Consider the following 57,671-nt stretch of genomic DNA (forward strand, 5'->3'; position numbering starts at 1 on the left):
ATAATGGATTTACTTTTGATAATTTCTTTTTCAATGGCAATTTCAACGGTTTTATTGATTAGCAAATCCAAAAGGTCTACATCTTTTAAACGAAGTTTTCGAAACTTAGTTAAAGAACTTGGCTCAATTACCGGCTCCTCCGGAGCCATATGAAGAAAATACTTAAATGACATATCGTATTTCGAACGGTCAACTATATCAACATCAGACAGGTCATAAATGGTTTTTAACAATAAATATTTGAACATGCGAATAGGGTCGATAGCGTTTCGACCATTATCATGACAATATTTATCCATAAGTTCATCATAAACAAAAGAGAAGTCAACCAAGTCGTTAAGTTTACGCAAAAGATTATCCTTTGGAACAACTATTTCATAAATACCCATATATGGACTAAAAATCATTGATTGTTGATTTTGTATCATTGTACCCACCCGTTTGAAATTGATACTTTAATTATACAGCAAAAAAGGTATAATCCCTTTAATAATAAGGAATTATACCTTTTTAAATTTAGCCCAGGTAAAAGAACTCTGTTGATTGGAACGGAAGGCGGCGAAGACTCCTGCGGGAGCAGCGGGACAGGTGAGACCCCACAGGCGCAGCCGAGGAGGCTCACCGCCCGCCCCGCGGAAAGCGAAGCCGCCTGGAGAGGAAATCAACAGACCATTTTATACACGAAACCTAAATTCAGGGACTTTTTCAGTGTCCTCTTTATACAGGACCTAATTTTTAAGGATAGTAAAATCCTCCGATCTAAAAGAATTTTCTGATATTATTATTTCATACATAAATAAGAGAATGGAAGGTTGAGTGATTTGTTTGATGGACCATTATGATGTTGTAATTGTAGGCGCAGGGTCGATGGGCATGGCTGCGGGGTATTACTTATCAAAACTTGGGAAAAGAACCTTATTAATAGATGCTAATGATCCTCCACATAGCTTTGGAAGTCATCATGGAGATACGAGAATCATTCGTCATGCATATGGAGAAGGAAGGCAATATGTTCCGCTTGCGCTCGGGGCGCAAGAATTGTGGCAGGAATTAGAACAAGAATCAGGAATGGAGTTGTTTTCTCCTACAGGTGTCTTGTGTGTAGGTGCAGAGGGCTCTCCCTTTATCGAAGAGGTAATCAAAAGTGCCAAGGAATTTTCTTTACCACAGGAAGTCCTAACAAGTAATGCGATTAATGATCGCTGGAAAGGCATTTCTCTACCAGAGGGCCTGGTTGGGTGTTTAGAAAAAAAATCTGGGGTGCTTTTTAGTGAAGAATGTATTCGAGCTTATCGCAGGCAAGGTTTAGAGAATGGGATGACCTTAGTACCTCATACAAAAGTCGAAAAAATAGAGAAGTTTGCCGAAGGTTCCATTGTACATACAAAGCATGCACAATATGCTGCTGATTATGTAGTTGTCTCTTCAGGAGCATGGACAGGGAAAATCCTTGAGGGAACAGGGTTTGAACTTCCTCTTCAACCGACACGTAAGACCGTCTCCTGGTTTGAATGCGATGAGCGTCTCTATGACTCTAGTCATTTTCCTGCTTTTAGTATGGAAGTATCCAATGAACATTTTTATGGCTTTCCATCTATTAATGGAAGTGGATTAAAGATTGGAAGACATGATGGAGGTGAAATGGTAGAGCCGGATTGTTTCAATCGGGAATATGAAGTGGGTTCATCAGATGAGTATCAGTGTCGAGATTTTATTAGGAAGTACCTGCCGAAAGCCAATGGCCCTCTTATAAAAGGAAAGACATGTCTTTATACACTGACGCCAGATGAACATTTTATCATTGACCGTCACCCTGCATTTTCAAATATCATAATAGCTGCAGGCTTTTCCGGACATGGCTTTAAATTTTCAAGCGTCGTAGGAAAAGTTATTTGTAATCTAGTTACAGAAGGTCAAGCAAATTATGATATCTCGATGTTTACACTTCAACGATTTAAAAAATATTAAAGTTAGAGAGGGAGACTCTTAACGAGATTTCCTTCTTTTTTTGTTGGTGAACTGACTTTACAATAGCAATATTGTGCTAATAGTTCGAATGATTATCTAGAGCCTTCTTTATTTCAAAACATTATAATTTAGTTAGCTAAAGTGTGAACGCTTTAATAAGGATGAAAGGAAGAAAGTTATTTTTTTTGGAAAAATTTTTCAGAAAAATTAAAAAACATTGAAAAGGAGTTTTTTATGAGCAATCAAAAATATTTAATGGATGATGCCCCACTTAATAAATTTCACCTTCGAATTACGGCACTTACTTTCGGTTCTAATTTTTCCGATGGTTTTGCTTTAGGAATTATTGGAATGGCGCTTTCTTTATTAGGGCCAGAAATGAAACTAGGACCTATATGGGAAGGATTAATCGGAAGCTCCGCTTTAATTGGTCTCTTTTTTGGGAGCCTTTTTCTAGGAGGATTATCTGATCGGATTGGCAGGCAAAAAATCTACTTAGCTAATTTTCTGATTATAACGATTGCCTCTGCTTTACAGTTTTTTGTACATGACCCATGGACGCTATTCATTTTACGCTTAATGATTGGGATTGCATTAGGAGGAGACTACGCAGTTGGATCGACATTACTTGCTGAGTTTGCCCCTAGAAAGTATAGAGGATTATTGCTTTCTTCTTTAAATGTACTCTGGACTGTCGGGTATGTCGTTTCAAATATCGTCGGTTTTTATTTACAAAAATCTGGACCGGATTCTTGGCGATGGATGCTTGTAAGTGCTGCTATTCCCGCTTTTATTGTACTAATTTTGCGTATTGGAACTCCCGAATCGCCACTCTGGTTACTTAAAATGGGACGTGCGGAAGAGGCTCGTGCCATCGTAAGAAAATATATTGGTCCCAATGCCATAATGGATGAAACGATTAAAGAAAATTCCAAAACAGCTTTCCGTATGGTTGATCTTTTCAGTAAGCATCTTTGGAAGCGGACAACATTTGGATCTTTATTTTATTTATGTCAGGTTGTTCCGTATTTCGCCATCTATACCTTTCTCCCTACCATATTGAGTAAAATGGGATTTGAAGAAACGTTTAGTGTTGATATGCAGCTGAACCTGTTCCTTCTAGCCGGTGCCATCGTTGGGGTATGGTGTACCGAAAAGCTTACACGAAGAGGCTTCACCATTTATACGTTTATCATTCTTACCGTTTCTTTATTTATATTAAGTGTATTACCGAAAGAATCACATACTATAGCAATTATTGTATTTGCAACCTTCACATTTGTGATGTCTGCTGCTTCCAACCTTACGTTAGTCTATCCTGCAGAACTTTTCCCGACAGAAATTCGTGGAACAGGCGTTGGTGTTACGACTGCAGTAAGCCGCATTGGTTCTGCAATCGGAACCTTTCTGTTACCTGTAAGTGTTAGTTCATGGGGAATGGGGCCTTCTATGATTGCGATGAGTGCGATTCTATTGATTGGAACGATTGTCTCAATTGCGTGGGCACCAGAAACCAAGTATCTGTCAATGAGTGAAGTAGATAACCCAGACCTTGAAACGGGGAACTCTTCAATCATAGATTCTTCGCTATCCAATACAAGCAATTTATCATAAGCTTTTGAATAAAGAGGTGTTTTAGATGACCAAGAATGAAAACTTACACCCAAAGGACATAAAAGAGGTTATTCTTGGCGATCAGGAACTTTCGATTCATGAAGTGATAGCTGTTGCAAGATATTCAGCCCAGGTTACTTTTACAGAAACGTATTGTAACAGGGTGAAAACCTCACGGGAATTAATCGAAAAGTTTTTACAAGAAGAGCGCGCGATTTATGGAGTGACGACCGGATTTGGCAGCAATGTAACAAAAGTAATCTCGAAGGACGATGCAGAAATCCTACAACGCAATATTGTTCGATCGCATGCTGTTTCAGTCGGAGATCCGCTGGAAAAGGAAGTGGTTAGAGCTATTCAGTTAATGATCCTAAACCAGTTAGGACATGGATTTTCAGGAGTCAGTTTAGCGGTTTTAGAACTAATGGCAGAATTATTGAACCGTGACATCTTACCGGTTGTACCTGGTGATGGCTCAGTGGCCTATCTTGCTCCTGAAGCCCACATTGCTTTAGTATTAATGGGTGAAGGGACAGCTTGGTATAATGGGGACCTCCTTTCAGGCTGTGAAGCCTTAGAAAGAGCAGGGCTGGAACCAGTGGTACTAGGCTGCAAAGAAGGACTAGCCCTATTAAGTGGTACGACTTCAGTTACCGCGTTTGCCGCTCTCGCTTTATACAATGCGATTCAAGCTGTGAAGACCGCAGATATTTCGGGAGCTATGTCGTTTGAATCGTTAAAAGGAACCATAAAGGCTTTCGACCCTCGCCTTCATTCCTTAAAAAAACATGAGGAACAGAGTAAAACAGCTCGAAATCTAGCAAGAATTCTTCATGGCAGTGAAATTGTTGAAAAGTACCAGGATTATCGCTTACAAGATGCACTAAGTCTACGAAGTATTCCACAAGTTCATGGTGCGGTAAAAAAGGTAATGAAAAATGCATTGGAAAACTTGGTGAATGAAATGCAGTCCACCAGTGATAATCCAATCATCTGGCCGGAAGGGAACGATGGAATTGCGTTAATGGGTGGAAACTTCGATAGCTCTTTTGTTGGAATGGATGCAGATTCGATGTGTATCGCAATGGCGAACTTAGCCAAGATAGCGGAACGTCGGATTGATCGCCTAGTGAATTATCATGTAAGCGAACTGCCCAGCTTCTTAGTGGCCAATCCTGGCTTGAATAATGGCTACATGATTCCACAATACACGGCTGCGGGATTATTAAATGAAATCAGAGTTCTTTCACATCCTGCTACTGTTGATAATGTCTCGACTTGTGCGAATCAAGAGGATGTGGTGAGTTTTGCCTATTTTGCTGCTAAAAAAGCCTATCAAGTTTCCAAGAAGCTTCAATATATTTTAGCGATTGAACTCATGCTAGGCGCGCAGGCATTGGATTTCCACGAATCATTGAGTCCATCACCGGTAACTGGAAAAGTTCATCAGTTTATCCGAGCGAAAGTACCAACAGTCAAAGAGGACCGATTTTTCCATCCTGATATCGAAATCATTTACCAGCACATCCTAGAAGGAGAAATCGTTACACTAGTCGAAGAGTTAATTGGAGAAATAGAATATTGAGTGTTTAAGGAGGAAGCCGCTGAAAGCTTCTTCCTTTTCTTTAACTTAGAAGACAGGACGGACGAGGGGAGTAATTATGAAGCAAGATTCAAATAGCGCTGCTTTTTCCCATCTTCTACTCTCTGGAACGCTTGTTCATGAAGGGACATTTACAGAATTACAACAAAAATTCGGAATATCTATTCATCCACATTTAGTAATGGTTATTTCAATCGACCGTTATCCAGATATGGCAAGCGGGAATTCGTTGGAGTGGAAAAAAGAGGTTGGTCAGCAGCTAGTGGGAAAAATTGAGGAAACTGTAAGTATTCCTTTTCTTTGGAATTGGATCGAAGAGGGTGTTCTTGCTCTTCTCTTAGAATTGGAAGAACAGGATTCCGTAAATGTGTTTAATAGAAAAATGGTTCATATGGCGAAAGAAATTCAACTTGCTACCAATTGTATTGATCTTTCTGTATCCATAGGTATTGGCAGATATTATCGAGATCCTTATGCGCTGTACCAATCATTTATAGAAGCAAGGAAATCGATGTCAGGCCGCTTTTTCCAAGGGAATCAATTAATCTTTCATTACGAAACGAAACGAAATAATGAGGAGCCACTTATTAATCCGTTCAATGAAGAAAAGGCAGAATTGCTTGCACTTGTTAAAATTGGAGATATAGAAGGGATTATTCTTAATTTGAAACGACTCATGGAAAAATTAGCAGTCGCTAGTCATTTTAATGAGGATATTTTCAAAACAGAAGTAGTGTCCATCGTCTTATTATTGTCTAAACGGGTGATAGATTCAGGTGCAAATGCAATAACGATCCATTCCAATAATACTAATTTTATTCAAAACTTGTATCATATTATTCGTTACGACAAATGTGTCAAGCTGGTTTGTGAATATGCCGTTTGGCTTACGGAGCAATCAGAAAACACGAATCGAAATGCAGTAACTCCTTTAATTCAACAAGCCATCCGTTATATAAAAGAAAACCATCAGAAGAGTATTTCTCTACATGAAGTAGCACAATATTGTTGCATAAGCCGGCATCATTTTAGTCATTTGTTTAAGAAAGAAGTAGGGAGTAGTTTGATTGATTATTTAAATCGAATGAGAATTGACATGTCTTTATCATATTTAGAGATGACAGATTTGCCAATAAGCGAGATTGCAGCAAGAATAGGATTCGATGATGCTAATTATTTTAGCCGCATGTTTAAAAAATATATGGAGTTTAGCCCTTCCGATTATCGTATAGCAACGAATTGGACAAAAAAATAAGAGCGGCTTCCTCCTTTATCAGGATGATGCCCGCTCTTTTTGCTATAAGACGTCTACCGATTTCTGAAAAGATAGATAAATACTCAAACTGATTTCCAGCTTTTAAACTTTAAATAGTAAAGTGATATTGATAAGAATTGGACTGGTAAATCTTTATTAGCTTTTTTCATAGATTGGCTTTTCTATGGATTTCCTACCTAAAGAAATACGTATCTGTGATTTCCTACCCTTTTTATGATTGCAGGGCAGGTGGAGCCGCCACTGATAGCGAATAGCAGACATGCGTAACGCCATAACAATAAGGACAATCAGGGTCAACTGAATGGGGGTGTTCCAACCCAGCCAAATACATATGGCACATAAAATCGTTAAAATTGCATGGATTTCTTCCTTTAAAGCAAGGGGTTTTCGGGCAGCGATGATGTCACGAATCATCCCCCCTCCAACGCCGGTAAACATCGACGCCAAGACCATTACGCCCAAATCATTAGAAAAAACCTTTTGGGCTGACATTGCTCCTTGAAGAGCAAAGGAAGCAAGACCAATGGAATCAAAAAATAAACTCCACCGCTTCCAATGATTAATCCACTTTAGCGGCAATAATACGATGAATGTCAGCGTTATTAAAACTGTTAAAATGATGGAATGGTCCCAAAGCTCTGAAATAGGGACACCGATAATCAAATTTCGTACGATCCCTCCCCCAAAGGCTGTGGTTAAACCCAATGCGTAAACCCCCACAAAGGAATATTCTGCTTCAAGGGCTACAAAAGCCCCGCTTGCTGCATATGAAATAATTCCGATAAAATGAAGGACGATCCAAGACATTCCTTTAAAAACCTCCTGATATAAATAATTTATTTTCCTAATCTCTTTAGACGAAAATACGAACTTTGGAAAATACTTTGCAAGAAAGAAAAATATTTTTTTCCATTTTTATACAAAAAACTCCACCACAAGAAATCGTCTCATCAGACGACAGTTTGTGGTGGAGTAATCAATTAGCATTGCCTACTAATAAATCATTCCATTGGAAATAATAAATAGAGTTCTAACAAAAAGTTTTATTAGGGCTCCATCAATAAAATTTGTCTAAATTTTGTCCAACGGCATTGATTATACTCCTCTCAACCAGAAAAGCAAGACAAATTTAGGACTGGTTGAATTTTTTGTAGACTTTGTTGTATAGTATCGAGTTGTTAGGAGGAGAGACATGGGGAAAAAGGAAACAGCGTTTAATGATATTGTACGGAAAATGCGGAAAGAGATTTTTGGAAAGGGACCGGAGCGAATTTTTACTCACTTTGTGGATGATATGGCCATCACAACCATGTATGGTATTCTAACTCCGACAGAAAAATTTATTGCACAATCTCAAGAGGGTAAAAAAGTAATTCATAGTGCCCGAACCGAAATGATTCGGGATATATATAAGCAAAAAATACCTGAGGGAATGGAGGAGATCGTAGGTTCAAAACTGCTTCATTTATTTTCGGATGCAAAGATTGAAGAGGATATGGCTGTATCTGTATTTATTTTTGAAAAAACGATTGAGTTATAACCGATTGTTTTTAAAGGTATTGGTTTTGAGGCATTTGAAAGAAGTATCAAAGAACACTTCAAGGTTCTTGATACTTCTTTCTTCTTTTATTATCAAATAGCAGTGTAAAACTCCTAGCTTTAGCTATGGGGATATTCATGCGGGTTTTGTTTGTTTTTGGTCCAAGTGATGGCTTAGAAAAGTTAAGAGACTTGCAAGTATTGCAATCAATCCGCCGACCCATGTCACACTCATCAAATTGCCTTGATGGTAAACCATTCCGCCTGCTGCGGACCCCAGGGCAATACCGATATTGCTAGCGACTGGCATTAGTGAAGCAGCGAGTCCTGTCGCTTTTGGTTGATAAATACCTGCAAGGTCAATCAAATAAAGCTGGGTAGATGTTGTTAAAAGGATGGCCATTAACGACATCAAGCCAATGTTAATCAATCCATAGAATAAATTATTTGTAGTCCAATATAAGCTGATTAGAACAATTGCTTGCAAAAGGAAAACAATGCGAAGACGCCCGATCGCATTGTTGCTAGCAATTTTTCCAGCGAGTATGTTGCTGAAAATCGAAATAAATCCGTAGCCAAATAATATCAAACTGATTGAATTACTCGGTGCTTCCATTCCATTCAGGATCGGAACAAGATACGTATAAACGGCATACGTCGCTCCAAATCCTAAAGATGGAATGAAAAACGCCATTAAGATTCGAGGGTGTGTCAACAAAGAAAATTGATCACGCATTGAACTGCGAAATTGACTGAGCTTATTAGGCAAAACGAAGAAAGATGCCAAAAACGCAATTCCACCAAGAAAAGTCGTTAACAGGAAAGTTGCATTCCAGTTGTACCATTCAGCGATCGCAGTGCCAATTGGTACTCCAATCACGTTTGCAAGAGTAAAACCACCGAAAACAAATGATATAGCAAGTCCTCGTTTGGCGCTTGGAATGGCTTCACTGGCAACAATCATGGCAAGGGAGATTAAAACACCTGTTACAATCGCCGTCATCATCCGAAGTACAAGAAGCATGATGTAGCTCGTCGAAAACACACACAAAGCATTCAGGATGATGAACGAGCCTATTAAAAACAACATCCATTTACGCTTAGGAAAATGACTTGTTGCGCTCATCACGAGCGGTGTAGCAATGGCAAATGTAATGGCAAAAGCAGAAACGAGTGTTCCTGCTTTTTCATTCGCTATATGAAGACCTGAGGAAATATCGGTTAAGATCCCGACGATAACAAATTCGCTTGTCCCAAGAACAAATGTTAATAAAGAAAGTGTAAAGATGAGCAACCAATGTCGCTTGGATAATTCAGTAGAGTTCATAAATACCTCTTTTCTTTGATGAATGTATATGTGAAACATGGCAGTAAACAATTAAAACATCATACCATAAAACATTTTTACTAGGATAGTCCATACTTTTTACCAGCCATTAAAAAGGGAGTTAGATTCCTTCATTCACTGGCATTCTATATCATAAAAACATGGTTTCTGGATTCATTAAAAAGCTGTAATATACAGAGGTATGAATCATATTTGTATGTTACAGCAAGTTTTTAACGCTCCATTTAGGTATAATGGATAAACAAGACATTGCGTAAAACTTGCAATATATAAATGGTGAGTTTGCCAAAGAAAGGGATTCTATTATGTCAAAACGTAAAAAGTCCATCTTGAAACCACTTATTTTGTCCACCCTATCGCTCTTTATTATTCTAGTTGTAGTTTTTTATGTTATGGATAAGGACAGGGAAGGGAAGCAGAACCCAACGGAGAACTCTCAACCAGTCGTTGAACCTTCACCCAATACTCCACCAGAATTAGGTGAAAATAATAATCAGAAGCTGCATGACTATATTAATGACCTTTTTTCCTTCGCGAAGGAAGGAAAAGTGGTCGGTATCCCTTTCGTTTCGGGGAAGGCTAAGAAGCAGGAAGTACAAAATAAATGGGGAGAACCCGACCAAACAACAGACACTGAAAGTGGTAGATACGAAGAATATAAAAATCGAAATATCGTTATAGGATACACAGGTGAGATTGTCTCGGATATCCGATCATATGATCCTGAATTACAAAAAATCCGGCAAAATGACATCAAGAAGGCAGGCGGCGAACCTGATCAGATTCGCTACTATAAAGATGAAACACAAGACCAAATTATTCTTGTTTATCAGGTTACCCCTTTAACAGAGTTAAAGTGGATCTTACCAAAACCAACCGATCAGGAGCCAAATCCAAAAGTGGACCATATATCCGTCTTTACACAAGTTAAAAATCAAGCCGAGCAATCTACTCCACCGGACCAGCAAAAGACCATAGCTGACTTGAGTTTAGATGAGAAAATTGGGCAATTGATCTTCGCAGGTATAGCTGGCACCACCGTGGATTCCAATACAAAGAGTTTATTAACGAAATACAAGGTGGGCGGGATTATTTTTTACAAAGACAATTTAATCAACCCATCACAAACGGTGCAGCTATTGAATCAAGTGAAGTCTGAAAATGGCCAGAAGGTGCCGCTTCTCTTGGGAGTGGATCAAGAAGGCGGGCGTGTGACCAGGCTCCCTGGTGGATTGATTAATTTTCCAACCAATAAAGAAATTGGGGCCATTAATAATTCTCAGTTTTCCTATCAGGTGGGGACGATGTTAGGGAAGGAGTTAAAGGAATTTGGTTTCAATCTTGATTTTGCTCCTGTGCTGGACATCAACAGCAATCCAAATAACCCGGTGATAGGGGATCGTTCATACGGGAATAATGCTGAAATTGTGAGTAAGCTTGGTATTCAAACTTTTAAAGGAATACAATCGCAACACATTATCCCTACCATTAAGCATTTTCCAGGACATGGAGATACGTCTGTTGACTCCCATCTGGAGCTGCCCATTGTCAATAAAAGCCTGCAACAGCTAAAAGAGCTCGAATTAATCCCGTTTGAGAAGGCAATCAATAGCGGTGCGGATGTTGTTATGGTGGCCCATATCTTATTGCCAAAACTGGATGCTGATTTTCCATCATCTATGTCCAAAAATATAATAACAGGGATCTTGAGGCAACAGCTGGACTATAGCGGTGTTGTCATCACGGATGACATGACCATGGGGGCGATTATCGACCATTATTCGATTGGCAGAGCCGCAGTCGAATCAGTTAAGGCCGGCAGTGATATTATTTTAGTTGGACATGGTTATAACAATGCAGTGGAAGCCATTTCTTCTTTAAAAAGCGCTGTCCAAAAAGGGGAAATTACGGAACAAAGAATAAATGAAAGTGTCAGTAGAATTTTGGAGCTAAAAAAGAAATATGAAATAAATAATGAGAAAGTGAACAATGCGAATATAGAGGAAGTAAACCAATCCATAAAAAAACTTCTGGATGAGTACTCAAATTAATCTTTCAACCAGGCAAAAAACACCGTTTGGACTATAGACCCAACGGTGTTTTTTTATTTGGTTATGCACCTTTTCGATGATTTATTTGGACAAACTTTGATCGATTAAACAAAAACTCTTTTATCGAATTGGTTTGATGCTTTGCTTTAGCGGCAAAGAATGGATTCAAAATAACAATCGTTAGTAAGTTTGCTGATAATCCCCAAAATCCTTCATAAATTCCATGTGCGCTGTTTGTTGCGTAAACGGTAAAAGTTGTGGCCAATCCGACGAGCAATCCAATCGTTGTAGCTTCTCTCGTTTGATTTTTCCAGAATAAGCTCACAACAATGGCTGGGAAAATTTGCACCATTCCGGACACCCCTAAAAGCTGTAATGATACGAGGGCAGTAGGGAATAACAGGCCGAATAATAAAGCAAGACCAATGACAACGAATACCATCGAACGTGTGACAAGTGTTAATTTAGCACCCTTTACGTTTGGATTAATTAAATCACGGTAGATGTTGTTGGCAAATAAGTTGGACGCACCGATGGCCATAATCGAGCAAGGGATTAACGATGCTAAGGCGATCGTTGAATAGGCCAGCCCTTGTCCGATCCCGCCGTATGAAACTTGAATCAGATTTAAAAAGGCAAAGCGCGGATCGCTTCCCGCAGGCAAGACATGGTAAGCGACAAAGCCTAGAAAAATGACCAAGATTAAGACTACATTGTATAAAGGCAGGAACATCGCATTTTTTCGAACAGCATCCGCACTTTTTGCGGTAAATACGCCAGTTGCTCCGTGAGCCCACATAAATAAGGCCAAGGCTGAAACAAGTGAGGCGGTGATGAACCATGGGATTCCTTTTGGACCGGAAGTTGGAATCGTCAGCAGCTGCGGCGATTCTTTTACAAGGGTATCAATCATTGGACTCCAGCCGCCAAAATGAATAATCGGCAGAGAAACCACAAGGAATAACATAATCGCCCAGACGAGTACATCTTTAATGATGGCTGTATAGGTCGGTCCTTTGATTCCGCTAAAGAACGTAAACAGGGCAACAAGCAGGAAGGATGTAATCACGACTACTTTAACATTGATGAAGCCCGTTCCAGCCACTTGAAGCGTATCTTGGATCCCGGCTAACTGCAAATCAATATACGGGATGAGCATCAATACGCCGGTAATAGCGATGATCGAAGAGAGGAGCTTACTGTCAAAACGCTCTCGCGCATAATCCGCTAGTGTGGTCAGCTTGAATTTATTTGCTACCTTCCATAGTTTAGGAAGATAGAAATAGGAAACAAAGTAAGCGATGATACAATAAGGAATCGCAAAGAAGGCAAGACTTCCTCCAGAATAAGCTGTACTAGTCAGGCCTAAAAAGGTATAAGCCGTATATAAATCTGCGCCGACTAAAAACCAAACCAGCAATCCTCCAAAGCGCCTGCCGCCAACCGACCATTCCTCTACTGAGCTTCGCGACGATTTATTACGTCCTGCTATAAATCCAATTAGAACAACGGTTAAGACAATGAATGCGGTGATTAACAAAGCTGTCAAATTTCCTTGTTGCATTAGTCAAGACTCCCTTCTGATTTATCAAGTTGATAGATCCCTAAAGTGCATAAGGGTGTTAAGACGATCCATAAAAATAACCAAAATTGAAGAAAAGGCAGTCCTAAAATAATGGGATCGATTCGATTGGCCAAAGGCAGTACCACTAATTGCGAAAGTAACGGAAGTATAATTAGTAATGATTTCATGAATTTTTTGCCCATGTAGAAACCTCCTGTTTGATCATAGGTGAGCAATATTAAAATAGTAATATTGTCATACCAATAATATTGTTGAATAATTTTTTATGTTCGTAATCGTATCAAATCTGGTAAGAGATTACAAGTTAATTTTTTAACAATTTACAAAATTCTAATTAACAAACTATTATTTTAATGAATGGCTCTTGTAAAACTGGCCGTTGATTTCCACTCCAGGCGCTTCGCTTTCCGCGGGCGGCCCGGGGAGCCTCCTCGGCGCTAAGCGCCTGTGGGGTCTCCCCTGCCCCGTCCTCCCGCAGGAGTCTTCGCGCCTTCCGTTCCAATCAACTTTGCTATTAAAATTAATATTATCGATTAACATAGCCAATAAAAAAGCTTAATGGAAATGTTGTTAGGCTAACGACATTTCCATTAAGCTTTTCCTATTTATGTTTTTGTCCGATGAGCGGCCCAGATGATTAGTGCAATAACGATCATAATGCCCCCTGTCACACAAACTCCTTGCCATTTCCACCAGCTCCATGCATAGCCGCTAAGTGTTGAACCAAGCGAACCGCCGAGAAAATAACTAACCATGTACACGGTATTTAACCGACTCCGTGCCTCTGGGATTAAACTGTAGATTCTGGTTTGATTGGAGACTTGGGCACCCTGGACACCTAAATCTAACAGAACCACTCCGACAAATAATGCCCATAAGGAGGTTCCCAAAAAACCGAAGAATAGATAGGAGAATAGGCAAATCCCAATTAACAGGCCTACCATTGTTTTGGCATTGAATCGGTCTGCCAAACGGCCGACGATTGGTGCACCCATTACGCCTACTATTCCTATTAAGCCAAATAATCCTGCGACTTCACTGCCATAATGATAGGGCTCCCCTTCAAGAAAAAACGAGAGGGATGTCCAAAATATGCTAAAACTGCCGAACAGCATTGCACCGATTAATGAGGCTTCTCTTAAAACCGGCTGGGTCACAATTAAATGCCCAATGGATTTATAAAGTCCGGCAAAGGATAAACGCGATTCTGGATAGCTCTTGGGAAGAAATGTCTGCAATATGATTGCTAAAGCCAACATCATTGCCGCAGCGATCCAGTACATGGTGCGCCAGCCAAGGCTTCCTCCGATCAGTCCTGAGACGGTTCTTGCTAATAGAATCCCGATGAATAACCCACCCATGATATTGCCTATTACTTTTCCTCTTTCCACGGGGGCGGCCAATTGTGCTGCAAGGGGAAGGATGATTTGTGGTACCACCGTGGTCACTCCCACTGCAAAACTCGCAAGGTTTATCCAGAGAAGGTTTTGCGCAGTGGCAATCCCTATAAGGGAAAGCGTAACGGCAATCAATAAACTGGCAATCAACAGCCGGCGTTCCTTCATATCTCCCATTGGGACGAATATAAACATCCCAACAGCATATCCAATCTGTGTAAACATGGCGATGTTTGAGATTTGGTGGGCAGTCGCATGAAAGCTTCGCCCCATGTCGGCAAGGAGCGGTTGATTATAATAAAGATTTGCTACCGCCATCCCACAGGCAAGCGACATTAATAAAATTAACTTTTTAGACATGGAGGAATGCTCCGTCCTCGCGCTGTCATCAGTCGTTGTGATCAATCTATATTCCCCCTTTAATAACACCCGGAGTTTAATTGATTCTACAAAAGGAAAGAAAAACCTTCCAAAATATAGGGAATGGTCCTCCAAAATATTTACTTTCAAACATTGCCATACTATCATTTAAATGCAAAACGAATTCTTCTTCATGACAGGAGTAGTGGAAATGTTGATAGCTGATTTTATAATTGATTTGATTGGCGCTCTAATAGAGGCAATGATTCCTACTCCAAAGTCAAAGCTTGAAAAAAATATCAATGAATTAAAGGAAGAAGAATGGTTTGCCGATTTGGATAAAGATGTTCGCTATAATTACATCATTTGGCACAACAACAAAGTAAAACGTTTTTTGAAAAAGCCTGAAAATGTTAAGATTCTTAAAAGTAGTGAATGGGAGAGGGAAAAATTTATTCAGTTGGTGATTAAGGAGCATAAACGATTTGTGGGGATACACTAGGTTCAATCCGCAAGAGGACCCGCTTTTATCGGTTGGGGGATCATGTTAAGCACCCGATCAGATAAATAGACGGAAAAATTCCGCTTAATTTGTAATTAGCATTAAAAATAGCTTCAATAGACGGAGAAATTCCGCTTATTTACTCGAAAAACTTGAAAATGGGGGATTTTGCACTGCATAGTCGGAAAAACTTCCCTTATTTACCCCGAAACGAGCCCCATTTTGCATTTAACCGGAAAATCTCCGCTTATGTTACTTACACAAAAACCTTCCTGATCAATTACACAATCAGGAAGGTTTTTTATTAAAAAATTAATAGTGTTGCGTGCTTCGTTTATTGCCTCTTTGTAATTCAACTTCCTTTTTTAGGCCTGTTAGCAATGAGTAGCACATGGCGAGCATGATAATGGCAAATGGGAGTGCAGCGGCGATGGAAGCGGTCTGCAATACCTCCAAGCCACCGGCAATCAGCAAGACAGCGGATAAAGCAGACTGGATGATCCCCCATGTCATTTTTATTTTGTTTGATGGATTTAGCGTTCCGCCTTCACTTAGCATCCCTAAGACAAAGGTCGCAGTGTCAGCAACAGTAATATAATAAATAGCGATCACGGCGAAACCTAAAATACTTAATAGGGAGCTTAATGGAAGGTGGTCGAAGAATATAAATATAGACAAGTTTATATTGTCGGCGATATGTTTTGCCAAATCACGGTTTCCGGGATCCTGAACAATGTCCAGTGCTGAACCTCCAAACACGGACATCCAAAGACAGGTTCCAAGTGTGGGAACGATCAAAACCCCAACCACAAACTCCTTTATTGTCCGTCCTCTTGAAACCCGGGCAATGAACATGCCGACGAATGGTGCCCAGGCAATCCACCAAGCCCAGTAAAACAGAGTCCAGGAAGCAATCCATTTCTCCCCTTTTCCAAAAGGACTTATCCGTAAACTCATATGTAAAAAGTCACTTAGATACAGTCCTGTTGTATTGAAAAACACTTTAATAACCGTTAACGCCGGACCGACAATCATAATCAGTACAAGAATCGCCACTGAAAAGATGATGGCTGCGTTGGATAAATACTTTATTCCTTTTTCCAAGCCTGTATTAAGGGAAATAATAAAAAGGATTGTTGCGACCACAATGACAATCAGCTGAATCAATAACGTATTAGGAATTCCGAATATGTCATGCATACCTGCAGTGACCTGCATAGCCCCAAGCCCCAAAGAGGTGGCAATCCCGAAGACTGTGGCAAAAATGGACAGAATATCAATCGTTTTGCCTATCGGTCCATAAATCCTGTCGCCCAAAATGGGATGGAACGCGGAACTGATCGCAGCAGGAAGCCGTTTATTATATTGAAAAAAAGCAAGGGCTAAACCAATAACCGTGTAGATTGCCCATGGGTGCAGGCCCCAATGGAAAAATGTATATTTCATTGCGGTGTTCGCTGCATCAATGGTATAAGCTTTTCCGTACGGAGGAGCTGTATAATGGGTTACCGGTTCGGCAACACTCCAGTATACAATCCCTACACCCATACCCGCACCAAACAGCATGGCCAGCCAGGAAGGAGTGGAGAAATCAGGCGTGTCGGTTTTTCTGCCGAGTCGGATATTTCCATATCTTGAGAGCAATAAGTATATCGAAAAAAAGACGAAGAATAGGGTAGTACCTAGATAAACCCAGCCAAGGTAATCAATGGAGCTATTATAAACGGCGTTGGTGACTTTGGTAAGATTCTCTGTGAAAAAAACGCCCCAGACAATAAATATGAGGGTCAGTAATAGAGAGATAAGGAATACACTATTTTCTTTAATTTTATCCATGGAAACCTCCTGGTACTGGAAAAATACTAATGCTAGTTATTAAACGGATTGTATTGAAATTCCCACGTATCCGTATCCATCAACTCTTCATGCGGCACCTCTAAACCGCCTCCAAGATAAATGGTTTGTCCTTTGATCGCCACCACCATCGCTTCGATTAACACATCATTATCCTTCTTTTTATATATGTCACCCAACTGCGTGGATAACTCACCGTATGGATGAACAATTTGCGGGCCGGCGTCATCAATGTTTTCCTCCATATTTATCATGTCTTTATAATCGATCGGATGACTGTCAGGAGCACGTCCAGGTACCATCAATAAATATTCGGTATGCTTGATCCCATCCAAATCGCTTGTAATGACCCCTTTTTTATCAACCGTTTCCACCACTTCAATTTCATTTAAGGAATAGTGGTCCAGGGTATCGGGATCCGGATTGTTAATGAATATCAAATCTCCCGCTACTGGTTTTTGGTTATTCCGAAGCGTATATACCTTATGATTATAAATAAAGCTATCATTTTCCCTTGGAATGTATTTTTCCACACTCGCTGCATTGGTTATATGCTGTGTTGAATCCCTTAACTTGATCAGATGAACGGAGAGTTTATACATTGGTTTTACTCCATACACCTTGTGTAACTCATTGTTATAGTAAACAAATTGCCCTTTTCTGACTTGATACAGCTTCATTACTAAGTCTCCCTTCAGTCATAGGTGGAGCAGTATTCATAACAACTTGGAATTTGGATACATCGCTGTCATCTTTAGGATGTCTTTTTTCTGGAAAAACATGAAGTTTAAGTGGGAGGATTTTTCAGTTTAGATAAAATAGAAAAGGCTGAATGATATAAATAGGAGGGGAGAGAGTCTTGTTTTTACATTTTTTCACTATATTTTTTACATAGTTTCAAATTTTTATAAATAATTTTGCGAAAATAATAGAATTATCTATTATTGGGCATTGTTAAGAAAATTGGAAATTAATAAACTTAAATTTTGTTCAATTATGATTTAACATTTGTTCATAATATGTGTTATATTAGTAAAGTAATTTAAGATTAATGAAAGCGCTCACGGAGAATCAGTCCTGTTACAAAAAAAGAGAAGAAATGCCGTGAATAGGTTAAGGAGGGGAATGTTGTGAAAAGGAATTTTCACAGCAATTAATATGAGTAATGTTGGTTTATTTCTATCAGGTGCAGTGTTATTCCTAAACAGTCTGATGCTATTAGGAAAAGCGGATGGAAAGAGTGTGGGTCTCTTTAATATTTTCGTAGGAACCCTTCAAATAATGATCCCAAGTTATTTAATCGTCGTATCGCGCCAAGACCATTGGGAGCTTTACAATTATGCATCTATTTTCTTATTTGGGTTAACTTATTTATATGTTGGATTCACCTCATGGAAAGGGATTGATGGGAGCGGTCTTGGTTGGTTTAGTCTATGGGTTGCAATTGTTGGAGTGGTATATACCTTAACATCGATTATTCACTTTCAAAATGTTGTCAATGCACTGACATGGGCTATGTGGGCATTCTTATGGTTTCTGTTCTTCTTATCAAATGCACTTCATAAGAAAATTGACCATTATATTGGATTGGTTGCATTTGTTCAGTCATGGGTAACGTTGACCATACCAGCGCTCCTTTATTTTTTAGGTGTCTGGAATACACCAATGGTTGATCAAATCTGGACCTATGTGTTAATTCTAGCAATCGTCTATTTTATTATCAGTTTTTTCAGCGGGAAGCTTTCCTATAAAAGAGAGTCAAATATTCAAGTAATCAATGCTTTGGAGGTAAAATAATATGTCAATTATCATTGGAATTGTTGGAATCCTTATTCTAATAGGTATTGCCTGGTTAATGTCAAACGATAAGAAAAACATTAACTTCCGTGCTGTAGGTATCATGGCAGCTGTTCAGTTGTTAATCGCTTGGTTTATGCTGAATACTTCCATCGGTCAAAAAGTTTTGCACAAAATCGTCGATGGTTTTAACAAAGTTCTTTCTTTCGGGAATGACGGGATCTCATTTGTATTCGGCAGCCTTGCAGGAAAGGATTTATTCTTTGTTAATGTTCTAATGATGATTGTATTCGTAACCGCTTTACTAGGTATTTTAACTTATTCTAGAATATTACCATTAGCGATTAAATACATTGGCGGGGCAGTAAGTAAAATAACAGGTCTTCCAAAGGTTGAATCATTTGTTGCGGTGAATTCTATGGTATTTGGTGATACGTCCGCGATCCTTTCTGTTAAGTCATTCATACCTAGTCTTTCTGGAAACCGTCTGTTTGTGGTTGTTACTTCTTCTCTTGTTGCGGTAAGTTGTTCAATCCTCGGTGCTTACATGCAAATGATTCCTGCGGAGTACGTATTGGTGGCGTTACCTATTAACGTATTCTCTGGACTTATCCTATCAACGATTGTCTGTCCTGTAAGGAAAGAGGAAGATGAAAAAATCGATATTAAGGGAATGATTCCTGAGAAATCTCTTTTCGAAGCAATCGGCAACTGGACATTGCTCGGCGGAAAGACAGCCTTAATCGTAGGCGCTATGCTGATCACTTATGTAGGATTGATCGCGGCTGTTAACTGGATTTTTACTTCCATCTTCGGTATTTCTTTCACGGGTGTACTTGGATATGTATTCGCGCCAATCGCTTGGATTATGGGGATTCCTTCAAGTGAGATTGTTCGAGCTGGATCTGTCATGGGTACGAAGGTAGCGGCTAACGAGTTCGTCGCTATGTTAGACTTCATGAAAATGATCCCTGATATGTCTCATAAAACGGTAGGTATTGTATCAGCATTCTTGGTATCGTTTGCTAACTTTTCTTCCATTGGAATTATCTTAGGAACGGTACAGGCTATTAATAATGAAAAGGCAAGTGAGTTAGCTAAGGTTGGTTTAAAGGTTTTATTAGTAGCAACAATGGGATCCGTCTTAACTGGAACGATTGTAGGATTGTTCCTGTAAGCTGAATGGTGAAGAATTATAATAACCACACGAGGGTGTACCAAAGTCAGTTTTCGGTACACCTTTTTATCATGTCTTCAAAGGGCCATAAACGTAATTACCCAGTACAAAAGGAGAAATTTCCAAAAAAGTATTGACAGTAATTTACATCCTTATTATTATCATTATTAAGAATGATAATAATTTAGTTAACGGATACAAAAAAGGGGAGAGTTAAATGGTAAGTACGGCAACGATTATTTCGATGTTTGTCCCGATTGTGGTTTCCATTGGTTTATTTGTCGGATTGATTTTGGTTTATAGAAAGAAAACGGGGATTGCTGTAAAGCCGGTGGTTATTGGCGCTCTTGGGTTTGTCGTCGCAACACAGATTTTAGAAAAAGTATTGCATGTCGTTGTTATCACAAACTTTCCGAATTATTCGGACCATCCCTGGTTATTTGGATTATACGGCGGCATGGCAGCAGGCTTATTTGAAGAGCTGGCACGGTTTCTATTATTTATTTGGCTTCTGAAAAAATTTCATGATTACAAAGGCGGGATCTCGTTTGGAATCGGCTGGGGAGGTATAGAAGCGGTTTTGTTAGTGCTGATGACGGTTGTGCCAAACCTGATCTTCGCATTTATGATTAATTCGGGGACTTTTGAATCATCCTTAGCAGGGAGTATTCCAGCTGATCAGTTGGCAGGGATGAAAGAAACGATCGTAAATCAAGGGGTTTCCTTTTATTTATTAGGCAGTTTGGAGCGGTTTTTTGCTATATTCCTGCAAATCGTCTTTAGTTTATTTGTATTATTAGCCGTCGTTAAAAAGAAATTTTCCTATGTGGTCTATGCGATTCTCATTCATGCAGCAATTGACTTCCCACTCGCATTCTACCAAACAGGACATCTTAAAAACCTATGGGTCATTGAGATCTATATGGCGATCATCGGGCTATTATCCTTTGTTTTTATTAAAAAGGCAAGGAATATACTGCCTCATACGACAAGATAGTTTGATAGGGTTATTTTTCAAAAGAAAAGGGAATTGGACTAGAGCCAATTCCCTTCGTTTAAGAAATTAATTACGGATAAGGTAATCAAATGCACCTAAAGCTGCAGTAGCACCTGATCCCATTGAAATGATGATTTGTTTATAGGCACTATCCGTACAATCGCCGGCTGCAAACACACCAGGAAGGCTGGTTGCTCCATGCTTATCCACAATGATCTCTCCAAAGCGAGTTCGTTCAAGTGTTTCTCCTAGCCAATCTGTATTCGGTACTAGACCAATCTGTACAAACACACCTTGCAGTTCAACATGATGCTCTAAGCCTGTTTCACGGTCAATATAAGAAATGCCGTTTACTTTGTCAGTACCGGTAATTTCTTTTGTTTGAGCATTCTTGATCACCGTTACATTAGGCAGGCTGTATAGACGGTCTTGCAGGACAGAATCAGCTTTCAGCTCTGGCGCAAACTCAAGAACAGTTACATGATTAACAATGCCTGCGAGGTCAATAGCTGCTTCAATACCAGAATTACCGCCGCCAATAACAGCAACGTCTTTTCCTGCAAACAATGGACCATCACAATGTGGACAGTAGGCGACACCTTTGTTCTTGAACTCTGCTTCACCTGGGACGCCAACATTTCGCCAGCGGGCACCTGTTGATAGAATGACGCTTTTACTTCTTAAAATAGCTCCGTTTTCGAGTTCGACGGCAATAAAATCCTTCTTCTCCAAACGCTTTGCACGCTGTAAATTCATCACATCAACATTGTACTCTTTGACATGTTCTTCAAGACTTGCTGCTAGTTTAGGACCCTCTGTATATTTCGTACCGATAAAGTTCTCAATACCCATGGTGTCCATCACCTGGCCGCCAAATCTTTCCGCCACAATCCCTGTGCGGATGCCTTTACGTGCTGCATAGATAGCTGCACTGGCACCAGCAGGGCCGCCCCCGATCACAAGGACATCGAATGGTTCCTTATCAGAAAGTTCCGCTGCATCTGTTCCGCTGCCCATCTTGGCAAGGATTTCTTCAAGTGTCATACGGCCGCTGCCGAACGATTCCCCATTAACGAAAACGGTTGGTACCGCCATGATGTCCTTGCTTTCCACTTCTTCTTTGTAAGCCGCGCCGTCAATCATGGTGTGAGAAATACCAGGATTTAAAACGCTCATAATGTTCAATGCTTGAACCACGTCAGGGCAATTGTGGCAGGTTAGGCTGATATAGGATTCAAAGTGATAGTCACCTTTAATTGCTTTGATTTGATCAATGACTTTTTGATCAACCTTCGGGGCTCTGCCGCTTACCTGCAATAGAGCCAACACTAACGAGGTAAATTCGTGTCCTAGAGGAATACCAGCAAAAGTTATGCCTGTATCTTCGCCGATACGATTTACACTAAAGCTAGGTGTTCTTTCTAATTCAGTCTTCTCTACTTTAATCTGAGAAGACATATTGGCTAATTCGTCTACTAAAGCTAGCATGTCACGAGAAACGTCATCTGCTCCTGCGCTAACTTTAAGCAGTACGTTTCCCTCCATTAATTGAAGGTATTGTTCTAACTGAGCTTTTATATCTTGATCTAGTATCATGAATCTCTCACTCCTTAAATTTTTCCTGTGATCTTATTAATAATAATTCTAATTATATAATTATTATCATATAGAATTCATTATCAGTCAAGTGAAAAATACTTATCACTTTTGGCCATAAAAAGAAGAGTGACGTTGTACGATTTAAACATTATGTACTAAAAAAGGGAATTGGAAGCTTCCAATTCCCTTTGAATGTTGTTATATGTGCTGCTTAGATTTTGCCTACAAGATCAAGGCTTGGTTTAAGTGTTGCAGAACCTTCTTGCCATTTAGCCGGGCAAACTTCACCTGGATTGTTGCGAACATATTGTGCTGCTTTAATTTTGTTAACAAGCGTGCTTGCGTCACGGCCAATGCCGTCTGCATTAATTTCAACAGCTTGTACAACGCCTTCTGGATCGATGATGAAAGTCCCGCGTTGTGCAAGACCTTCTTCTTCGTCTAGTACATCGAAGTTGCGAGAAATCTTTTGTGAAGGGTCGCCAATCATAATGTATTCGATTTTACCGATTGTTTCAGAGGTATCATGCCATGCTTTATGTGTAAAATGAGTATCAGTTGAAACAGAATATACTTCGACACCAAGATCTTTTAGCGTTGCGTATTCATTTTGCAAGTCTTCAAGTTCGGTAGGGCATACGAATGTAAAATCTGCTGGGTAAAAGCAAACAACACTCCATTTACCTTTAAAGTTTTCTTCGCTTACAGTGATGAAATCTCCGTTGTGGTACGCATTTGCTGTGAATGGTTTTACTTCTTTTCCGATTAATGACATAGTGAATTTCCTCCTAGGTATGGGTTTAAAATTTTATTTAGATAATCTACTAAATTAGATTAATTCTAATTACATAACTATTATTATATAAAATTTATTGTTTTGTCAACAGGAATGTTTCATTTTTTTTAGGTAGTGTTTAGGGGGGGCGAAAAAAAGGAGCTAGCGGTAACCAATAGGAGCTAATTGTGCCCATAAGTCCAGAAAAAAGGGATCCGAGGTAACAAGATTGCTAGTTAACACTATAATCACCTTTGAGAAAATTAGTTTTTTATAAAAAAGCCATTTTAATAGACTCCAAAATCCTAGCTACCCCCAGAAGACATTTGGGTTCGTTCGAATTATCTTGATATGAATTCACATAAAAGTACACGAGGGGAATAACATGAAAAAAATATCCAAGGGTGCCCTTGCCATGGTAGTAGCGGGAGCTGTTACGTTTTCTGTCGCCAACGCTTTGTTGGCCGAACAACCTCTTAAACGAATAGCCAAGGAGATGGCTTTACCGATATCTGCTGACCGAGAAAAAGCGGTTGTTTTGAAACAAGCTAAAAAAAACAATCCGACGCCAACAACGACTGTGAAAGACCATGATCATGCCGTGACCCAAGTATCTTTAAAAAATAGCAACCTGGCTGCAACAGCCGTTCAATTAAATACGAAAAAGCTCAGCTATAAAACGAAAACTAGTGAGACACCAACACCTGTTGCAACCACAGTATCTGTGAAAAGTACGAAAGCACCGATAACAAAGACTGCACCCACGAAGCCGAGTACTACTACCAAGCCAAGTACTAATACAACAAGTGCAAAGCCTGCAACAGCAACAAAGCCCGTGACAAGCACAAATCCAGCGACAAGCGCAAAGCCTGCGGCAACAACAAAGCCAGCGACAAGCACAAATCCTGCAACAACAACAAATCCAGCGACAAGTGCAAAACCATCAACGTCTACAGCCGCGAAGTCAAATTCTAAGGCAGCTGCCGCAGCCACAACAAAAACCAACCATGGACAACAAGTATCTCAAGCGGCAAAAGAAAGAGCAGCTAGTCGTAAGGCTGCGAAAGAAAACAATTGAAAATGTAATTCTTTCAAAAAGGATCGCCACATATAAAAAAGTAAAACTCGCCAATCCGTAATTGGCGAGTTTCTTTATTAGGAATACAATATCCAACCACCTAGTAATGCCTCTAAATGAGATTCGCTTGGACTTTAAATATGATGTCTTGTCTTTCTTAATCTAGTAATTTGCAAAAGTAAAATAGACGGAGATTTTCCGGTTAAATGTAAAATGGAGCTCGTTTCGGGGGGGGATAAGCGGAGATTTTCCGGTTATGCAAAGAAAAATCCCCCACTTTCACGTTTTTCTAATAAATAGGCGGAATTTCTCCGTCTATTTATGCTTTTTTTAATAAAAATTTCAAAATAGGCGGAATTTTTCCGCCTATTGACCTGCTCAAGCACGTAACCTGATCCCCAACCGATAAGTGCGGCCCCCTAATCAACAGCTTAACGACCAATAAAAAAAGGTCCTTCCCAAAATGGGAAGGACCTAAACGAATTTACATATTTTCGTGAACCTTCACAATTGAAGTTTCCTGCGTTACATTGCCTTTGCGTTTTAGTTTGCCCCAACCAACGGTTACTCCCTTGATGGCTGAGAAGATGGATTTTACCACCACGTACGTCATCAGCTGTTTGTACAAGATTCGTTGTAGAAACAATGAAGCGAGCGGCTTTGGACTTTCTTTTTCCAATCGAAACGCATAAAGAGAGGTACAGAAATCCAGCAAGTAAAATAGGATAAATCCAATCGCCGCTTTTTCAGGATGCGGGTTAAAAAGAGCGATAATGAACAATAAATCGGCAATCGGCGAAATGGTTTGATAGATATACTGAAACAGCCACATGTTTGGAAGCGCGACAAAACCTAATGAGTGATGTTTTTTATTGAATAAAGCCCCGCGATGCTTCCATAAGCATTGTAAGGTTCCATACACCCAACGGTAACGCTGTTTGGCCAGACTTTTAAGATCTTCAGGCACTTCTGTATAGGCATAGGCCTTTTCTTCGAATTCAATCGTTTTTCCCTGGCGTAACAAAGTAAGCGTGATATCCGTATCCTCGGCGAGGGTATCTTCTTGAAAATATCCTGCTGCTTCTACCGCCGTCTTTCTCCAGGCGCCGATGGCACCAGGTACAACGGTAATGCAATTGAGGGCGGCGAAGGCTCTTCTCTCGAGGTTAAAGCCGGTCACATATTCGATATGCTGCCAGTTTGTCAGGAGGTTCCCTTTATTGCCGACCTTTACATTCCCTGACACGGCTGCGACATTTTCATTTTTAAAATGGTTCAAGAGCAAGGAAATTGCATTTTCAGCGATGAGTGTATCCGCGTCAAGTGCCACGACGATTTCCCCATTTGCTTCTTTAAAGCCAAGATTAACAGCGGAGGATTTCCCGCCATTGGTCTTTTTAATTAATCGGACGAGTGGATGGTCTCCATAAGTGTCTTCCACAACAGCCGCCGTATCATCCTTTGAACCGTCGTCGATAACCAGGATTTCAAAAGCAGGGTAATCGCTCGCTAAAATCGAATCGACGGTTTTGCAAATGACTTTTTCCTCGTTATAGGCAGCAATCACGACACTAACATACGGGGTAAAGTCAGGGTCAATCTCCGTCTCTTTATACCTTTTGACCTGCTTTCTTGAAAGGAAAACGAAGACAACTAGTCGCAGGATTCCGATCACGATCGCTGAGTAGAAGAGAAAGCTTAATCCTAAGTTCCAGCCTTGGAGGACTTTGAATACTGCCTTGTCATAGACTAAATAAGGGTTGTCTTGATTAGCTTCAGGCATAATTTGACGATCACTTTTTCCAATCAGATCCCCAATGGTGGAAAAAGTGTAGCCGCGCTGTTTGAGCTCTTTAATGATCATCGGCAAGGCTTTTACCGTGTTGGAGCGGTCACCGCCGGCATCGTGCATCAATATCACATTTCCATCTTGCAGCTGACTCAATACCTGCTGGAGAATCTCCTTACTAGAAAGTCCTTGCCAATCATCCGAATCGATTAATTCACCGACCGTTGTATAGCCCATCTCCTGTGCACGCAAGATCGGCTCCAGTTCACTCTTCGTGTTTGGTTCCGCATCGGCAGCATATGGCGGACGGAAAAGGGTCATCGAATGGCCTGTAATTTCTTGATACAACCGCTGATTAGCATTGAGTTCCCTTTTTGTTTGATCCGGTGTGATCGATGCAATATTCGGATGGGTAAAGGTATGGTTGCCAATTTCATGGCCCTCTTCAAACATCTCTTTCACCAGTTGTGGATGCTGCATCGCGTTTTCACCAAGGATAAAAAAGGTGGCTTTGATATGGTTCCTTTTCAAAATGTCTAGTATTTGTGGAGTATAGGTTGGATCTGGACCGTCATCAAAGGAAAGGACGATTTCCTTACTTTTCGGTTTTCCATACCGTTCTACCACAATTGGTTGTGGCAATTTAACATACGATTCGGTTTGAATCATCCCTTGTGCATCCAAGCGAATTGTTCTGTTCCCCTGTTCTGTTTGAGAAGCAATTTTCAAAACTTCACCCTCACCTGTAAAGTGAACAGGATTAGGGCTGATCAAGGCTTTAAGGGCATTGGTTGGATCGTTTATTTCCTTAGGTTTATTCAGATAATTCCAGATAGAAGGATCTTCAGAACCGAGGCGCCAAACCGCGATACCTTTTGAACCATGATCCATTGATAACTTCATCTGATTATAAAAAGTAGCCCCATCTAAAAACCAAACGGTATGATTTTTCCCGTGTAATTTGTAGCGTAAATAGGGGTTGCTTGTTTGTTTATTCCACTGGATTTGAAGGTTGGTTCCTATTCCTAAATCCATGATATCGCCGAAGGCAACTGTTTTGGCGGGCTGACCGGAGTTTTCCTCCCAGTCGTACCCGAAGCTGCCCAAACTCACAATCAATTTTTCCGATGGAATTTGGAGCTGGTTTAAATTCTCTTCAACCCAATCCGTTGGTGCCACAGGTCCAGGTTTACTCATTGAATGATGCTGGTCATATAACATGACAATCATCCGATCCACATTTGCTGATAGAGCAGCGTAGTTAAAACTATCGTTGTCCGGCGGAACATCTAGTGTAACCATGAGACCATGTTGATGGAAGGCATGATTAACTTTGCTGATAAATCGGGTGAAGTGATTTCTATCATTGGGCTGAATGTCTTCAAAGTCGATATTGATTCCGTCAAAGTCATTTGTTCTCACATAATCCAGCATCTTTTTTATAAAAAGATCTTCCGCACCAGGGGTGGTAAATAACCGGTGCAGTACTTCGCCATCCCATTTATTATTAGTGAAATTATTCACTAAGGGGAGAACCTTTATCTTATGTGTTTTGGCCTGGTCAACAATCGACTTGTCTGTGCGGGTTTCAAGGGTAAGGCCATGTGTAAGTTGCAGCCAGCCAGGTACTAAGGTGGTAATCGAATCAATATTCTTTTTAAAAGAAGTGCGGCTGTTTTTGTCCCAATCGACGTAAAAACCATAAACTTCTTGTTTTTGATTCACTTCCCCGATTTCTTTTTGACTAGCAAGGGAAGGCGTTGTTTTTTGAACCTGAGCGGCGAGTTGTTCTTCACTAAAACTTATATTAATTGGTTCAATCCCGCTCTTTGCTCTACTGTTATCGAGTTGCAATGCTGGAAACTCTGGGTTGTTATTCAGGCTTTCGATAAAAATCGTCGACACTAAAATCATTAAAGCGGCAAAGCCTGCACCCATTCGTTTGATAATCGACCAGCGTCTTTTGGCAGGATCAAGAAAAACATGGTCTTGATTCCGCTCTCTCTTTTTCAACCCTAAATTGTAAAACCAATGGAAGAAAAAATAGCAAACAAGACCAATCAGGCCGCCTAGGATTGCAGGGGCAATCGATTGTGAAAGCTGTATTTTCGATTTTAAGGTTGAAATGAACCAGGTATCTTCTAATCTACTTAAATCCAGGATGGGTAGATGATTCATTTTTGGAATGAAAATAGGTATCAACGTTCCCAGGAATAAGGCGATGATATTTAGACGTAACAAAAGTGAAAGAACTACTAATAGCGGTATTCTTATATTATCTAAAGGCAAAAACCCTAAGAAAAAACCAAGTGTGCTTGCTACCGCTCCGGCATTTCCGGTGACAGGAGCAAATAGTGACCTAACCAGCCACCTAAACATTCGATTCACATAGATTCCTCCTCTAGGTGTAGTGTTGTTCTATATTAATAGATTTATATTTTATATAATGTCCAGCAGATAACGGCCAGATTTTTCGACAGAAAATGACCATATTCAAAGACTTAGATAGTAAAGTGGAGATTTTGGGGGTAGGAAGAAAAAGTTCTTATTCTTTTTAAATGGTAATAGAGGGTAGAGGGAATATTTTGGTTAGTTACCAAGATAACATCTATTCCTGCGCTTAGAACCTATTTTTAGATACTTATGACCTATTTTTTGAACCTTATAACATATTTCCGGACGCTTATGACATGTTTTACGAGACATACGACATTTATTGGAAAATAATTGGAAGTTAGAGGGAGTGGAGAGGTATGTTTTTTACTAAAAATGGAAATTTTATATATATTGATGCCTAAGGAGTTAACTAAATGGTCGGGATTATTATAGCAGTGATCTTATTTAACCTCATTGCAATCAAAGTAAAAAAACGTTTAACCAGAAGTGAGATGCTGCAGATTTGGTTATTTACAACCTTATTCCAACTGATGTTTGATGTATTTATCAGTTTGAAATACCAGGGGTACTGGTATTTCACTAAGGGTGTGGATTGGCAGTCCTTGCTTGTGTATGTATGTTTAGTCCCACCTGTGAATCTTATCTTTTTAAATGTCTATCCTTTAAAAAGTCCATTATGGAAACAATTCTCCTTTTTTTTAGCTTGGAATGTAGGAATTGTGATCTATGAGGTTTTAACCTTATTACCAGAGCCTTGGGGTTATTTCCATTATGGTTGGTGGAGTTTGTATCATTCCATCATGATCAATCCTTTTCTCCTCCTCATCTTATTAGGGTTCTATAAATTAGTTCGTCGATTAGAACATAAGGCTGTGGTTAAGCAAGTATAGTGGGGGAAAAGGAGAAGGCGTCTCCTTGTTCTATAGGACGTTTGGTCTATTTTTATCCTTTAGCTGTTAACTGATTGACAACATTAACCAGCGGGTGTAGAGTGAATATTAAATTTATAGGAAGACCACTAGGGGAGCCGTTTGGCGGCTGAGACAAGAATAATCTTGGACCCTTTGAACCTGATCTAGTTCATACTAGCGTAGGAAAGTGGAGTCTGTGTATGGATAAATACTATTATTCTGCCGCTCCATTTTTGGAGCGGTTTTTTCGTGTTTGAACCGTTAGCCGTTCCATTTAGTGTCTTCCCATAAAACAAATAAGGGGGAGAAATATATGAGTTTTTCAGCAGAACTAAGAAGAGAAGCCAATCCGATTTTTGAGGCAATTTTTGAACATCCGTTTGTCCGGGGGATCGCTGATGGGGAGTTACAAAAAGAACAATTGGTTCATTATGTGAAACAGGACTTTGAATATTTGAATTCCTTTATTCGCATCTATGGAATCGCAGTTTCTAAGTGTGAGAATCGTGAAGAAATGGATATGTTTAATCAGCAGATTTCATTTATTTTAAACAGTGAAATCCATCCACATAATAACTTTTGTCAAGTAGCAGGTGTACCCTACGATCTATTACAGGGATATCCGTTAGCACCCTCAGCCCTTCATTACACGCGTCATATGCTTACGGTTGCGCATGAAGGAACATTAGGGGAAATTTTAGCGGTATTGCTGCCATGTCCATGGACGTATTGGGAAATTGGGAAAAGATTATTAACGGAAGTGAATCCAGATCGCTCCCATCCTTTTTATGATTGGATTCATTTTTATGGAAACCGGACCGATTCGATTACGACAAAATTTTGTGCCAGGATCGATGAGTGGGCTAAGACAGCAACGGAGAAAGAAAAGGAAAAAATGAAGGAGCATTTCCTCATCAGTTGTCAGTTGGAATATATGTTCTGGGATATGGCTTATAAACTAGAAGAATGGCCTGTGAAAATGGAGGTCGTGAAATGAAGACGTGGAAGATGAAAGAAGTTGTTCTTGCTGTGATTCTAGCGGTGGCCTGTGGAGTGATCTATTTAGGATGGTCGACGTTGTGGATTCCGATTTCAGCCATTGTCGGGCCGGTGGGCGCGGGTTTTATGTTTGGCATTTGGGTGATTGCCAGTCCAATCGTCGCGTATATTATCAGAAAGCCGGGAGCGGCATTTATAGCAGAGGTAGCAGCGGCTGCCGTCGAGTTATTAACAGGAAGTCATTTTGGTCTGTCGGCCCTGTTAGTAGGTGTTTTTCAAGGGATTGGTTCAGAAATTGCCTTCGCCCTATTCGGATATAAACGGTATAACCTCTTTACTTTAATGCTATCAGGTGCTCTAGCTGCCGTATTTGGAATGCTTTATAACATAATCGCCAACGGTTTCGGTTATTACACACTGGAAGTATTTTTGATAACATTAGGAATTCATGTCATCAGCGGCATGATTCTTGGCGGCTGGCTAGCGAAGGTTGTCGTGGATGCCCTCGCAAATACAGGGGTGTTAGAGCAATATGAGTTGATGAAGGAAAAAAGAAAAAAGGACAATGTCAATGTTTCTGGGTTGTAAGGATCTTTCGATTCGTTTTTATAACCGCTCTGAAAAAATACTCAATCATATTACCTTGTCCATCCATCAAGGGGAGAAGGTATTAATCCTTGGACCTAGTGGGAGTGGGAAATCTACATTGATTTCTGCTCTTGCTGGGATTATCCCTGAGCATTTGGACGCAGAGGTCAGCGGTAAGGTATTCAAAAGGAAATCTGCTGGAGTGATGTTTCAAGATCCTGATTCCCAGTTTTGCATGCTGCGTGTCGATGAAGAAATTGCCTTTAGTCTGGAAAACCGTTCGATTCCTCGTAACGAAATGGATCAAATGATCTCGGATTTGATGGAAAAAGTAGGGCTGATGGTAGATAAGAAAACACCGATTGAAAAGCTGTCAGGCGGGATGAAACAACGATTGGCGTTAGCGTGTTTGCTTGCATTAGAACCAGACGTCCTCTTCTTTGATGAACCAACCGCTCAACTCGACCCTGCTGGCCGGAATGAGATCTTTGGTTTATTGAGACATTTAGCCGAAAAAACCAACCATACGATGGTCTTTGTCGAACATGTCCTTGACGGCTGCATCGAATGGATGGACCGAGTCATTATCCTTGATGAGCATGGAAAGATTATTGGGGATGGGGAACCAAAAGAGATGCTGCTCCAATTTAATCAACAAATGAAAGATGCGGGGATTTGGCGTCCTAAGTTGTTTCCTCACAAATGGGAGGAGATCGTTCAAGATCCCTCGCACCCTCTATCTATCAAACTTATAAATAGGGTAAAAACGAAACGTCTCGTACAAGGCGATTGTTTACTCCGCACCGAACATGTTGAAATTGGCTATGGGAAGAAGACCGTCGTCAGTGATATAGAGGTGAAAATCCATAGAGGGGAATGGATTTCCATTGTCGGAGAAAATGGGAGTGGGAAAAGCACCTTTTTAAAAAGTCTGATCCGGTTGGAGTCGATTCAAAAAGGGAAAATTTACTTTCAAGGTGAGGAACTAAAAAAATGGTTAGACCGAGAATTATTTGAGCAGGCAGGCTTTGTTTTCCAAAATCCCGAACATCAATTCATTACCGATACGGTTTTTGACGAAGTGGCTTTTGGCGGCCGGCAGCGAAATTGGCCGGAGGATCAGGTTCGCTCGAAAACCAATCGATTGTTAGAGGAGTTTGGATTGGCGCCATACCAGGATGCGCACCCTTTTACCCTGAGTTTAGGACAAAAACGGCGGTTAAGTGTGGCGACAATGTTATTGTTCGATCAAGCTTTGCTATTGCTTGATGAACCAACCTTTGGTCAGGATGAAAAAACAGCGAGAGAGCTTATTAAACGTCTCAAAGAGAGACAGGAACAGGGAACAACCATTGTGATGGTAACCCATGATATGGATGTGGTCGATCGTTTTTCTGATCAAGTCCTTTTATTCAATAAGGGACGAGTATCCTATCAAGGAACGCCCTATGGTTTATTTTCAGATCCAAGTAATTATTGTGAAAGTGCGTTGATTCCACCACTCCATTACCAGTTGATGCATGCAAGAAGGGAGGGTGTTTTGGTATGAAGGCGAATGATTCATTCCTAGCTGCACTCAATCCTGCTTGTAAGTTGTTCGCTCATTTGATCGTGATGTTTCTTTTAATGGCCATCTCCAATCCAACGGTGACTTTTTTGATTTGGTTTCTTGCGCTATTGATTGGCATTTTTTTAGGCGGATGGAGAATGACGTATCTTGTCAAAAGGCTTTTGCCTTATTTAGGTTTTTTCATTCTTGTATTTTGGATGATCGCTGCTTTTGGAGAAGGAGAAGAAACGATTTGGAAAGGGGCCTGGTTTCATATTACGGTGGAGAGTGTAAATCATGGCCTAACCATCGCCTTACGGATGTTAGCGTTTGTCACGTATGGTTTATTATTCACCTCCACCACCGACATCACGTTGTTCATCATGAGTTTAATTCATCAATGTAAACTTTCACCAAAATGGGCGTATGGACTATTAGCGGGGTTCCGCTTTATCCCGTTGTTTCAATCGGAACTAAACCAAATGAAGACGGCACATAAAGTGAGAGGTTACCGGCAAAGAAATAATTGGAAATCGTTTATGAGGTATGCTTTGCCATTGTTTACGCAGGGCATACGAAAATCAGAACGAATAGCGATTGCCATGGAGGCGCGTGGGTTTACAGGTACAAGGGACAGAACCTATTATCAAACAACTAAACTAGCAGTGAAAGATTTCGGCTATCTGCTTTCGTTACTTATTGTTGCTTGGGGGATCATGACTTTTATTGAATAGGCTCTGTTATAACTGAATATTGATTCCACTGTGTCTGAAAATAAACGGAAAAATTCCGTTTATTTTGGGAAATACCCATATTTCCTTAATAATAAAGGAAGTTTTTCCGTCTAAACTATCGAAATCTTTGGATATTGTCTTTTTTTGAGGAGTTAATCGGAATATCTTCCCTTATATTGCTTCTTAAGCCCTGTCTATATCCATTAGCCGGAAATTCTCCGCCTATGAATTCTCATAACTACACGAAAATCTACAATGAATAATAAGGGGAGAAGTGTTCACGCACTTCTCCCCTTTGGCTTTACTAAAGGTCTGCTTGATCAACGTTTAGTTCAATGAGATTTCCATCTGGGTCGGCACAGAAAATCTGAGCAAAGCCACTCATGCCCTTAGGTTTCTCTAATAGTTCAACATCCTTACTTTTCAACCAATTCAACGCAGCATTGTAATCTTTCACTCGAAGAGCAAAATGGCCCTCGCGGCTGCTTAGGCGCTTATCTTGGCGAAGGGTTTGGGAGGCAGGATCGACGATGAGATGGAGCTGTTGTCCTTCTACTTCATACCAGGCACCAGGAAAATCGAAATTAGGGCGTTGGATCTCTTTTAAACAGAGAATGTTGCTATAAAAATGTTTGGCTTTTTCTAAATTGGTCACCGTTAAGCTCACATGGTGGAGGCATTCATATTGAATCATGGCGGTTAACTCCTTCATAAATTTATTTCCATCATACCATAAGGAGTTGGACGGATTGATATAAAAAACCAGGCATTTAGCCTGGCTGAGGTCATTTCCTTAATTCACGATACTTGCGGCAACCTCTCTGTGCTGTTCGTCCCCCGAGTTTTCAAACTCCTTGATCATTGCAATGAATGGTTCGATGAATTGGGGGTCAAATTGTTTGCCAGAGCAGTAGCGTAGCTCGGCGATTGCTTCTTGAAAGGTTTTTGTTTTTTGATAGGGCCGCTCTGTTGTCATGGCATCAAAAGAATCGATTACACAGAGAATTCTTGCTAGTTTTGGGATCGATTTTCCGGCAAGCCCATATGGATAGCCATTTCCATCATAACGTTCGTGATGAAGTTCAACGAGTGGTATCAAATCTTCTAATTTCTTATTGGTTGAAATAATATCTTTGCCATAGGTTACGTGTTTTTTCATGGTTTCCCATTCGTGAGGGTCGAGACTCCCTTTTTTATTTAATATTTCACGCGGAATTTCAATTTTTCCAATATCATGGATAAGTGCTCCAAGAATCAGCGTTTTGCGTTCATGTACGCTTAGATTAAGCACTCGAGAGAAATCGACCGCATATTGGTAAACACGTTTGCTATGGCGATAGGTATAAACATCCTTGGAAAGGAAGATTTTTAATTGAAATTCCGCTTCCGCTAGCTCTTTTTCAAGCGAAAGAGAGCGTTGTACGGAATATTCGGAATACCCATTGTAAATTTGGACAAGGTTTTTTCCTTGGTTTTTCGCTGCATACATTGCTTGGTCGGCTTTGTTAAGAAGTTCAGAAATGCTGTAGGTTTCTTTTTCACATTCAGCAATCCCGGACGAAAAGGACAAGCAGCCATAAGGGAGACTTTCCACCCCTTTATAGTAGGTGTCATTTACTTTCTTCCGCAATTCATTCATGAACGAATAAGCAGTCTTTCGATCGGTATTGGGCATGATGATTGAAAACTCTTCTCCGCCATAGCGGGCAACGATATAGTTTGCTACATCTGAACTGGCCTTCAAAAGGGTGCCAAATTCTTGGAGCAAATGATCCCCTTGAATATGACCGTACAGATCGTTGTACTTTTTAAAATCATCAATATCCATGATGACCACACACAGTGGCTGATCATTTTCCTTCGCAGCTGTTACTTCTTTTTCCAAAATTTCTTTAAAGTATCCGTGGTTGTTTAAGCCTGTGAGGAAGTCTTTGTTGGCTTTCTCGGAAATTTCTTTATATAAATTAAAGTACTGTTTAAAGGCTAATGACAATAAAAAGGCAATACAGGTGAAAAGAGATAGACCGAATAATTCGTCGGGTTTCATTAAAATGACTAGGACTAATGAAAGCACAAGTGTAATTATATATGTGGCAGCTGTTTCTTTAATAATTTCTTTGAAAAAGGCTACTATGTTCTCAGATCCTGCCAAGATGAAAAAAAAACCAACCAATAGTAGATTCAATGCAAAATAGGTGCAAAAAGAAATTAAATAGGGAAGGCTGTTATTGACACTGATAGGTCCAGTAATGCCATTTGTAAATATAAAAACATAATAGGCACAATTGATCATTAAAGAATAAACAGAGAAGTTAAACAGATGTTTCCACCAGGCAATATTACGCTGTACTAGTGTAAATATAATGGAATGTATAAATAAAACAAGTAATGTAGTATCTAATCCATACAAAAAAAGACTTGCTAGATAAATAGAAGAATCCATTGAAAGGGAATTACCCTTTGGAGGAATCAGTATAGTGTAGTAATTAAGCAATAAAATGGAACTGGAAAAAGCAAAAATAATAATCCAGTCCATTTGAGAGTATTGTGGGATTTTATTTAAGAAGGTGAAAAATAAAATGCCTAAAGCTGAAATGAAGAAAAGATATGTATTTGCAGGTGTCTTAATAATACGCATACTCATCACTCTCGTAAATAAATTTAGGAGAAGTAATAAAGAAATTACTTCTCCTATCATTCTACACTTAAACTAATTTATATCCAGAAGTTAAAGCAATAATAATTGAACCGATAATGATTGCATTGTATAGAATCCCAGTTAATTTAATGCCTTTTTTTTGTCCATTTTTCATCTTTTTTCACCTCCTTCAAGGAGAGGAGGTGAAGCAACCGCTTTTTTGAGATTGGATGATGAACCATTAGATACTGAATGAAAAAGAAGATTCCAATATTCATAATTATATCACCAATACTGATGATTTGGGTTCGTGGATAAGGGTCAGAGATTGGAATAACATCCCCCAAAAATCCGAGGTGAGTTGAAGATGTTAGCATTGTATGTTTTGCATATAAGCTATCTTTTAGGTTTTCGATGTACACTGGATCCAAAACGGTAGCAGCCTCTACTGATACCGGCATTCTTCCACCGTTGATTACCATGACTAGAAAGTTGAGAAATACTCCAAATAAAATAAGAATAAACCCTCGGTTTTTACGGTTCATATATAAAAATAATAGTCCGAGTACATAAACTACTATATAGATAGATCCACTGATCTGTCCAAGGAATTTACTATCGTTTTGAAACATAAACACGGTTAATTCAACAACTAATAGTAAAGGAAATATCCATCCCCACTTCAGCTTCAATTTCCCAAGTGCTCGTAAATTCCCTTTTCGAAGAAAGCCTACTAAAAATGAAATGATGATGCCGTCAAATACCATAGTTGATACCCACCTATGCTAGGATAAATGAAATATTTTAAAATTTCGTCAAGGTGAAATATTCCCATAATAATATAATCAAAGAAAATATTAAAATACAAGTGGTTATATGCTGAATTGATGAATAATTTGTGTATTTTTGAAAATATTTGGCAAAATAGGACGGATTTCAACTGAACCCCTCTAATTATGAGGAAATATAGAATATTTCCTGCGAAATAATCCCGCATATTTCGACTATTTCCTTCTACACTTCGTACAAAGAATCCTTACAAATCAAATCCTCAAATAAAAAGGCATCCTAATCAAAATTCATAGGACGCCTTTTAAATATATTACTTTAACCCATAAGCCTTAATAATTTCCTGACTGATGGTGTTACCTGCATCATCCCAGGCGCTGGAGCGGAGGGAGACATAGCTTCCAGGTGTTTTTGGATGTGTAACTTGGGCTGTCCAGCCATTAGCATCACGAACCAAATCTACCTTTTTCCAAGTTTGGCCTTCATCATAAGAAACTTCTAGAGTAGCACCATCCACTTTGCCGTTCTCTGGTGCACCAGGGACCTGAACTGCATTCAAGCCGAGTTGAATGGTGCGGCCAGCCTTCGAATCCCCGTTCATGTCAGTATCGACCTTATAGTCTAGTGAAAGCAGAGGTAATTCTGTCTTCCATTCTTCTTGCTGTTTAGACCAGAATGTCCACTCGGTATGGGTACGAACGGAAGTATTCCAACGTTCCGGATCGCGGGAAACATCACTCACTAATCGGTACTGAGTTTTTTCAGCCGGGTGCTGTATAAAGGAGTATAGCGCCTGTCCTTTTGCTTCCTTCACAAGCGTATCACCCTGATAAAACTTAAGTGTTTGTGGTCCCGGGTATTCTGTATCTGCTCCCGTGTGTCCTAATCCTGAATCAGCAAACGCAGGGATATTGAATGTAAAGCTGTTATTTGTACGATATGGTACCCTGAAACCAGCACCCAAGCGCGGCCGAACAACTGGAGCAAACCATTCTTCATCTAAATTCTGGCCTGGTTTATATTTTGCCACTGGCTGACGTACTTCCCATTCTGCATCAATTACACTTGCCTGATGGTACCAGGATGTACCTTCTTGAGCCGACACCCATTCGGTTCGTACCGATGGAAGCGATAGCTTCATTTGGTAGCCTACTCCATTTGGGCGATATGCCGGGATATCCCAGCGGAACTCCCTGCCTGGTGCTTCGCGGTCTGATTTATACTGGGTATTAATTTTTACAAGATCCTTAGGCTTAGGTGCATAGGTTACATCTTTTGGAATGGCATGATCATGATTGTCAATCAAATCATACACGTAGTCACTATCAGGATTTCCGTTAACGTTTAGTTTCGCATTTCCAGAACGAGCAGCCTTAATCAACTCTGCACCTTCTGTTCCGCTAATTGCTGCAACTGCGATTGGAACATCTTCATAATTTTCCGTTCCGGACCATTCACTCAATTCTTTAGGTCCATCGTTTACGGTAATTAACAGTTGCGCACCTGCCGCAGTCGCTGCTGTGGCACGTTGCGCACCTGATACGTCGTTACTGCGTTCCACGATCACTGCTTTATCCTTCACATTCAGACCCGTGTAATCTTCTGGTGTACCTTTGCCAGCATAAACGGCATCCAGATTGTATTTACCATTTAGAAGTGTGCTTCCTGCCTGAGGGATATCATCCAATACTTGGCCGCGAAAGTTAATGGTCAATACTGGTTCTGTTAGTCGCCAGCGTGTGTTCATTGTGAATTCGCCATCTTTTACAGCCTTCGTTGGAGCAGCGTACATTTTATCAATCCACACCGGCATAAGGTAGATGTCATTGACCGGGTTCCCGTCAATCGTGCGGAAATACTCCATTTTTCTAAAATTAGCTTCATTCTCTTTTGGAACTTTTGCTGTGATTTCATTTGCCTTCCGGGCATCAAGCTCCACGGTTTTAGGTCCATCTAGCTTAACTTCAGGGTCACCGACCAATGCCACTCCGGCGTGATCCGTATCAGTATCGACATCCATCAAGGACATCACGGAATAGGTGTCAGGCACCAGTCGTAATTCCTTTGTTCCGTCGACAGCAATAAACTGCGGATCACCATCCGGACCAAGGACGTTAATGTAAGCAAGGGCGGGGGACCCATCACGGTCAATTGCTTTGATGGTTAGAGGATATTTTTCCTCTTCTTTAATCATCCCTAACGCGGTATGCGCTACGGTTTTGCCATCTAAATTAGCAGAGATCTGTCCTTGATAACGGGAACCGAGCGCACCAAGCTGCGGATCAAGGGTAACCGTTACCTCTGTACTTCCATTCGCTGGAACTGTTACTTTGTTTGTTGAAAGTTTAAGCAATCCAGCAGGGGTATCTGAACCACTGCCATCTGTAAAGTCTGCTGACAGGTCCAGAGTTACTTCCTGATCGCCATCATTCGTATACGTAATCGTCTTCTGGACAGGGACATCCCCTTCATGCGGCCAATCAAAGAAGCCAAAATCCAATGATCCTGTTGCACGAACAGTGCCCAATGTGGCTGCCGCCACGTCAAGGCGTCCAGTTCCACCCTCAAATGGTTTAATATCGTCGAGCTTCTTGGTTGTACTCATTAGAGCACCTTTCAATTCAGCTCCAGTCCAATCAGGATGACGCTGGGAGAGAATCGCTGCTGCACCGGCCACATGCGGTGTGGCCATTGATGTACCATCCATCGTCAAATAATCGCCGCTGCCTTGTGAAGCATATTGGGAGCGTGCCGCTTTAATCCCTACACCAGGGGCGGTAAGATCAGGCTTTAATCCTGAACTGCCAAACCGTGGTCCCTTAGAGGAGAACCATGCAAGTTGATCAGATTTATCAACCGCACCGACTGTAAGGGCAGAATCTGCCGCTCCTGGTGAGCCAATGCCTTCAGCACCTGTGTTCCCGGCCGCAATAACAAACAGGGAACCTGTTTCTGCACTTAGGTTATTGACAGCTTGAGCCATCGGGTCAGTGCCATCACTTGACTCACTGCTTCCCAAACTCATGCTGACAATTTTGGCTTTATGTGCAGCCCATTCCATTCCATCGATAATCCAAGAATCCTGACCGAAGCCATCGTTATTAAGCACTTTCCCTACGAGGAGACTGGCTCCTGGTGCGACCCCTTTGTTGAGACCTCCGGAAGCTGCTCCTGTTCCAAGTACAGTAGAAGCAACATGGGTACCGTGTGCATGATGGTCGAGCGTATCTTCACCAGGAACGAAACTCACGGCTTCTTCTAACTGACCTGCTACATCGGGATGCTCTGAATCAATACCGGTGTCAAGGACAGCGACTTTAACGCCTTTGCCATCGTACCCCGCATTCCAGGCCGCAGGTGCCCCAATCTGTGGAACACTTTGTGCGAGTGTGGCTTCCACTTTGCCATCGAGCCAGATCTTCTCAATGCCTGGGGCCAGCACCGCCTTTGAAGTTTTAGACGGCTGAGTATTCTTCGTAATATCTTGCCAGAACTTCTTTGCTTCCTTTTTATTAGCAGAAAGTGCTGCTCCGTGAATGCTCTCCAGTTCATGCGTTTTCTTAGAACCTTTCGGAGCAGGTTTGGAGGCAGATGACTTCGTTTTCGATGGTGCATATTGAACGATGACAGGCAATGTGTTTTGGCTGGCATCATCATACCCGTCTGAAATAAGGGATGTGATGTTAAATAAATCTTTATCTAATAAGCCGGAAGCTAAATAGGGCATCGCCTGATCTGGGATTACATATGTATCCTTGGCAAGGGTCAAGATCCGTGCTCCACTTTGTGCAGGATCAGCCGGTTCCACACTAATGACACTTTTTCCATCTGCTAGATTTGTCACCGTGACCACATCGCCAGTAATCAGCGTAATCACATGTTTGTCCTTATTTGCTAACACATTCAAGGCCTGTACATCCGCAGTTGTTGCAGGTAAGGAACTCTTGGTCGTGTCATCGGCAAACGCCTGAATTGTTGGAACGGCTATCAGTGCTGTGGTCATCATCGCTGCAAAGTATTTCTTAAAGGTTGGCTTCCTCATGATTCATTTTCTCCTCTACTAAAAAATTTTTGTTTACTAGATTTCACAATCCTCCTTTAAAAATGGGTGTGGGCTTTTAAGGGTCTTTCTAGTTAAAAAGTATAGAGCGGATTTACTAGACTGTTTATCGGGAAAATTCTGATTTTTAGAGGGGGATGGGAGTGGAATGTCGATGTTATTTTTAAAGGAAAGGGGTGTGAATTCTAGCAAAATGAAGCCCTCAACTTGGGACAATTTGAGCAACTCGACAAAAAAAGACAATTGCGGCGAGGCAATTGTCGTGTAAATCTATCGTACTCTCGCAGTTTTTAATTCAACGGGAGACCCAATATGGAATAGTTGATTCTTCAGGTGCTGGTTGGCAATATGAAGATAATGATTGGCCGAGGCGTAATCCTGTTTTTCTTCATAATAAGAAGCAATGAGCTGGAGATATTTACTTCCGCGATTTGTGGACAGATGATTTTCAATAATGGACAGCCCCTGGTTGATTAAATAGGTAATCAGCGCCTTTTGGGAACCAGCTGCCTCCAAATAAAGGATTTTTAACTCAATATAACGTGGGGATTTTTGATCGTGAATTGACTCTAACGCCCCCTTTAATATTTCCATCGCTTTTTCGTTTTGACCATCCGCAATCAAAGCCTCTGCCAGAGAGGAAATGGTAATATAGTAAGAAGCTGAGTTTTTCTCTTTGTGATGAAGCGCTTGAAAGTAATAGTCTAGTGATTCTTCGATTTTCCCTTGTCGATAATGCAAAAAACCAAGATTATGTAAAGAAAGCTCTTTTGTTTCTTTATCCGGCAGGATGTCCGTATCATTTAAAATTTGCTCCAGTATTTCTTTGCCCTTTTCAAATTCACCGATATGGATGAAATTCACGGCGAGAATCATTTTGACATAAACAATCCGCAAAAAGTTGTTGGTATTTTGAAAAACACGCAGGGCCTTGTAAGCATAATGAATTGATAAAGAATAGTGGCATAAATGTCCGTGCAAGGCCGCTCGAAAATAATAGTATTCTGTAATCTTGGTTTCATATTGCTCTGCCTGCTCTTCGACACGGGAAAGATAGAGGAAAGCCTGTGGAAATTGTTCCACTTTTCCATAATAAATGCCCTGAAGTAGATTCCAGACATACTCTTCAAAGGGAGAAAATTTTGACACATAGCGATGAATGCCTGCTGAAGACTTTTTAAAGGTTGAAAAGTCATTTAATAGCAAAAAATAGCGCAGCTTATATAATTCGTATAAATAAATCATGTCCGTACATTGGATATATTCTTTTTCTTGCAGTAACTCATTAAATAGAATGGTTGCTTTCTCTTGGTGGTGCCTTTCCATCGTCTCGTAAAATAAATCCAGCTTCTGCCGCAATTTCTGGCTTTTTTTGCTCTCATCTTCTAGTGAAATCTGCAACCGGTCACATAACATTTGAAGGGTTTTCGGATTGGCGTCTTTGGCATTGTTTTCAATTTTACTTAAGTGCGTCACCGAGCAAATACCTTGGCACAGCTGTTCCTGCGTCTTATTCTGCTTCCTGCGATGATAATAAATCACTTTTCCAATTGACATAAAACGAACCCACTCTCCTATCATCGAAGTCTTGCTCTCTATTATTATATTTATCCTTGGGCTAATTGAAATAGGCTAAGAGATGCGAAAATACCATTGGAGTCGTCGAGTTATTGGGGCTTACGTGACTGTGAAGCGTGTCCTCTTACATCAGGAAAAGGAAAATTGAAAAATCGCAGAGAATATATAAAGGTATTGAAAGAGGTGAAACCATGCTAAAGAAAACCATAAAACACCAAGTCGAGCTGGCTTATAATTTTGAGGAAGACCTTGACGGATATACCCTTGTTGACTCTTCCATTGGGCCAAGGGGTGAAATTTGTATTCTTGCAGTAAATAAAGTTCCTGAATATATAGATGGGATGTTCCCTCCAGTACAAACAGCGGATCGACATGATTATAAAGCGATCATCCTCAGCAAAGGGCAGAAAAAAGAAGTGGTCCTGAAAAACCAAAAGTGGAATTATCATTACATTCAACCTATGGAACATGACCAGATTCTCTTGGTTTGTGCACGTTCACATTTATACGAAAACGGAGATTTTGATCGCAATGCCAGAGTTTTTGATATGAGTGGAAACCAAGTGAATGCCTTCCTTCTTGGAGATGGGATCCAAAACTTGTATGTCACACAAGGGAACAACATCTGGACTTCTTATTTCGATGAAGGTATTTTCGGAAACAATGGCTGGAACCAACCGATTGGAAGCTATGGACTTAGAGCATGGGATTCTCACGGGAACGAGCAGTATAAGTATCCAAATATGGACCCCCACTTCATTAGTGACTGTTATGCGCTTAATGTGATGTCTGATGAGGAAGTGTGGTTTTATTACTATACTGATTTTGAGTTAGCAAGGTATTACAAAGGCAGTATTGATTATTTTAAACCAAATGTAGAGGGCTCAGATGGCTTTATCGTGTATGAAGATTACGTTCTGTTTAGGGGAGGGTATGGCAAACATGATAAGTATATCCTTACAAAGATGTTTCCTGGCAACAGATTAACAAGAAAGTGCGATTTAACCTTGATGGATGAAAAGAAAAAAGCCATTAAAGCAGAGTCGATTAGCTGTAGAGGCTCACTTCTTTTACTTATGTCAGATAAAAAGGCTTATTTGGCAAATTTAAAAAGAATTGTAAGTGCGTTCTAAAAGATGCCTATTTGCACTGTTCTTTAAAGCACACAAATAGTAAAAAATAAAAATAAAGCCGTTCTCACTTTTAATGAGAAAGGCTTTATGTTCATTCTAAAATAATTATTTTAAACCCTTTCGAGCATCTTCATATTTCTCTTCATGCATATGGTCTACATAATCATCTGAAATCTCACCTAAATGAATCATGTCTTCCCCATCTACAATAGCTTCCATCGATTCAAAATACTCTCTAGGGATGTTAAAATCGATGAGCAGTTCCCCTGAAGTACTATAGATACTGCCATATAAAGTGCCTGGAGGTTCTTTCATTTTTAGTAAATCCTTTAAAGTTACAGCCTTACCGTCAGCTTTAAAGTTCACTTTAACTTCATACAGGGCAATAGTTTGCTCTAATAAACGAACCATCTCATCAAGGTCTTCATCGCTTAGTTGGGAAGGATCTTCTACAGTCATTAAATGTTCCCACAGTGTATCGTTTGTTGTCATTTGGTCTAGTTGGTCTTTATTTTTTTCTTCCACTTCCGCTAAATAGTTGAAAAATCTCTCTGCTTCTTCTTCTGTTATGCCCGTATCCGATAATGCTTTTTCTACTTCCGCCATACTTTTATCGGCACTAATATAAAATTCAACTGTTGAATCCAAATCGTTGATAAACTTATATTCTTTTACCGAGTCTCCAAAATGGTCCATTAAGTCATTTAGTTCTTTTTCAGTTAGACCATATTTGATTAGTAAATCCTGATAATTTTTCGAGTTAATGGGCGGACCCAGGAGTTCTTTTAGGCCTGCCATTGTATATTCATCTAAAGGAATTTCGTAGTAATCAATATACTCCAGAAATTCTTGTTTCGTCCATCCTATATCGGCTATATATTTGTTTATTTCATTTTCAGACGGAGCTGCTTGAGCAGAGGAAGCACTGAAAAGGAATGGGAGTAAAAGAAAGCCTATTAGCATAAGTTTTATTTTGACCATTAGTACCCTCCTTTATAGATGTTGCATTAATAATTTCCCCTTTTTGAACCATATTAGAAATGCAAATAATTTCTAATAAATCTTCACAAGGATATTCCCTTCATTTTTCTAAAATACTGGGTATCAACTGATTGCTATGAACAATAATAATATTGAAGTTAGTTAAGCGATTCAAAGTAAACCAAATTGACATGCCATATCGGTCTTGTATAGTAGGTGGCGAAGATGATGATTGGAGATTTGAAGTTGCTAGGGCCGCCAGAACCTTCCCTTTGGTCTCCCCTAAATTTAAACTCTCCGTTTCTCATGCATATATTTCATCCATTTCTTCAATTTATAACTGCAAACGATATACCCTGTAAGCGAGACCGCCGCGACTCCTGCGGACAGCTGCCAGATGAGGTCGTTTGAGGTATAGAGTCCGGCGGCTATGCCTGTCATCCCGAAGAGGGTTAACTGGAATAATTGCTTTTTCGTATTTTCATAGATGGTGAATTGGAATTGCCTGCGCTGTTCGACTTCCTTTAACTGCTCCAATTTTTGCGGGGCATTCAGGAATTCGGTTATGGAGTGAAAGATTTTGAAGATTGGCTGTGATTGGAGCCATTGCCAGACGAACAGCCATTTATTATTCCCTTGCTTGTTTAACCACTCCATAAACACAGGTTTTCCTAACTCTAAGATCTCTGCCTCTGGCGCTAAGTTACGGATTATTCCTTCAATCGTGACAACGGAACGGCCTAAAAAGACAAATCTGGTGGGAATTTGAATGGGGAGCGCTTGAATCATATCATTAATTTCCATCTTAAAAGCGAGCAGGTCCATTTCTTTTAATTGGGCCGGCTGAAAGGTGATAAATTCCGCTAAAATTCGCTCGATTGTTCTTGATTCTGCTTCAGGGAGCAAAACGCCTAAATGAAACAAGCAATCGACGGCCTTTGGGTAGTTTTTAGCGAGAAAGCTTTCAATTAATCCTTGGAAATAACCGGCATCCTTTTTCGAAAGTTCTCCGACCATTCCGAAGTCTAGTAAAATGATTTTCCCTTCCTTTGAGACCAGAACGTTGCCGGGATGGGGATCGGCATGGAAGGGGCCAGGCTCCATCCATTGAGGGAGAAAGACCTTCATCAGCCGTTGAGCTAGTTCCTGGCGGCTCACGGGTAATTGGTCGATGGCGTCGTTATTGGTCAGCCGTAATCCTTCAACCCATTCCATGACCAGCACATTCGCGGTACTCAATTCTGCATACACTGACGGAATATGGACGGTATCCATCTCCTTGAAGCGCTCTTTAAAGCTCAGGATGGTGTTCAGTTCCAGGGAATAATCCAGTTCGCGTACAATCACTTGCTTTACCTCTTTAAAAAGAACTTTAAAATTCATAAAACCCTTCGGAAGAGGGACTAAGTGGTCCACAAACCACATCACAATACTTAGAATCCGAAAATCGGTGTCGACAATGGAATCAATATGCGGGCGTTTAACTTTGATGGCCACTTCGGTGCCATCAAGGAGCAGGCCCTTATACACTTCGCCAATTGATGCCGAAGCGATCGCCGTTTTTTCAATCGATTGGAAGTGTTGCTGATACAAGTGTCCCCATTCTTTTTCTAAAATTTCCTGAATCTCGCTCCAATCCGAAGGGGGGACTTTATCTGTCATGTCTTCGATTTGACTGATAAAGGCAGGTGGCAGCAAATCGGCACGCGTGCTGAGGATTTGTCCCAGTTTGATGAGCAAGCCTTCTAAATCAAATAGAGTCTGGCGAAACCGTTCTCCGATGGTCCCCCAGAGTTTTTCCCACTCCGCTTTCGGTTTACGGCGAATCTTATACCAATAAATTTGCAGGAAGATGCTAAAGGCAAGAGAAAGGACCTTTGACATCCGCACTAGTTTATTTTTCGTCTTCATCCGAATCCCCACAATCCCTTTAAAGTTTCACTGTTTATAACGATATTGATAGATGGTAAGTTTCAGTACTAGTGTGGTCACTCATAATAGTGTGATGTAAATTTCTTCTATTTTATTTTAACATTTTGTCATCACCGTAAAATATTATTGTGACTAAAATTTGGAGGGGAATTTATGAATAATAGATTGTAAATGTTAACCAATAAGGGTTAATTGTGCCCGTTTAGGTTAAAAAAGGTGGTAGGCGGTAACGAATAGCCGATAATTGTGCCCGCCCAAGTCATAAAAGGTGGTAAACGGTAACGAATAGGGCCGCGCCGGACCGCACCGGGCCGCACCGCACCGCGCCTCACTAAATAAATGAAATCTACCAATCTAAATCATTTGCAAAAGTTGCCGCTCCATTGAATAACTACAGAAAACGCTTGCAAAAAAATGGAGGGCGCTTTATAATGAGCTCATAACTACCATATTAGTATATTAATATGTCGGTAATACCTGAAAAGGAGGTACATCTTATAATTCTCATTTGATATACTATGTGCAGTATAGAAAAGAGAAGAGGATAACGAATGGTAAACAACACTGTAAATGCAAAAGAATTTGCGTATGAAGAAATAAAAGCAGAAATATTAAGATTAAAATTAATTCCTGGTACAAAGATTTCTGAAAAGACGATGTCAGACCGATTGAATGTCAGTCGGACGCCGATCAGAGAAGCCTTTTTAAAATTAGCCCAGGAAGAATTGTTAACCATCATCCCGCAAAGTGGTACCTTCGTCTCGCTAATTAATTTGGAGCTTGCCGAAGAGGCCCGATTTGTTCGCGAGGTCATTGAGACAAATATTGTCGGATTATGCTGTGAACACGTTTCGGAAGAATCTGCTTTTAATTTAGAAGTCAACTTAAAAATGCAAGAGCATCTTGTAAGTAATCATATAGAGAAACAACAAATTGAAAAATTTACTAATTTGGATGAAAATTTCCATAAGGAGCTATTTATCGCTTGTGGAAAAGAACGCACCTGGCGAATGATTCAAAACATGGCCGGTCATCTCAATCGGTTTAGAATGTTACGAATCATCGATACAAAAAATTTGGACTGGGATTTATTACTGGCGCATCACAAAGAAATTTATCAAGCCATTTCAGAAAAAAATAAAGAAAAAGCAGAAGCGCTGATGAAGGAACATTTGCGACTGATGTTATCGGAGAAAGACATTTTACTTCAAGCATTTCCAGAATATTTTTATACACAAGAATAGAGAGCATATTTATTTTTTGAGAAGCGGGAAAGCGCTCACAAGGGAGAGAACAACATGCAAATGACATTTCGTTGGTACGGAGAGGGCAATGACTCCATTACATTAAAACAAATCCGCCAGATTCCAGGAATCAAAGGGATCGTTTGGGCGCTGCATGATGTGCCCGTCGGAGAGGTTTGGCCGGTTGAAAGAATTGAAGAAATAGTAAAGCAAGCAAAAGAGTACAGATTCAATACCGAAGTGGTTGAGAGTGTTAATATTCATGAAGATATTAAACTTGGTTTGCCTACAAGAGACCACTATATTCAGACGTATAAACAAACCCTGAAAAATTTAAGCCAATTTGGTGTGAAGGTCGTATGCTATAACTTTATGCCAGTCTTTGATTGGTTCCGGACCGACTTATTTAAAGAGATGGAAGATGGAAGCACCGCCTTATTCTTCGATGCACAAAAAGTTCTCGCATTAACACCAGAACAAGTCGTAAAGAATATGGAAGAAAACCAAAAAGACTTCACCCTTCCAGGTTGGGAGCCTGAAAGATTAACAGATTTACAGCGTCTCTTTGACTTATATAAGGATATTACTGAAGTGGATTTATTAGAAAACTTAACTTACTTCTTAAAGGAAGTTTGTCCGGTGGCAGAAGAATGTGGAATTAAGATGGCCATTCATCCGGATGATCCGCCATTCTCTATTTTTGGTTTACCGCGGATTGTCAAAAACAAAGAGGATATTGGGCGGCTGTTACGTGCAGTGGATAGTCCAGCCAATGGGTTAACTTTCTGCTCTGGTTCGTTAGGCGGAAATCTTGTGAATGATTTGGTGGATATTGTCAACTCCTTCGCCGATCGGATCGCTTTTGCCCATATTCGCAATGTAAAACATTTTGAGGATGGCAGTTTTATTGAATCCGCCCACCGCGTTGAAGATGGTTCCTTACCGATTACAGGCATCGTAAATGCCCTCTATGAAAATGGATTTGATGGGTATATTCGCCCCGACCATGGCAGACATATTTGGGATGAAGTATGCAGACCAGGATATGGCCTATATGATCGTGCGTTAGGCGCCATGTATTTACAAGGTGCTTGGGATACAAATGTGTTATTGAAAAATGGAGCAGCTCCTAAGAAAACAATGCAAACGGTTTAAGCTTCGTGGTCTATCAAGAAGTAAGGAAGGAACATGAAGAAATCGTTCCTTTTCTTATATCGCTGATGAAAGCGTTTTACCTGGTTCTGTTTTATATTTCTCATAATTATAGGGAGGCGTTATCATGCCTAGAAAGAATAAGGAAATTTCGCTAAAAACTAGTATTGGCTTTGGTTTAACCGATATGATGGGTGGAGGAGCCTTTACCATTATTGGGGCTTGGCTGCTATTCTTCTTCACCACGTTTGCTGGCTTGTCACCGGTTCAAGCGGCATCCATTATCGCGATCGCCCGGATCGTGGATGCCGTCGTCAGTTTGTTCATGGGAAGCTTTTCGGATAACTTTTTTAAATTTAAATTGGGTAGAAAATATGGAAGGCGCAGATTTTTCTTACTGTTGGGCTCCCCGTTAATGCTTGTATACGTATTACTTTGGGTAACAGGCATGAACTATTTTTATTACCTTCTGACGTTTTTAGCTTTTGAAATCATCGCAGCTATGATCTTAATCCCCTGGGAAACATTACCTTCAGAAATGACAACAGAATTTAATAAGAGAACGAAATTATCAACGGCAAGAATGTTTATATCAGGTACAGGTACATTTTTGGCCACCTTTATTCCAGGTCAATTATTTGGAGTATTAGGACAAGATAATCCGATGGCATTCTTGGTTAACGGTGCCCTATTTGCTGTCATCTTTGCTGTTTGTATCTATATTTCTTTCCGCTCCACATGGGAAAGAGAGGTTTCTCCAGAAGAGATGGCGCAATTTGCGACACAAAAGAAAGAGAAGAAGAGCTTTGCTGAAAATGTAAAAGTTGTTTCCAAAACGATTGTTGATTTTGCTTCTACGTTTAAAGTAAAAAGTTTCCGCAAACATTTACTGATCTATATTTGCTCGATGACCGCTAAAGATGCCTTTAACGCTGTGTTTGTTTTCTACTGTGTTTATGCATTGCATAGTACGTCAGAAGTTGCGGCCAATTTACTTTCCTTTAGTATTATCGGACTTCCTGGCGCGATTATTTATGGATTTTTAATGATCAAGATTGGGCCGGCTAATTTAGCAAAAATTTCTTATTCAACAATGATCCTTTGTGTATTTGGATATGGGGCAGTCTATTACTTCCATCCAAGCAACTTAATTATTACGTTAGGAATTATTTCCTTTGTCTATCAAATTGGAAGAAGTATGTTAGAGTTTGTACCTTGGAACGTATTCCCATTTATTCCTGATGTAGACGAAATGATTACGAAACAACGCCGCGAAGGGATCTTTGCTTCTGTTATGACCTTCTTTAGAAAGTCTTCTGTCGCACTTGCGACTTTCTTAGTTGGGGCCATCTTGGAGGCTGGAGGTTTTGTTCAAAAAGCAACAACCCAACCAGAAGGTGCGGTTCATACGATCTTAGGTATCATGCTAATTGGGGTGGTTGGACTACTTCTTGTTGCATTAATTACAGCTTTTACCTTTAAATTAAATAAAGAAACACATGGAATTCTTGTGGATGAAATTAGCCGTTTGAAAAACAATGGACGTAAAGAAGATGTGAATCCGAAAACAAAAGAAGTGGTCGAAGCACTTACAGGTTATAAATATGAAAAGCTATGGGGCGGCCGCACACCAGCTGACTATCCTCGTACAAAAGCGAATTAATAAGAGGGGCGAATCAAATGAAAGCATTTATGGACAAAGATTTCTTGCTTCAATCAGAAACAGCAAAAGTGCTCTATCATGACTTTGCTGCTAAAATGCCAATCTATGATTATCATTGTCACTTAGATCCAAGCGAAATCTATGAAAATAAAAGATATAAAAATATCACCGAATTGTGGCTGGGCGGCGACCATTATAAATGGCGGGCGATGAGAGCCAATGGAGTGGAAGAATACTACATTACGGGTGAAGCGGAGGATTACGAAAAATTTTTCAAATGGGCTGAAACCGTTGAAAAATTGATGGGAAACCCGCTCTATCATTGGACTCATTTGGAGTTGAAACAATATTTTAATGTCGATACCGTCTTAAAAGGGTCGACGGCCAAAGAAATTTGGGAAACCTGTAATGAGAAGATCCAGAGCCAAAATTTCTCAGCAAGAAGTTTAATCGAGCAATCAAATGTGGCGTTAATCGGGACAACTGACGATCCGATTGATGATTTGCGTTATCATAAGTTGTTACAAGAGGATGCCGATTTTTCTACCACGGTTTTACCGGCATTTCGGCCGGACATTGTCATGGCAATTCAACAGACGCAGCCATGGGCGGATTATGTAGGCAAGCTAAGCAAACTGACTGGGATTGAGATTACTGATTTCACCCAGCTAATCAATGCGTTAGAAAGTCGAATGGATTATTTTGCGGAAATGGGCTGTAAATTATCCGATCACAGTATCGAGACCGTTGTCTATGAAACAGCCACGGAACAAGAACTCGATGCCATTGTGCAAAAGGCTTTGAATAACGAGCCGATCTCATTGAAGGAAAATAATCAATTTCTAACGCAGTTACTTGTAAGACTTGGTATGGCTTATCACAAGCGCGGCTGGGTTATGCAATACCATATTGGAGCATTGCGAAGTGCCAACACTCGTTTATTCCGAGCGATTGGGCCGAATGTCGGTGTCGACTCTTTCCGGGATGAGCCCATTGCTGTTCCTCTCTCGCGATTGTTGGATGAGCTTGATCAAGATCAGCAGCTTCCAAAAACGATTCTCTATAGCTTGAATCCGAAAGATAATGAAGTGCTGGCAGCGATGGCTGGTAATTTCCAAGAAGGCGGAATCCCATCTAAAGTACAGTTTGGTTCGGCTTGGTGGTTTAACGATCATATGGATGGCATGGTTGCTCAAATGAAAATCCTTGGTAATCTTGGTTTACTATCCCGATTTATCGGCATGTTGACCGATTCGCGCAGCTTTTTATCATACAGCCGCCATGAATACTTTAGAAGAATCCTTTGTAATATCGTCGGTAATTGGGTTGAAAATGGAGAATACCCAAATGATATAGAATGGTTAGGTCAATTTGTCCAGGATATTTCCTATAACAACGCACTTGAATACTTTGATTTTCAGCTCAAGTCTTCACTGGTGCCGATGCCGTAATAAAGGAAGAAGGAGGAGCAGCATTGCTATTACTAGAAAAAGACCAGCTAAAAACCAATAAGGATCAATTTGAAAAGATCGGGATTAAGACTCCCGCCTTTAATTTTGAAGAAGTCTGGGAAGAAACGAAAAAGGAACCGATCTGGTTACATTTCGGCGGCGGAAATCTTTTTAGAGCTTTCCATTCTGTGTTACAGCAGCATTTGATTGAGCAGAATGAAACCAATAAAGGGATCATTGTAGCTTCCACCTTCGATGATGCCTTGATTCAAAAAATCTATCAACCTTATGATAATTTAAGCCTCGATGTTGTCATGAAAGCGGATGGCTCATTAGATATGGAAGTAATCGCAAGTGTGGCTGAAAGTATTGCTACTTATAACGGTCCATCCTCATGGCAGCGTTTAAAAGAAGTGGCAAGTCATCCATCCCTGCAATTCATTTCCCTTTCCATCACCGAAAAAGGGTATGACTTAAAGGATATGAATGGGGAGATTCGAGCGTCGCTTCGTGAAGAAATCGAGCAGGGACAGGATAAGCCGAGTCAACATACGATGATTTTGCTGACATCACTTTTACATGAGAGATACAATTGTGGAAAAGCTCCGTTAGCACTCGTAAGTACAGATAATTTCTCCCATAATGGAGATAAGCTGAAAGAGGCTATTATGACGGTTGCTTCGATATGGAAGGAAAATGGTGTGGTTGAGCAGGGATTTATCGATTATTTGAATGATGAATCGAAAATCACCTTCCCTTGGAGTATGATCGATAAGATTACCCCGCTTCCTTCTGTAACCGTACAAGAAAAGTTAAAAGACATCGGATTTGGCAGTGCCGAACTCATTCCAAAAAGAAAAAATGGGTCGCTCGTGGCTCCATTTGTGAATACCGAGGAATCTGAATACCTCGTAATTGAGGACCGTTTTCCAAACGGAAGACCGGCGTTAGAAAAAGCAGGCGTCTACTTTACCGACCAAGTAGTGGTCGACCTTGTCGAACGAATGAAAGTGTGTACCTGTTTAAATCCCCTTCATACCGCCTTAGCAATCTTTGGCTGCTTACTTGAGTATACCTCGATTGCGGATGAAATGAAGGATGCTGATTTAAAAGCATTAGTAGAAAAAATCGGCTATGATGAAGGGATGAAAGTTGTCACTGACCCTGGAATTATTGATCCAATGGAATTTATTAAAGAAGTCATTGAAGTCCGTTTTCCAAATCCTAATATTCCCGATACACCACAGCGAATTGCGTCTGATACGTCGCAGAAGCTGGGAATTCGCTTTGGGGAAACGATTAAATTATATCTAGAAAGAGAAGACCTAGATGTCAATGATTTATCATTTATCCCATTAACGATTGCTGCTTGGTGCCGCTATCTGTTGGGCATAAACGATGCGGGGAAAGAAATGAACATTAGTCCGGATCCTCTTTTAGAAGATTTGCAGTTCTATCTGAAAAATGTAGAATTTGGTAACGTAAATTCAGTCGGTGCTCATTTACGCCCAATTCTTTCCAACCAAAGAATTTTTGGAATAGATTTGTATGAAGTTGGCTTGGGGGAAAAAGTAGAAGAATTCTTCAAGCAGCTGATCAAAGGACCAGGTGCAGTAAGGTCGACGCTGCATTATCAAATCCATCTATAACGGAAAGAAGTGACTCAGAGACTTGGACAACAAGTTTTTGAGTCACTTTTTTTTATAAATCTGATTCAGTTTAGCTTGGGGTTCACGATAGTAGTATAATAATGAATGAGGTGTTAATCGTATGAAAGATATAACTTTAGGGTCGCTGCTTGAGACCATTGGTGAATTATTTTCAGATGAAATATCCATTGCGGTTTCTAATACAAAAGAATATATCTACTATCGGCCAAGTAAACGAATTGATTTGAAAATTAGCCCTGGCGACCCTGTAAAGGAAGGGACGATTGCCCATAATGCATTGGTGACGGGTCAAAAGGTCTCTGAGTTTATTAATCGGGATGTTTTTGGTATTCCTTATCATGGAATGGCGGTGCCATTTTTACATAATGGACAGCTTGAGGGGTGTGTAACAGCTATTTATCCTGCTTTAACAGATGGGAAATCGGTCGTTACCGTGAAAACATTGGATGGCTGGATTCCTATTCCTTTTTCAAAGGTCGTTTATTTAGAATCCAAAGATAAGAAGACGAGTGTTTATTCAGAAGTGGTGTCAGGCACTCATAAATACTCCCTACAAGAATTTGAATATCTGCTTCCGAAGGATTCCTTTATTAGATGCCATCGCTCATTTATTGTGAATGTTAATCATATTAAAGAGATTCATCCTGATACTCATTCGACCTTTTTGCTCTCTATGGATAATGGTGAGCGGGTACCCGTTAGCCAGTCCTACTCTAGTTATTTTCGAAAACTTCTAGGATTCTAGATATCTCTGCTTTAGAGCTTAAATTTGCTGTTTTATCAGAATATTTCGTATCATACTCCATAATTTCCTATCTTGATGATGTAAATAGGTAAAATGATGATAATACTTATTTACGAAGCGAGGGATTTGTTTATGGAGAAATATGTGGAGCGAATAAGAGATTCTCGTCTAAGAGATCGAGTGGTTACTGCTGAAGAAGCGGCTGCCTGGATTGAAAACGGAATGACGTTGGGTTTAAGTGGGTTTACACGTGCAGGTGATGTGAAAGCGGTACCAGTGGCGTTGGTCAACCGAGTAAAGGATGATGAATGGTTTAAAGTCAATGTCTATACAGGAGCCTCCTTAGGGTCCGATGTTGATAAATTATTTGCTGAAGCGGGGATTTTAGGAAAAAGATTGCCTTTCCAAGCCGATGCCACTATGAGAAGAGGAATCAATCAGGGGGACTTTTTATTTGTTGATCAGCATTTGTCCCACACAGCAGAGTTGATTCGGTCCGATGTACTGAATATAGATGTCGCTATTTTGGAAGCGGTTGCAGTAACGGAGGATGGAATGGTGATTCCAACCACTTCGATTGGAAATTCCTTATCGTTTGCCTTAAATGCCAAGTCTATTATTATTGAGATCAATATGGCTCAATCTCCACAGCTAGAGGGATTGCATGATTTATATGAACCTGGAAAACAAGGATCAAGGCTTCCTATTCCGCTCGTTAAACCTGATGATCGAATTGGAATGATTGGCATTCCGATTGATGTTGAAAAAGTAAAGGGGATTGTGTTTACAGACCAACTTGATTCGCCATCGACAATTGTTCCACCAGATGAAGATACGGAGATCATGGCACAGCATTTAATAGATTTTCTTCGAAAAGAAGTAAAGACAGGCCGATTAACGGAACGTCTAGCGCCAATACAATCGGGTATTGGTTCGGTGGCTAATGCTGTGCTGCATGGAATGTTAGATTCAGAGTTTGAAGATTTGGAAGTCTATTCGGAGGTGTTACAGGATGCCGTGTTTGATCTAATGGATGCTGGAAAAGTACGCTTTGCTTCTTGTTGCTCCATCACGCTTTCTGAAGCAAAACACCAGCAGGTATTTTCCAATTTTGAACAGTATCGTAATAAATTAATGATGCGCCCGCAGGAAATTTCGAATCATCCCGAAATCATTCGCCGCCTGGGATTAATCTCCATAAATACGGCTTTAGAATTGGATATCTACGGAAATATCAATTCCACTCATGTTTCAGGTGCAAGAATGATGAACGGTATAGGTGGTTCTGGAGATTTTGCAAGAAATGCCCGTCTAGCTATCTTTGTCACTAAATCCATTGCAAAAGCCGGTAATATTTCAAGCATTGTGCCTTTTGTCTCTCATGTAGACCATACTGAACACGATGTTGATGTGATCGTCACCGAACAAGGATATGCTGACCTAAGAGGATTGGCACCAAGGGAAAGGGTGGAGAAGATTATTGAGAATTGTGCGCATCCAATGTATCGTGATCAGCTGCGAGCCTATTACCAGGAAGCACTAACAAGAGGCGGGCAAACTCCTCATGTTTTAGAAAAAGCTTTTTCTTGGCATACGAATTATGCCAAAAATGGAACGATGCTTGAAGCGGTATTAGAAACGTTAGAGGTTTAACATTTGCAAAGGTTTGGTATCTCTAAAAAAAGCTGAATGGAGAAAATCTCCATTCAGCTTTTATTTACTTAATTTCTAGTTCTGACTTTAATTCCTTTTGAACCCGTTGAATTTCTTCTTCTGAAACCAATCCATAATAAATGTTATCGATTCTTGTTCCTTCTTCTTCTATCTCCATTTGCTCAATGGATGATCCAACATGTTTATAACCTTTTTGAATAGCGACCATTTGATCAAACGTCAGGTTTGTTTTTACATTTTTGCCAAGGACGGCAAATATACCGGAAAACTTAGTTAAGCTGGATAAACTTGCTCCTTCTTTAATTACCCCTTCAATAATTTGACGCTGTCTTATTTGCCGGCCAAAGTCGCCTCGAGGGTCTTGTTTTCTCATTCTTGTATAGCTCAACGCTTTTTTACCGTTTAGCGTCAATTCTCCTTCAGGAAAATGGTATCCATCTTGGGTGAAATCTAAGTCATTATTGACCGTTATACCGCCAACGGCATCGACCATCCCCGTGAAGCCTTTCATATTAACCTCTATATAATAGTCAATTGGTATATCCAGAAAGTTTTCGACGGTATCTAGCGCCATGGGGATCCCTCCAAAGGCGTAGGCGTGGTTAATTTTATCCTCCGTCCCTTTTCCAATAATTTCAGTTCGAGTATCGCGTGGAATGCTTAGCATTTTTACGGAATTATTGTTGGGATTAACGGTTAATACAATCATGGTGTCAGAGCGGCCTGAGTCTCCTTCTCGCTCGTCCACACCAAGCATTAAAACCGAAAAAGGATCTTTTTCCTTAAGCGAAACGGGTTCCTCACGTTTTTCAGATTTTTCACGTTCCATCGGCTGATGCATCGCAGCCACAGCATTTTTGAAAGATTTATAGACAGTGGATCCATAGATTCCGCCGCCAATTAACAGTAGTAGAAGGATTGTGCCGGTCACCTTTACCCATTTTCTAAGTTTTCGTTTCCTTTTTTTCAATCGCATTCATAAACCTCCAAACTATCACAATCAGTTGTTCATATCATACGATAAAAGTGTTCGAAAGTCGTCGGTTTTCCGTTGCTATTGTCAAAATGTGTCGGAACTCCTAGGAATTAGGGGTGGGAAAATGGGGGTAATAATGAATTAAGTCGCAGTATTCTGGTTGATTATGACTATCCCCGAAGTATCAGCCGTGAAACCTTTCCCCATCTCATACGTATGTATTCATAAATAAACGAACGAGGGTGACCGCATTACATGGAAACACGAGAAGATTTGTTAAACGAACTAAAGGTCATTGAGAAGTGGGAAAATGATCAGAGCGATCTGTGGATTTGGGATCGACTAGGCAGACTTCCATTTAAGATTCTTGATAAAATAACTCCCCAATTCATCCATAACAAAGTTGGCAATTTGCTAGAAGAAATCGGCTCCTATATTCAGAATGGCGGCAGCTATTTAATGAAAGAACATAAACTCTTTGAAAAAATTGAAAAAGAA

Annotated in this window: 44 protein-coding genes and 1 riboswitch (1 of these 45 running past the window's edge); of the genes, 25 read left to right on the forward strand and 19 right to left on the reverse strand. The window is 40.3% G+C overall.

What is annotated here, in order from left to right:
• The coding region (locus tag COJ96_RS12885) for a transposase (protein ID WP_142332998.1) at positions 1-428 on the reverse strand (428 nt) is incomplete at its 3' end.
• A gap of 400 nt (positions 429-828) precedes the next feature.
• On the opposite strand from COJ96_RS12885, the gene solA reads away from it, so the two are divergent.
• From solA to COJ96_RS12910, 4 genes are all read left to right on the forward strand, one after another.
• On the forward strand, positions 829-1,968 hold the full coding sequence (solA, locus tag COJ96_RS12895) for an N-methyl-L-tryptophan oxidase (protein ID WP_098573853.1): 1,140 nt from the start codon (positions 829-831) through the stop codon (positions 1,966-1,968).
• A gap of 234 nt (positions 1,969-2,202) precedes the next feature.
• Positions 2,203-3,582, forward strand: coding sequence for an MFS transporter (locus COJ96_RS12900; RefSeq protein ID WP_098573856.1), 1,380 nt, complete (start codon positions 2,203-2,205; stop codon positions 3,580-3,582).
• Positions 3,583-3,607: 25 nt separating this feature from the next.
• Positions 3,608-5,167 (forward strand): histidine ammonia-lyase, encoded by a 1,560-nt coding sequence (gene hutH / locus COJ96_RS12905; protein WP_098573858.1) that lies wholly within the window; start codon positions 3,608-3,610, stop codon positions 5,165-5,167.
• A gap of 76 nt (positions 5,168-5,243) precedes the next feature.
• Positions 5,244-6,440: an AraC family transcriptional regulator gene (locus COJ96_RS12910; RefSeq protein ID WP_098573860.1), complete on the forward strand. Its 1,197-nt coding sequence runs from the start codon at positions 5,244-5,246 to the stop codon at positions 6,438-6,440.
• 156 nt (positions 6,441-6,596) lie between these two features.
• Here the strand turns inward: COJ96_RS12910 and COJ96_RS12915 are convergent, their stop codons facing one another.
• Positions 6,597-7,268, reverse strand: a complete 672-nt coding sequence (locus COJ96_RS12915) for a trimeric intracellular cation channel family protein (protein ID WP_098573862.1) — start codon at positions 7,266-7,268, stop codon at positions 6,597-6,599.
• Positions 7,269-7,653: 385 nt separating this feature from the next.
• Here COJ96_RS12915 and COJ96_RS12920 point away from each other — a divergent pair, with 385 nt between their 5' ends.
• Positions 7,654-8,001, forward strand: coding sequence for a Na-translocating system protein MpsC family protein (locus COJ96_RS12920; RefSeq protein WP_098573864.1), 348 nt, complete (start codon positions 7,654-7,656; stop codon positions 7,999-8,001).
• A 135-nt stretch (positions 8,002-8,136) separates the two neighbouring features.
• Here COJ96_RS12920 and COJ96_RS12925 read toward each other — a convergent pair whose 3' ends face one another.
• Positions 8,137-9,327 carry an MFS transporter gene (locus tag COJ96_RS12925; RefSeq protein WP_098573866.1) on the reverse strand — a complete coding sequence of 397 codons (1,191 nt, stop codon included), beginning with the start codon at positions 9,325-9,327 and terminating at the stop codon, positions 8,137-8,139.
• Between the two features lie 326 nt (positions 9,328-9,653).
• Between COJ96_RS12925 and nagZ the strand changes: the two genes are divergently transcribed.
• A complete protein-coding gene (gene nagZ / locus COJ96_RS12930) occupies positions 9,654-11,399 on the forward strand; it encodes a beta-N-acetylhexosaminidase (protein ID WP_098573868.1) in 1,746 nt (581 codons plus the stop codon).
• Between the two features lie 61 nt (positions 11,400-11,460).
• Here nagZ and COJ96_RS12935 read toward each other — a convergent pair whose 3' ends face one another.
• The 3 genes from COJ96_RS12935 to COJ96_RS12950 all read right to left on the reverse strand — a co-directional run bounded on the left by COJ96_RS12935 (position 11,461) and on the right by COJ96_RS12950 (position 14,786).
• On the reverse strand, positions 11,461-12,963 hold the full coding sequence (locus COJ96_RS12935) for a sodium:solute symporter family protein (RefSeq protein WP_098573870.1): 1,503 nt from the start codon (positions 12,961-12,963) through the stop codon (positions 11,461-11,463).
• On the reverse strand, positions 12,963-13,166 hold the full coding sequence (locus COJ96_RS12940) for a DUF3311 domain-containing protein (protein ID WP_098573872.1): 204 nt from the start codon (positions 13,164-13,166) through the stop codon (positions 12,963-12,965). The genes COJ96_RS12935 and COJ96_RS12940 overlap by 1 nt, the downstream gene beginning before the upstream one ends.
• A 423-nt stretch (positions 13,167-13,589) precedes the next feature.
• Entirely contained in the window at positions 13,590-14,786 is a 1,197-nt protein-coding gene (locus COJ96_RS12950; protein WP_257148506.1) for an MFS transporter, read from the reverse strand.
• A 166-nt stretch (positions 14,787-14,952) separates the two neighbouring features.
• Here COJ96_RS12950 and COJ96_RS12955 point away from each other — a divergent pair, with 166 nt between their 5' ends.
• A complete protein-coding gene (locus tag COJ96_RS12955) occupies positions 14,953-15,243 on the forward strand; it encodes a hypothetical protein (RefSeq protein ID WP_098573875.1) in 291 nt (96 codons plus the stop codon).
• Between the two features lie 312 nt (positions 15,244-15,555).
• Here COJ96_RS12955 and COJ96_RS12960 read toward each other — a convergent pair whose 3' ends face one another.
• Together COJ96_RS12960 and COJ96_RS12965 are read right to left on the reverse strand one after the other, a co-directional pair.
• Entirely contained in the window at positions 15,556-17,079 is a 1,524-nt protein-coding gene (locus tag COJ96_RS12960) for a glycine betaine uptake BCCT transporter (RefSeq protein WP_098573877.1), read from the reverse strand.
• A 32-nt stretch (positions 17,080-17,111) separates the two neighbouring features.
• A complete protein-coding gene (locus COJ96_RS12965) occupies positions 17,112-17,777 on the reverse strand; it encodes a hypothetical protein (protein WP_098573879.1) in 666 nt (221 codons plus the stop codon).
• 478 nt (positions 17,778-18,255) lie between these two features.
• Here COJ96_RS12965 and COJ96_RS12970 point away from each other — a divergent pair, with 478 nt between their 5' ends.
• From COJ96_RS12970 to COJ96_RS12980, 3 genes are all read left to right on the forward strand, one after another.
• The gene (locus COJ96_RS12970) at positions 18,256-18,894 is read left to right on the forward strand and encodes an AmiS/UreI family transporter (protein ID WP_098573881.1); all 639 of its coding nucleotides are present in this window, start codon (positions 18,256-18,258) and stop codon (positions 18,892-18,894) included.
• A gap of 1 nt (position 18,895) precedes the next feature.
• Entirely contained in the window at positions 18,896-20,071 is a 1,176-nt protein-coding gene (locus COJ96_RS12975) for a NupC/NupG family nucleoside CNT transporter (protein ID WP_098573883.1), read from the forward strand.
• A 217-nt stretch (positions 20,072-20,288) separates the two neighbouring features.
• On the forward strand, positions 20,289-21,068 hold the full coding sequence (locus COJ96_RS12980; RefSeq protein WP_098573885.1) for a YhfC family intramembrane metalloprotease: 780 nt from the start codon (positions 20,289-20,291) through the stop codon (positions 21,066-21,068).
• Positions 21,069-21,134: 66 nt separating this feature from the next.
• Here COJ96_RS12980 and ahpF read toward each other — a convergent pair whose 3' ends face one another.
• Positions 21,135-22,664, reverse strand: coding sequence for an alkyl hydroperoxide reductase subunit F (ahpF, locus tag COJ96_RS12985; RefSeq protein WP_098573887.1), 1,530 nt, complete (start codon positions 22,662-22,664; stop codon positions 21,135-21,137).
• A gap of 214 nt (positions 22,665-22,878) precedes the next feature.
• Positions 22,879-23,442, reverse strand: a complete 564-nt coding sequence (gene ahpC, locus COJ96_RS12990; RefSeq protein ID WP_098573889.1) for an alkyl hydroperoxide reductase subunit C — start codon at positions 23,440-23,442, stop codon at positions 22,879-22,881.
• A 385-nt stretch (positions 23,443-23,827) separates the two neighbouring features.
• Here ahpC and COJ96_RS12995 point away from each other — a divergent pair, with 385 nt between their 5' ends.
• Positions 23,828-24,520, forward strand: coding sequence for a hypothetical protein (locus COJ96_RS12995; RefSeq protein ID WP_098573891.1), 693 nt, complete (start codon positions 23,828-23,830; stop codon positions 24,518-24,520).
• Between the two features lie 484 nt (positions 24,521-25,004).
• Here COJ96_RS12995 and COJ96_RS13000 read toward each other — a convergent pair whose 3' ends face one another.
• Entirely contained in the window at positions 25,005-28,697 is a 3,693-nt protein-coding gene (locus COJ96_RS13000) for a polysaccharide deacetylase family protein (protein WP_098573893.1), read from the reverse strand.
• A gap of 422 nt (positions 28,698-29,119) precedes the next feature.
• Here COJ96_RS13000 and COJ96_RS13005 point away from each other — a divergent pair, with 422 nt between their 5' ends.
• The 5 genes from COJ96_RS13005 (at position 29,120) to COJ96_RS13025 (ending at position 33,487) form a co-directional block, all read left to right on the forward strand.
• Positions 29,120-29,596, forward strand: coding sequence for a hypothetical protein (locus COJ96_RS13005; RefSeq protein ID WP_098573895.1), 477 nt, complete (start codon positions 29,120-29,122; stop codon positions 29,594-29,596).
• 120 nt (positions 29,597-29,716) lie between these two features.
• Positions 29,717-29,820: riboswitch (TPP riboswitch) on the forward strand.
• A gap of 110 nt (positions 29,821-29,930) precedes the next feature.
• The gene (gene tenA / locus COJ96_RS13010) at positions 29,931-30,614 is read left to right on the forward strand and encodes a thiaminase II (protein ID WP_098573897.1); all 684 of its coding nucleotides are present in this window, start codon (positions 29,931-29,933) and stop codon (positions 30,612-30,614) included.
• Positions 30,611-31,204 (forward strand): ECF transporter S component, encoded by a 594-nt coding sequence (locus COJ96_RS13015; protein WP_098573899.1) that lies wholly within the window; start codon positions 30,611-30,613, stop codon positions 31,202-31,204. The genes tenA and COJ96_RS13015 overlap by 4 nt, the downstream gene beginning before the upstream one ends.
• A complete protein-coding gene (locus tag COJ96_RS13020; RefSeq protein ID WP_098573901.1) occupies positions 31,182-32,753 on the forward strand; it encodes an ABC transporter ATP-binding protein in 1,572 nt (523 codons plus the stop codon). The genes COJ96_RS13015 and COJ96_RS13020 overlap by 23 nt, the downstream gene beginning before the upstream one ends.
• Positions 32,750-33,487 (forward strand): energy-coupling factor transporter transmembrane component T family protein, encoded by a 738-nt coding sequence (locus COJ96_RS13025; protein WP_098573903.1) that lies wholly within the window; start codon positions 32,750-32,752, stop codon positions 33,485-33,487. The genes COJ96_RS13020 and COJ96_RS13025 overlap by 4 nt, the downstream gene beginning before the upstream one ends.
• Positions 33,488-33,791: 304 nt before the next feature.
• Here COJ96_RS13025 and COJ96_RS13030 read toward each other — a convergent pair whose 3' ends face one another.
• The 5 genes from COJ96_RS13030 to COJ96_RS13050 all read right to left on the reverse strand — a co-directional run bounded on the left by COJ96_RS13030 (position 33,792) and on the right by COJ96_RS13050 (position 42,531).
• Complete coding sequence (locus tag COJ96_RS13030; protein WP_098573905.1) at positions 33,792-34,181, reverse strand: VOC family protein; 390 nt, start codon at positions 34,179-34,181, stop codon at positions 33,792-33,794.
• Positions 34,182-34,280: 99 nt separating this feature from the next.
• Entirely contained in the window at positions 34,281-36,125 is a 1,845-nt protein-coding gene (locus COJ96_RS13035; RefSeq protein WP_098573907.1) for a diguanylate cyclase, read from the reverse strand.
• A 146-nt stretch (positions 36,126-36,271) separates the two neighbouring features.
• Positions 36,272-36,892 (reverse strand): DUF5317 domain-containing protein, encoded by a 621-nt coding sequence (locus COJ96_RS13040; protein ID WP_180230104.1) that lies wholly within the window; start codon positions 36,890-36,892, stop codon positions 36,272-36,274.
• 335 nt (positions 36,893-37,227) lie between these two features.
• The gene (locus COJ96_RS13045) at positions 37,228-40,956 is read right to left on the reverse strand and encodes a S8 family serine peptidase (RefSeq protein WP_098573909.1); all 3,729 of its coding nucleotides are present in this window, start codon (positions 40,954-40,956) and stop codon (positions 37,228-37,230) included.
• A gap of 288 nt (positions 40,957-41,244) precedes the next feature.
• Positions 41,245-42,531, reverse strand: a complete 1,287-nt coding sequence (locus COJ96_RS13050; RefSeq protein WP_180230105.1) for a helix-turn-helix domain-containing protein — start codon at positions 42,529-42,531, stop codon at positions 41,245-41,247.
• 212 nt (positions 42,532-42,743) lie between these two features.
• Between COJ96_RS13050 and COJ96_RS13055 the strand changes: the two genes are divergently transcribed.
• The gene (locus COJ96_RS13055) at positions 42,744-43,685 is read left to right on the forward strand and encodes a hypothetical protein (RefSeq protein WP_098573913.1); all 942 of its coding nucleotides are present in this window, start codon (positions 42,744-42,746) and stop codon (positions 43,683-43,685) included.
• Positions 43,686-43,790: 105 nt separating this feature from the next.
• On the opposite strand, the gene COJ96_RS13060 is transcribed toward COJ96_RS13055, so the two are convergent.
• Positions 43,791-44,666: a processed acidic surface protein gene (locus COJ96_RS13060; protein ID WP_098573915.1), complete on the reverse strand. Its 876-nt coding sequence runs from the start codon at positions 44,664-44,666 to the stop codon at positions 43,791-43,793.
• Between the two features lie 288 nt (positions 44,667-44,954).
• Positions 44,955-46,589, reverse strand: a complete 1,635-nt coding sequence (locus COJ96_RS13065; RefSeq protein WP_257148509.1) for an ABC1 kinase family protein — start codon at positions 46,587-46,589, stop codon at positions 44,955-44,957.
• Positions 46,590-47,149: 560 nt separating this feature from the next.
• Here COJ96_RS13065 and COJ96_RS13070 point away from each other — a divergent pair.
• From COJ96_RS13070 to scpC, 7 genes are all read left to right on the forward strand, one after another.
• The gene (locus COJ96_RS13070) at positions 47,150-47,842 is read left to right on the forward strand and encodes a GntR family transcriptional regulator (protein WP_098573919.1); all 693 of its coding nucleotides are present in this window, start codon (positions 47,150-47,152) and stop codon (positions 47,840-47,842) included.
• Positions 47,843-47,896: 54 nt separating this feature from the next.
• A complete protein-coding gene (gene uxuA / locus COJ96_RS13075; RefSeq protein WP_098573921.1) occupies positions 47,897-48,997 on the forward strand; it encodes a mannonate dehydratase in 1,101 nt (366 codons plus the stop codon).
• A gap of 124 nt (positions 48,998-49,121) precedes the next feature.
• A complete protein-coding gene (locus COJ96_RS13080) occupies positions 49,122-50,657 on the forward strand; it encodes an MFS transporter (RefSeq protein WP_098573923.1) in 1,536 nt (511 codons plus the stop codon).
• Between the two features lie 17 nt (positions 50,658-50,674).
• Positions 50,675-52,108, forward strand: coding sequence for a glucuronate isomerase (uxaC, locus tag COJ96_RS13085; protein ID WP_098573925.1), 1,434 nt, complete (start codon positions 50,675-50,677; stop codon positions 52,106-52,108).
• A gap of 23 nt (positions 52,109-52,131) precedes the next feature.
• Positions 52,132-53,757 carry a mannitol dehydrogenase family protein gene (locus tag COJ96_RS13090; protein ID WP_098573927.1) on the forward strand — a complete coding sequence of 542 codons (1,626 nt, stop codon included), beginning with the start codon at positions 52,132-52,134 and terminating at the stop codon, positions 53,755-53,757.
• Between the two features lie 121 nt (positions 53,758-53,878).
• Complete coding sequence (locus COJ96_RS13095; RefSeq protein WP_098573929.1) at positions 53,879-54,523, forward strand: LytTR family DNA-binding domain-containing protein; 645 nt, start codon at positions 53,879-53,881, stop codon at positions 54,521-54,523.
• Positions 54,524-54,655: 132 nt separating this feature from the next.
• Positions 54,656-56,176, forward strand: coding sequence for a succinyl-CoA:acetate CoA-transferase ScpC (gene scpC, locus COJ96_RS13100; RefSeq protein ID WP_098573931.1), 1,521 nt, complete (start codon positions 54,656-54,658; stop codon positions 56,174-56,176).
• A gap of 64 nt (positions 56,177-56,240) precedes the next feature.
• Here the strand turns inward: scpC and tagU are convergent, their stop codons facing one another.
• Positions 56,241-57,173 (reverse strand): polyisoprenyl-teichoic acid--peptidoglycan teichoic acid transferase TagU, encoded by a 933-nt coding sequence (tagU, locus tag COJ96_RS13105; RefSeq protein WP_098573933.1) that lies wholly within the window; start codon positions 57,171-57,173, stop codon positions 56,241-56,243.
• Between the two features lie 255 nt (positions 57,174-57,428).
• On the opposite strand from tagU, the gene COJ96_RS13110 reads away from it, so the two are divergent.
• On the forward strand, positions 57,429-57,671 hold the start of the coding sequence (locus COJ96_RS13110) for an EcsC family protein (RefSeq protein WP_098573935.1). Its footprint extends 555 nt past the window's final position; only the first 243 of its 798 coding nucleotides appear in the window; the start codon lies at positions 57,429-57,431; its stop codon lies beyond the right edge, outside the window.

Origin of the sequence: Bacillus sp. AFS073361, from assembly GCF_002567005.1 — a bacterium.
In the GTDB taxonomy this organism is placed as follows: Bacteria; Bacillota; Bacilli; order Bacillales; family Cytobacillaceae; genus Neobacillus.

Excerpts from the sequence above, each read along its gene's own strand:
- solA (WP_098573853.1), top strand. The coding sequence starts at position 829 with ATGGACCATTATGATGTTGTAATTGTAGGCGCAGGGTCGATGGGCATG.
- COJ96_RS12900 (WP_098573856.1), top strand. The coding sequence starts at position 2,203 with ATGAGCAATCAAAAATATTTAATGGATGATGCCCCACTTAATAAATTT.
- hutH (WP_098573858.1), top strand. The coding sequence starts at position 3,608 with ATGACCAAGAATGAAAACTTACACCCAAAGGACATAAAAGAGGTTATT.
- COJ96_RS12910 (WP_098573860.1), top strand. The coding sequence starts at position 5,244 with ATGAAGCAAGATTCAAATAGCGCTGCTTTTTCCCATCTTCTACTCTCT.
- COJ96_RS12915 (WP_098573862.1), bottom strand. The coding sequence starts at position 7,268 with ATGTCTTGGATCGTCCTTCATTTTATCGGAATTATTTCATATGCAGCA.
- COJ96_RS12920 (WP_098573864.1), top strand. The coding sequence starts at position 7,654 with ATGGGGAAAAAGGAAACAGCGTTTAATGATATTGTACGGAAAATGCGG.
- COJ96_RS12925 (WP_098573866.1), bottom strand. The coding sequence starts at position 9,327 with ATGAACTCTACTGAATTATCCAAGCGACATTGGTTGCTCATCTTTACA.
- nagZ (WP_098573868.1), top strand. The coding sequence starts at position 9,654 with ATGTCAAAACGTAAAAAGTCCATCTTGAAACCACTTATTTTGTCCACC.
- COJ96_RS12935 (WP_098573870.1), bottom strand. The coding sequence starts at position 12,963 with ATGCAACAAGGAAATTTGACAGCTTTGTTAATCACCGCATTCATTGTC.
- COJ96_RS12940 (WP_098573872.1), bottom strand. The coding sequence starts at position 13,166 with ATGGGCAAAAAATTCATGAAATCATTACTAATTATACTTCCGTTACTT.
- COJ96_RS12955 (WP_098573875.1), top strand. The coding sequence starts at position 14,953 with ATGTTGATAGCTGATTTTATAATTGATTTGATTGGCGCTCTAATAGAG.
- COJ96_RS12960 (WP_098573877.1), bottom strand. The coding sequence starts at position 17,079 with ATGGATAAAATTAAAGAAAATAGTGTATTCCTTATCTCTCTATTACTG.
- COJ96_RS12965 (WP_098573879.1), bottom strand. The coding sequence starts at position 17,777 with ATGAAGCTGTATCAAGTCAGAAAAGGGCAATTTGTTTACTATAACAAT.
- COJ96_RS12970 (WP_098573881.1), top strand. The coding sequence starts at position 18,256 with ATGAGTAATGTTGGTTTATTTCTATCAGGTGCAGTGTTATTCCTAAAC.
- COJ96_RS12975 (WP_098573883.1), top strand. The coding sequence starts at position 18,896 with ATGTCAATTATCATTGGAATTGTTGGAATCCTTATTCTAATAGGTATT.
- COJ96_RS12980 (WP_098573885.1), top strand. The coding sequence starts at position 20,289 with ATGGTAAGTACGGCAACGATTATTTCGATGTTTGTCCCGATTGTGGTT.
- ahpF (WP_098573887.1), bottom strand. The coding sequence starts at position 22,664 with ATGATACTAGATCAAGATATAAAAGCTCAGTTAGAACAATACCTTCAA.
- ahpC (WP_098573889.1), bottom strand. The coding sequence starts at position 23,442 with ATGTCATTAATCGGAAAAGAAGTAAAACCATTCACAGCAAATGCGTAC.
- COJ96_RS12995 (WP_098573891.1), top strand. The coding sequence starts at position 23,828 with ATGAAAAAAATATCCAAGGGTGCCCTTGCCATGGTAGTAGCGGGAGCT.
- COJ96_RS13005 (WP_098573895.1), top strand. The coding sequence starts at position 29,120 with ATGGTCGGGATTATTATAGCAGTGATCTTATTTAACCTCATTGCAATC.
- tenA (WP_098573897.1), top strand. The coding sequence starts at position 29,931 with ATGAGTTTTTCAGCAGAACTAAGAAGAGAAGCCAATCCGATTTTTGAG.
- COJ96_RS13015 (WP_098573899.1), top strand. The coding sequence starts at position 30,611 with ATGAAGACGTGGAAGATGAAAGAAGTTGTTCTTGCTGTGATTCTAGCG.
- COJ96_RS13020 (WP_098573901.1), top strand. The coding sequence starts at position 31,182 with ATGTCAATGTTTCTGGGTTGTAAGGATCTTTCGATTCGTTTTTATAAC.
- COJ96_RS13025 (WP_098573903.1), top strand. The coding sequence starts at position 32,750 with ATGAAGGCGAATGATTCATTCCTAGCTGCACTCAATCCTGCTTGTAAG.
- COJ96_RS13030 (WP_098573905.1), bottom strand. The coding sequence starts at position 34,181 with ATGATTCAATATGAATGCCTCCACCATGTGAGCTTAACGGTGACCAAT.
- COJ96_RS13035 (WP_098573907.1), bottom strand. The coding sequence starts at position 36,125 with ATGCGTATTATTAAGACACCTGCAAATACATATCTTTTCTTCATTTCA.
- COJ96_RS13040 (WP_180230104.1), bottom strand. The coding sequence starts at position 36,892 with ATGGTATTTGACGGCATCATCATTTCATTTTTAGTAGGCTTTCTTCGA.
- COJ96_RS13045 (WP_098573909.1), bottom strand. The coding sequence starts at position 40,956 with ATGAGGAAGCCAACCTTTAAGAAATACTTTGCAGCGATGATGACCACA.
- COJ96_RS13050 (WP_180230105.1), bottom strand. The coding sequence starts at position 42,531 with ATGTCAATTGGAAAAGTGATTTATTATCATCGCAGGAAGCAGAATAAG.
- COJ96_RS13055 (WP_098573913.1), top strand. The coding sequence starts at position 42,744 with ATGCTAAAGAAAACCATAAAACACCAAGTCGAGCTGGCTTATAATTTT.
- COJ96_RS13060 (WP_098573915.1), bottom strand. The coding sequence starts at position 44,666 with ATGGTCAAAATAAAACTTATGCTAATAGGCTTTCTTTTACTCCCATTC.
- COJ96_RS13070 (WP_098573919.1), top strand. The coding sequence starts at position 47,150 with ATGGTAAACAACACTGTAAATGCAAAAGAATTTGCGTATGAAGAAATA.
- uxuA (WP_098573921.1), top strand. The coding sequence starts at position 47,897 with ATGCAAATGACATTTCGTTGGTACGGAGAGGGCAATGACTCCATTACA.
- COJ96_RS13080 (WP_098573923.1), top strand. The coding sequence starts at position 49,122 with ATGCCTAGAAAGAATAAGGAAATTTCGCTAAAAACTAGTATTGGCTTT.
- uxaC (WP_098573925.1), top strand. The coding sequence starts at position 50,675 with ATGAAAGCATTTATGGACAAAGATTTCTTGCTTCAATCAGAAACAGCA.
- COJ96_RS13095 (WP_098573929.1), top strand. The coding sequence starts at position 53,879 with ATGAAAGATATAACTTTAGGGTCGCTGCTTGAGACCATTGGTGAATTA.
- scpC (WP_098573931.1), top strand. The coding sequence starts at position 54,656 with ATGGAGAAATATGTGGAGCGAATAAGAGATTCTCGTCTAAGAGATCGA.
- tagU (WP_098573933.1), bottom strand. The coding sequence starts at position 57,173 with ATGCGATTGAAAAAAAGGAAACGAAAACTTAGAAAATGGGTAAAGGTG.